Here is a 50,254-nt window from a genome sequence, read left to right as displayed (position 1 = left end):
CGATATATTCTTCCATGGCTGTTCTCCCTTAGATGCTTGGGCCTGACGTCCAGTCGTGAGCCCGTACTTCCATCTTATCGGGGAACAGCCACCCTCCAAGGTTATGATTGGTTCCAGGGTGCATCGCTCCCGCGATTACCCCATGTGGATGCCCCCTCCTGACGGCATCGCAATGTGCCAGAGTGATGTCCGCGAGAACGTCACTTAGAGGAGAGAGCATCCATGAAGGAAGTTAGCATTGTAGGGCTGGACCTTGCAAAGCGGGTGTTTCAGGTTCACGCGGCTGGAGCCGATGGCGGCGTCGTTTTACGCAGGAAGCTTTCGCGCGGCCAGGTTCTGGCCTTCTTTGCAGAATTGCCGCGGTGCATTGTTGCGATGGAAGCTTGTGCCACCGCGCATTATTGGGCACGCGAGATCGGAAAGCTCGGCCATGAAGTTCGCTTGCTACCACCCGCTTACGTGAAGCCCTTCGTCAAACGGCAGAAGAATGATGCAGCCGACGCCGAGGCGATTGTTGAAGCCGCCACTCGTCCGTCGATGCGGTTCGTGGTTCCGAAGACTGAACCCCCGCAGGCTTGCTCCATGCTCTTTCGGACGCGGGACCTGTTCGTCCGTCAGCGAACTCAGCTTATCAATGCCCTGCGTGCACACCTTGCTGAACATGGGATCATTGCGCCGCAGGGGATCGCGAACCTGGCCTCGCTGGCGGAAATAATTGAAGATCACGACTCCGGCCTGGAGCTTATCGTCGTGGAGACTGCTCGGCTGTATCTGGACCAGATAGACGCGCTTTCTTCTCGGATTGCGTCGCTGGAAAAGGCACTCAGATCGGAAGCGAAGCGTTCGCAAAGCACCGCCCGCCTCATGTCTATGCCCGGCATGGGGCCGATTACCGCAATGGCAGTCGAGGCCTTCGCGCCAACCATGGTGACATTCCGAAGAGGGCGAGATTTTGCGGCCTGGCTTGGCTTGGTGCCAAAACAGCATTCGAGCGGTGGGAAGCAGGTGCTCGGCCGAACGTCAAAGATGGGACAACGGGACATCCGGCGGCTTCTGATTATCGGTGCGATGACGGTGATCCGGTGGGCATGCCGGAAAGCCCCACCCGAGAACTCGTGGTTGGCACGGATGCTGGCTCGCAAACCTCGCATGCTCGTTGCAATCGCCCTCGCCAATAAAATGGCTCGGTCGATCTGGGCGATGATAACTAAGAATGAAGACTACAAAGATACCGGTCTGGCAGTGGCGCAATAAAGCATCGAGCTACTGCGAGAACGGATCGTCGGCGTGTGAGGAGGTCAGCGAAACGGTAAGGACAAAGATCGGTTAGAGTGGGTCTGGGAAGGCATCCGGGTCAGTGAGCCACGAGCTCGTAGAGCTGATTTTGCACCAGGTCCGCGTAGCTCCATACCGGCCAGCGGTCGTACTCGAGCCGCACAACAGGCCTAATACATGACCGCACCCGATCACACGTTCAAAATCGTTCGAAGAACTGCTTGCATGAACGGGGGCATCCATACATGACCCGGCGCAGATCGTCAGCAGGGAAGGAGGAGCCGATGAACCAGTTCAAGATCGCACCATTCGACGGATCGGTGACCGTGTTCTTTTCGGATTCGGTGATCGCATCCACGACAAGCGCTAAGGTGCTATGCGTCGATGACGGGCCAGACGTGTTTTATACTCCATTCAAAGACGTCTACTTCGAGTTCTGACAGCGACGGACACGACAGCTATTCGGCCCGGTTGGGGCGTTGCACAATTCTGTGGGGTATCAGCAGCTGGGAACGCCGCCCAAGACTATGTGGTCCTTACCTGGATCCTGAAGTTACGACACTTGCGGAACACGGCGCATTCAATCCCGAGGTCGCTCGTATTGAAGCCGCTGCCGCCGAGCGGGGCTACAACGAAACGTTTTGAACTTTTCGCGCCTCGACGCGTTCCACGCTTGCTACGGGTCGTGTCAACCGGGCCTGACGGTACGATGAACAGGAAGTCTTTTTCCCGGTTTCTCTTCCTGGCCAACGAAATGGCAGACGAGCATCTATCCCGTCCGATCCGTAGCGCCCACCTCCCAGTCGGAAGATTACAATCAAGGGGATGTTCCCATGTTGCGCCTCGTTGCCTTGCTGTTTTTCGGATACTGCACCTATCGCATCGGCCGTGAGTTCGTTGAAAGTGGCCCGGACGATATCGAGTTCGTCGGGGAACGGCGTGTCTTGTTGCCATCGCCGGAGCGACAAAGGCACGATGCGCATCTAGCGCGGAAAGACCGAATTGCCCTGAGGAAGCGGCGCGGCTGAAATGGGTAACATTTTGTCGCCTATCGGCGACCATAGAAACTGTTAGGCCGTTCCTCGCACAGCACGCTGAAATCGAGATATCGCCCGTTCGGAAAGCTCCGAAGGGGCGATCCAACAGTATCGATGGGAGTTATCGTGACCGTTCTTTGGGTCTACGGACTTCTGCACGACGCCAGATCACTCGCCGACCCGACCAAGGATCAAGTTGGCATCGCGTTGGACTCGTCAGTATCAAGGCAACGTGCCAAGGACGGGCATCGGAGGTATGGACGATGACTTCTAGAGTTGATGCTTCAGCCAACAAAATCTTCGTCTACATCACGTTGCCAGGCACCACCGGATGGGCATTGCTGGCCGGCTTGAGATCGAGGTTCCGGCTTCAGCTATCGCCGACTAACGCGCGGGCTCAAGGGAAACATCCGAGCATCATCGTTCCATGGATCGAACACCATCGCTCCCGACGGCTTGGTGTCTTTCACGTTGCGCGTAACCAGATAGAGATCGTGCTCGATCGCCGTTGCTGCGAGCATTGTGTCGATCACCGGCGGCGGATGGCCGCTCGCGCGCTTCCTCTCACCTGAAGTCCGGCCCCAAAGGCGAACGATATCGTCATCGAGAGACAAGACACGCGCGCCGAAGCGCTCTGCAAGCGCATCGCGCGACGCGACGTAGCGCGGCCGATCGGCATGGTCGTCGGGAAGGTTGTGAATTCCCTTGTCGTATTCGGCGAGCGTCAGAACGCTGATGTGGAACGACTCTTCCTCTTGTGCGGCGGCCCAGGCTTTTACGGATGGGGCACCCTGCGGATTGATCAGGGCAGCTACGACATTGGTGTCGAGTAGCCAGCCCCTCAAAGCTCGACATCCCGACCGTGATCGGCCTCTCGCGTCAGATCAAGCCCGCCGAGATGCAGACCCTCCATGAATTCGACGAACGGTACCCGAGGCTTTTCCGGAGCGAGCCGCTCGAACTCTTCGACGCTCATGACGACGACTGCGTCGTGACCGCGCACAGTTACGAGCTGCGGGCCGCCTTCGCGCGCGCGCCGCACCACCTCGCTGAACCGCGCCTTCGCGTCTTCAAGCTTCCACCGTCCGGTCGCCGTCCGGCTGCCAGACCTCTTTGTTTTCGTTAGCTCCGCGTGCTTGCCCATCAATCTTTACCTAGTCAGATAGTCAGCTAGATAGCACATCCATCGTCGGACTTCTACATGCGGTGGGCAAAAGAGCGGGAAAGTGAACGACCAGTCCGATACACCCGGTCCTGTTTCCGAACGAACGATTCCACAACTCGCCGCTTCGCGGCAGTCTGAATCGCCGCGACTGTCTGGGCCCTAGGGGGCGGGGATTTCCGCTTCGGGCAAATTATTGTTCTAGTCATGAAAAAAGGGCGCCTCCCCTCGCCTGAGCTGCAAACAGCTCTTCGCTTAGTGTGGGGCTTGCGGCAGCAGGCTGGAAGACACGAGCTGAAAAACCGCGCAGAATCTCCAGCTTGAGCATTACTACCGTGCGCCAGCAGCTTCGACGAATGCGCCAAATATCAAGGTACCGGGGTGTTCATTCCCATCGAACTTTTCGGGATGCCATTGCAGCCCCATGGCAAAGGAACGCGACGGCACCTCAATGGCTTCGACCACGCCATCCGGTCCATGGGCTGCTACGACGACGTTGCTGGATATCTCAACGAGCGCCTCTCGATGAAAGCTATTGACGCTGAACGCCTGGGCACCAAAGATGTTGGCCATTCGGGTGCCTCCCTTGATGCTCACATCGTGGATTACGTTGGCTTGGTCATGGTTCAGCGCGCCCGGCCACGACGAATGCACATCCGAGACCATCCTGCAGCCGTTGAGGCATCCGAGCATCTGCATGCCATTGCAGATACCGAGCACGGGTTTGTCGCGAGCAAGAAACCCTTCCATCAGCGCAATCTCTATGGCTACGCGGTCTGACGTCGGATACTTGGATTGGTCACCTTCGACGTACCACTTCTCAGGGAAGTTTATCCGTCCACCGATACTCAAGAACCCGTCGAATTCGTCAGCCACCTGGTCGACCGTGTCAGCCACGTATGGAATGCCAATCGGAAGGGCTCCCGCCGAGGCGATGGCTGAAAAGTAGTTCTTCGAGGTCTCGTATAGGCCTCCGCCAGAACTGGTGTTTTCATCCATGATCACAGCGATAATAGGCTTGCGTGCCATTGTGTTCCTGCCGGGGCTCTAGAAGTTTCACGAACAAGTACGTGCATGTGCCAAAACAAATGTCACGAGACTTCGCTCGCGCAAGCGAATGTTCACCAACTAAGTTGCTTCGGCATATCGCACCCGATGGCCTTTGCCTATCTGGAGGCGCTCAAGATTTTTCGGCATGGGCAGGCTCGTTCGCAGGAGGATTCGCTGACTGGTCAACGGCGACGGACGGTGCGCCGACACGGTGGAACCCTCTTACCTCTCCCAGAATGCCGCGCGGACGCAGAAGCAGGATTGCGCAGAGTGCCGTCCCGATCATGACGATCTGCAGCGATGCGGCGCGCGCTTGCTGTTCCGGCGGAAAAAGCGCTGATACCGTACTGGCCGAAACCGCCCAGATGCCCCATACGACGACCGCGCCGAGGATGGCGCCACGGTTGTTGCCAGAGCCGCCAACGATCAGCATTGCCCAGACCTGGAAGGTGAGTGTCGGCATGTAATTGTCGGGGGCGATGAAGCCGATGAAATGCGCTTGCGTGGCGCCGGCAAGCCCCATAATCGCGCCGCCGATGGCAAATGCCTGGAGCCGGAACCGCACGGCGTTCTTGCCCAGTGCAAGGGCCGCCGTCTCATCCTCGCGGATGGCGCGAAGTACCCTGCCCCACGGGCTGCGCGCCAGCCGCTCCAGCGCGAGATAAAGCAGGATGACGATTGCCGCGAGCACCGCCAGATTTAGCGCGCTGAACAAGGAGGGATTTCCGGCAAGGCTGGCGAAGGGCCGTGGAATGAAGCTGATGCCGAAGGGGCCGCCGGTCACCGGTTCCAGGTTGAGCACGCACAGTTGCACCGCGACCGCGACGCCGAAGGTGGCAATGGCCAGATAGTCGGCGCGCAGTCTGATCGTCAGCGCTCCGACCAAGAGTGTCGCCAAGCCGGTGGCGAGTGCGCCGCCGAGCCAGCCGATGACGATTGGCATGTCGAAGCCGCCAAGGCGGCCGGGCGCATCAGGTGTGGTCAGCAGCGCCGAGACATAAGCGCCGATCGCAACGAAACCCGCGATGCCAACATTGAATAGGCCGGTCTGTCCCCACTGCACGTTGAGGCCAAGACAAATGATGGCGTAGGTCAGCGCCATCGTCAGAAAAAATGCGCCATAGGCCATCAGGTCGAAAATCATTCCGGCCTCCCAAATAGGCCTTGAGGCCGCAAGAGCAGGATCACCACGAGGATGACGAAAGCGATCGCCGAGCGCCATTCGGCGCCGATTAGTTGCACGGCCAGCGCCTCGGCAAGGCCGACGATCAGTCCGGCAATCATGGCGCCCGGCACGCTGCCAATGCCACCCAGGATCGCGGCGGCAAACAATGGCAGCAGCAGGTCAAGCCCCATTTGCGGGCGGATCTGAACCAGTAGTCCGGCCATCACGCCAGCGATGCAGGCGAGCCCCGCACCGAGCACCCAGACCGTACGGATCACCTTGCGCACGTCGATGCCGACAACGCCGGAAAGCTGCTGGTTTTCGCTGACCGCGCGCATCGAGCGTCCGATCGCCGTGCGCGTCAACAGAAGATGGACCGACGCGACCAGCACCGCCGCGACGCCGAGGGTCAGCAACTGGTCCGGCGTGGCGCGCAGCCCGCCGCCCAGCGGAAACGCGATCTGCAGCGCTTTGGTGTAATAGAACGGCTGCGAGGTGAAGATGAATTCGAGAAGGTTGCGCAGGGTGAGTGCTGCGCCAAAACTCGCCATCACCAGGATAATCACCGCGCTGCGGCGCTCGCGAAGCCGGCCGAAAAGCACGGCATCCACAAGCAGCGCCAGACCCGCGGTAAGGCCTACTGCGATCACCGCCGCGATCGGCAGCGACCAGCCGAATGAAAACGGCCCGATCGGCGTCAGCAGCGAACCGGAGAGATAGCCGAGCGCACCGCTCACCGCGAGGGCGAAATAGGCGCCCCAGGCGACGAACTCGCCATGCGCGAAATTGGCGAAGCGCAGGATCGAATAAGTCAGCGTGACGCCGATCGCGCCAAGCCCGATCATCGAGCCGGTGATGAGGCCGTCCATCAGTGCTTGCGGGTTCATGAGGCCACCGGATTTTTGGCGTGGCGTGCGCCGAGATAGAGTTCGGCGACGATCGGATCGTCGGCAAGTCGCGACGCGGCCCCCTCATGCGCGATCAGGCCCTCGACGAGAATGACTGCCCTGTCGGCGACAGCGAGCGCGGCCTTGACGTTCTGCTCGACCAGAACGGTCGTCACGCCAGTTTTGTTGATGGCGGCAAGGCGGTCGAAAACCTCGGACACGATTTTCGGCGACAGGCCGGCAGACGGTTCGTCGAGGATCAGCACGGAGGGCTCGACCACCAGCGCGCGGGCCACCGCCAGCATCTGGCGCTGGCCGCCTGAGAGCTGGCCAGCTCGGTGCGAGGGCCGCGAGCCTAGATCGGGGAACATCGCGTAAAGTGCGGCGATCCTGTCGTTTCGCCGTTCCTTCGGCAGGATGTTGGCGGCGATCTGAAGATTTTCATGGATGGTGAGCGTGGCGAAGATGTTCTCCGTCTGCGGCACGAAGGCCAGACCGTGGCGGATCTTTTCGTGGCTCGGCATCGCGGTGATATCGACGCCGCCTAGCAAAACCGCTCCCGAGTGCACGGGAACCAGCCCGGCAATTGTCTTGACCAGAGTCGACTTGCCGGCGCCATTGGGGCCAAGCAGCACGACGAACTCGCCTTCACGCACCGAGAAATCGACGCCGCGCACGATCGGCAGGTCGCGTTCGTAGCCGGCAACAAGCGCCCGGGTCGAAAGCACGGGGTGGATGGCTGCGGTCATGCGACGCCTCCGAGATAGGCGCTGACGACAGCGGGGTGGCGGGAAACCTCCGCCGGCGTGCCTTCCGCCAGCAGCTTGCCGGCGGCCATCACGATGACCCGGTCGCAGAGCCGCGCCACCATTTCCATGTTATGCTCGATCAGCAGGATGGTCTTGCCCTGCCCATTGAGCGCGCGAACGCGGTCGATGATGAGTTCGAGCAGCGTCGGGTTTACGCCCGCCGCCGGCTCGTCGAGCAGGATCACGTCAGGGTCGGCCATCAGGATGCGCGCCAGTTCGAGCAGCTTGCGCTGGCCGCCAGACAAGACGCGCGCCGGCTCATTCTGCAATTTCGACAGAAGCACGAAATCGAGCAGCCCGCGCGCCTTCTCTACTGCCGCCCGCTGTTCGGCGGCGACCTTGCCTGCGCCGATAAAATTCATCCAAAAACGCTCGCCTGACTGGTTCTGGGCGCCTGCCAACACGTTTTCAAGCACAGTCATTTCAGCGAAGGGACGCGGTATCTGAAAGGTGCGGCCGACACCGCGCCCGATGCGTTTTTCGGCGCCTTCGCCCGATACTTCGGCATCGGCGATCCTGATAGTACCAGACGTCGGCTTCATTGCCCCGGCGATCAGGTTGAACATCGTGGTCTTGCCCGCGCCGTTCGGGCCGATCAGCCCGACCATATCGCCCCGTCGAAGGGTCATCGACATGCCGTCGACCGCGCGCAGGCCGCCAAACTGCTTCACCAACCCGCTGACCTCGATCAGGGGCGCATCGCCGTGAGCTAAATCGTTGGTCGAAAAGCTAGCCTGCATTCGAACTGCCACGCCCAATCGTGATCATTGATGTTTGATCAAACTACATTGACACTTTCGCGTATGGCAAGTAGAAAAACGTGGTCGGCCATGATCGAAGGACTGCACGTTGAACGCCAACAATCTCCATGCCGTCGACCAGCGCGGCTCCAGCGCTTCGAAGGAAGGCAATGCCAGTCAGCGCAGCGCCCTTGCGCCCGTCGGCCGCGAAACGCTGCATGAACGCGTCTATGCCGAATTGCGGCGCTCGCTGATCCATGGCGTTTTCGAAGCCGGCCAAGTGTTGCGGATCGTCGAACTGGCGGAAACCCTGCAGACCAGCACGATGCCTGTGCGCGAGGCGCTGGCGCGGCTCATTTCAGAGCAGGCACTCGAAGCACTTCCCAGCCGTTCAGTGCGGGTGCCGCTGGTCACCCGCGAACGGTTAGACGACCTTGCACAGGCGCGCCAACTGATCGAGGAGCAACTTGTGGCGCTGGCTCTGCCCAACCTCGACAAGGACGATTTCAACGAGTTGCGTCGGCTGACGCTCGCCTGCGAGGCGGCTTTCAAAAGCCGCGATACAGACAAGGCACGCACGACCTCCGAGCTCAACCACGCTTTCCATTTCTATATCTATCAAGCAGCGCGGTCGGCTGTGCTCATCCCGATCGTCGAGAGCCTCTGGCTGCAATCCGGCCCGTATGTGCGGGCTGCGGCCCACATCCACGACGAAAACCGCGGCATACCCGCCGTGCATCACCACTGGGCGCTGATCGAGGCCCTGGAACGCGGCGACAAGGACGGCGCCAAGCGTGCGCTCACCGACGACATCACCCGCTCCTTCGATCTCGTCCGCAATCACCTCATCGCCATCGGCAATGGCGACGGGCAGGAATAGATAATGACCGAGGGCAAGGACGAAGCATTCGAACTTTTTGACCTGCGGGTCGAGGTCACTGCACCCGAGAACGGCCCCATCTATTGCGGCGCCAAACCCGGCGACCATTTCGAGTTGCGCGGCGAAATGCTCTTCCTGCCCCAGGGCCAGGGTTTCTCCATCTATTCGCTGGCTTCGGTGCTGCCGCTGTTGGCGGCAAAGCAGCGCCCAACGCACCAGAACGACTGGATGACGACCGACGCGGAGGTGGCCTGTCCCGACCCCAATTGTTCGACGCGGCTGCGTATCACACGCACCGGGCTGCGCCGTTTCAACCATTCCGACACCACAGCCGTCCCCCTCCCCGGCGCTTGAGGACAGACATGCAGAAATTTCGACTGACGCCAGACTATGAAATATCGCGTGTCATTCGCGGCGGCTGGCAGATGGCCGGCGGCCATGGCGAAATCCGCGCCGACGAAGCCATGGCCGACATGACGGCATTTGCCGATTCTGGCATAACCACATTCGACTGTGCAGACATCTACACCGGGGTCGAGCAGCTGATCGGCGAGTTTCGCGCGCACTATCGCAACCTGCGCGGCCAGGAAGCGCTCGATAAAGTCCATGTGCACACCAAATTTGTTCCCGATCTCGACATCCTTGCGCACATCAGGAAGCAGAACGTCGAAAGCGTCATCGACCAGTCGCTGCGCCGGCTGAAGACGGAGCGGATCGATCTCGTTCAGTTCCACTGGTGGGATTATGACCAGCCACTGTGGCTGGATACCGCGCATTGGCTCGAAGAACTTCGCCGGGCCGGCAAGATCCGCAACATTGGCGGCACCAATTTCGACACTGAGCACATGACCGCCATCATCGACAGCGGCGTGCCGCTTGTCTCGATGCAAGTGCAATATTCCCTGCTCGACACCCGGCCACAGGGGACGATGGTCCCGGCGATTTCCGAACGCGGCGTGTCGCTGCTCTGTTACGGAAGTGTCGCCGGCGGCTTCCTCAGCGACCGCTGGCTGGGCGTTGCCGAGCCAGGCGAGCCGTTGGAAAACCGCTCGCTCACCAAATACAAGCTCATCATCGACGATTTAGGCGGCTGGGACCTGTTCCAGGCGCTGCTTCAGGCCTTGCGGGAGATCGCTGACCGCAATCAGACCGATGTGGCGACGGTGGCGAGTGCGGCCGTGCTTTTGCGCCCGGGCGTAGCTGGCGTCATCGTGGGCGCGCGCAACCGCGCCCACCTCGCCTCGAACCTTGCGATATCCGATATCTCGCTGACGCCCGCCGACATGGGACGCATCGATGCGGTGCTGGCTTCCGCGACCCCGTTGGCCGGCGACGTCTACGCGCTGGAGCGCGATCGCACCGGCCGCCATGGCTCGATCATGAAATACAACCTCAACAAGGGAGCCGCCTGATAGCAGCTCCACAAAATCCGCCTGAACCACCGGCCGACAGGGAACCGGCCAAACAACAAAAAAGGGGAATGGAAATGAAAAAGACACTGCTTCTGACCACCGCGCTTGCGGCCCTGGCGCTCGGTGCCGCCGCGCCCGCCAAAGCCGCTGATTGCGACATCACCATCGGCATGGTCATGGAACTGACCGGCCCGGCCGGCGCCTATGGACAGGCCGGCGCCAAAGCCGTCGACATGGCATTCCGCGACTTCAACGAAGCGGGCGGCGTCGGCGGCTGCAAGCTGGTCACCGATACGCGCGACAGCCAGAGCCAGGGCACCGTCGCAGTCGACCAGGCCACCCAGCTCGTCAACATCAAGAAGGTGCCGGTGATTATCGGCGGCATCATTTCCTCGGTGTCGATCCCGATCCTCACCTCGGTTACGGCTCCCGCGAGCGTCGTTCAGGTCTCGCCAGCCTCGTCCTCGCCGACGCTGACTGAGCTTGCCAGGGATGGCAAGACCAACGGGGTTTTCTTCCGCACCATCACCTCCGACGCGCTGCAGGGAACCGCTGCCGCCAGGTTTGCGCTCGACCAGGGCCTGAAGAAGATCGCCATCGTCCATGTCAACAACGACTTCGGCGTCAACATGGTGCGCGAGTTCAAGGCCGCCTACGAAAAGCTCGGCGGCGTCATCACCTCGGTCACGCCCTACAACGAAAAGCAGGCCAGCTATTCGGCGGAAGCAACTTCGGCAATGGCAGGCGAACCCGAGGCGCTCTACCTAGTCAGCTATCCCGTCGATGGTGCAACGATCGCGCGCGCCTGGATTTCCAACGGCGGGCCGCAGAAATTCCTGCTCAACGACGGCATGAATTCGTCAGACTTCGTGGCCGCCGTCGGCGCGCAATATCTGGAAAATGCCTTCGGCACCTCGTCGGGCACCAGCAAGACGGCGTCGACCGAGTATTTCAATGCCAATTTCGAGAGCTTCTCCAACGGCATCAAGCCGGATGCTCCGGCTGCCGACCGTTCCTATGACGCCGGCGCTATCGTTGCGCTTGCCGTCGCCAAGGCAGGCAAGGGCGACGCAGCCGCAATCAAGGCCGCCATACCCCAGGTCGTTGCCGCCGACGGCGAACCTATCCATGCCGGCAAGGAAGAGTTCACTAAGGCCTTGGCGCTGATCAAGGAAGGCAAACCGGTCAAGTATGAAGGCGTCATCGGCCCGGTCAGCTTCGACGAGCATGGCGACATCACTGGCCCGTTCCGGCTGTGGCGTATTCAGTCCGGCGAAGTGACGACAATCGGCGAGATGAGCGCCGCCGACGTGACCAAGCTCAAGGCCGAGCTTGAAAAATAGCTACGGCCACTGTCACCAGCGAATCATGTAGCGATCCCCGAAGCGCCTGACTGCGCTTTGGGGATTGTTATTGACGAACGTGGTGCGGATCTTCGATCCGGAAGATGTATGGGTTCTCCTCTGGATTACGCCGCTGGAATTGCGCCTATCGCCGAATGTCGCGCTGCCCCATCTTCGAAGTGCGCCCAAGCTTGCACTCGCCGCTGCTGAGTGTTGGCGGGGGACAAGCCCGAGCCAGGCTGCGACGTCGCGCCCGCGCTGGAAGGATGCCTACGAACGTTTCGATCGCCATGGCAGCGACTGGACGTCTAGCGCTTCGATCCGCTTCGTAAGCTGCGCAATCTGGTCGAGGTAGAGGTGACCGAGATCGCGGACCAGGTCGGGCAGGTCATTGCCTGCTTGAGCAAGGCTGGCTGAGCGACGGATAACGCTCCCAAGTCCAATGGGTGCAAGAATGTTCGGCCAGATGGCCGAGCAGCGGATTGGCGTGCTGTGTACGCTGCCCACGCGCCGTATTGCAATTTGCACTACCATCGGATATCTACTCAACAAGGAGATTGACATGGCCGCTAGCGCCGAACGCAAGGAACATCCGATCTCGATGCGCCTCCCCGAGGCCGACATCGCCATGATCGATCGCGCTGCTGGTCTGCGCGGCCGTTCGCGCACGGATTTCGTGCGCGATGCAGCCGTGCGTGCCGCCGAATACGTGCTTATGGAGAACCGGCTTATCCGCATGAGCCCGGAAGGCTTTGCCGAGTTCATGGCCGCTTTGTCCGCGCCCGCGACCCCGGTGCCGGAGATGGTCGAACTGGCGAAGCGTTCCGCCCCTTGGGAACAAGACTACGTTGCGAAAAGCTGACCCTTGGCTCTCACCGTTCCTGAACCCCTGACCGCTGACCACAACGTTTCCGAATTCACCTGCGGGAAGCCGACGCTCGACCATTGGCTCAAGACACGTGCGCTTGCCAATCAGGAGAAGGGCTTCACCGTCGTTCTGGTAGTCCATGAAGCGGGACGTGTGGTCGGCTATTATGGCCTTGCGCCCACGGCGGTCGTTCCAAATGTGCTGCCTCGATCCATCCGCACTGGCCAGCCGCCTGATCCTGTGCCCTGTTTGCTGCTCGGCCAGCTCGCAACCGACATCGGCTGGACCGGACGCGGGATCGGAACGGGGCTGGTCAAGCACGTGTTGGAGCGCTGTGTGACCGCGGCGGCGCTCGTCGGCGGCCGCGCGCTGATGGTAAATGCCGTTGACGCCGACGACGCGGACTTTTGGCAGCGGCGAGGCTTCATTCCATCAAAGGACGACCCGCTCGTGCTGTTCCGCTCGATCGCTGCAATCGCCGCATCGTTGGGCGAAGCCCAGCGCCAGTAGCCCATCGGCAGCTAGCTGAACCGCGGCTATTTTGATCGGGAAAGAAGGAGCAAGAATCCGGCGACGAAATCGCCCGGGCGGTGGCTGAGCGCTACATCATCGACCCATAGGCCAAACACCGATCGATCAAAATGTCGACCTTTGACCATGCAGCGACCTCCAAAAAACGGAGATGTCCTCCTGCCAGCTCATTATTGCCGAAGAGTTTGCAACGGAACCTCCCGTTGTTGGGGGCGTCCCGATCGTAAGGGCCAGGGACCATTTCGGGAGGGGCGGCAACATTTGGAGCGTAAGGTTGATCGTGATCAAGGCGGCGACTGACTACCTTGGTTCAGATGGCTAGTTCAACCTCACTCTCCTACCCATCGGTGACAAGGTCATGCAACACTTCACCTTCAGTACTGCTGATATCGACGCCGCTATCGCGTTCCCACTGTGGTTCGACGAAATTCTCCCTCCGCTTGAGGTTGAACCGCATAGCGCCGAAGCGATGAATTTCTTCTGCAGCATTGTCGGTCGCCGCACCCGCGGCATTGCCATCGCCCGCGTCGAGATATCGAGTGACTCGGGCGTCTGGTATGAGAAGGCTCAGCCCTTCAGTGCCGACGATAGTTTACGCATTTACCGGGTGGAAAGCGGGATGCTCTCTCTGAAGACGAGAAGCGGCGGTGAACATCACGTTGAACCAGGTGACGCTTTCGTGTCAGGGCCAGAAGCAGTGACACAATATTCGATAGCTCCAGCGCAGCCAGGCGTCACGGCACTGGTTGGCGACATGACCGCTATTCCCTTTCGTCGATTGGAGGAATACGGACGCACTTTTCCGCGCGACCTGGCGCGGCCGCTACCGCAGACCCCGACGGGCAACATTATCAACACCTATGTCGAGGCCCTTAGTTCCGACGACACGCAGGCCTCCGAGTTCCTGGGTCTGATGAACAGCTTCACCGAGCTTGTGGCTGTTACCATGGGCGAATGCGGCAACTGCCCTCATAGCCAAGCGCGCGATGACATGTACGGGCGAGCACTGGCACACATTCGTAGGCATCACACGAACCCAAGCTTGACTGTCGAGGAGATTGCGACGGTCTTGGGCGTGAGTGAACGCGCCCTGTTTGCGGCATTCGACGACAGGGAGTTCACGCCGCACAGATACATCAATCGGATGCGCATAGAGACCGCAAAGTCGCTGTTGAGCGCTAGCGGCGGCAAGCCGAACATCATGGAAATTGCGTTCAACAGCGGTTTTGAAAGCGTTTCGACCTTCAACAGACAATTCCGCTCCCAAACGGGTGTTTCACCATCCAAGTTCAGGGCAAGGTAATTCAGACTTGGCGCCGGTACCACGCACTGCACGTACTCGTTACATTTTGATGTCAAAGCCATTTTGAGACGCGACTATTGCGCAAGTGCCGAAGCCGGCAAGCCGTCTTCGACCACTGTCGTCCGAATGCCATTTCTCCCTGACCGAGCATCAGCGTCTGGCTGAGCGAACGGCCGACTACCTCCAAGGTTCCACCACGCTTTTGACGACATTGGCAATCCAGCGGTTTTCCAGAACTGCAAGTTGCCGGTCGAGATCGTGCGCCTTGTACCTCCGAATAGAGCGTTGGCTCAGCCATCGCGAACTCCCACCCAGAATGCGCCGAAGATCCGCCACAGCCGCAGTTTTTGCGCGCAGATCATGCGGTATTTGCGGCGACAGCCCAGGTGAACCTGCCTAGCCTGCCAGCCAAATTGTCGTTTGAAGCAAGACAATTTCCGAAAGCAACATGTTTGATCTGAAGGATCGGATGGTAGTTCTGTCGCTGTGGAATGTAATCGGTCGTTTATTGAACGATTAGCGTCGGTTCCGTGCTGAGAAGTATTTCAACCAAAATTACTTCTTCATCAAGCGCTGCAGTAAAAAAGCCCGCCGCAAGTGAGCAACTGCCCCGCATTGCGGCAATAAAATGGTTATCGACCGGCGGACATTCAGCCGTTGGCTACGCGGAAATTTGTCCGCACGAAAGGAGTATGGCATGTCGACACGATCAAGTCTGAGGTTCGCTATGCGAGCGCTTCTCGTCCGCGAGCGTTTCGATCAAGGGTCCGCGGCAGGGCGCGCCGTCACCAATTTGGTTGAAGAACTCGAACGACGCGAGATCGAAGTTGTACTCTCCACGCATGTCGATGATGCCATCGCCATCGTCAGCACCGATCCGACGATCCAGTGCCTGCTGCTCGATTGGGATCTCGACGACGGCGATGACCATGGCCCAGCAAGCTTGGTGCTTGATGCCATGCGGGAGTTCAACGCGGATGTGCCGATCTTCCTGCTGGCCGATCGCAGCGCGGCCTCCACCATCTCCGCCGATGTCATGACCAAAGCGGACGATTTCATCTGGCTGCTTGAGGACACCACCGATTTCATCGGTGGCCGTGTGCTGACTGCGCTGCAGCGTTATCGTTCCGCAGCGCTGCCTCCGATGTTCGCGAAGTTGGTCGAATTCGCGCAGACCTACAAATATTCCTGGCACACGCCCGGGCATACCGGCGGCACCGGCTTCCTTACTTCGCCCGTCGGCCGCGCCTTCTTTGAGTTTTTCGGGGAAAGCCTGTTCCGCTCGGACCTGTCGATTTCGGTCGGCGAACTGGGCTCGCTGCTGGATCACAGCGGCGCGATCGGAGCCGGCGAACGCTATACCGCGAAGGTCTTCGGCGCCGACCGTAGCTACTACGTCACCAACGGGTCCTCGACATCGAACCGGGTGATCCTCATGGCAAGCGTGACGCGCGATCAGGTGGCGTTGTGCGACCGCAACTGTCACAAGTCGGTCGAGCATGCGATGACCCTGTCGGGCGCCATCCCTTGCTATCTGATGCCGACGCGCAATGCGCTCGGTCTCATCGGGCCGATCCCGCCTGAACGCCTGACGCCAGCAGCACTCCGCCTGCTGGTGGCCGAAAATCCGCTGGTGAAGGAAGGTCCCGACGCCAAACCCGTCCACGCCGTCATCACCAATTCCACCTATGACGGGCTTTGCTACAACGTCGCACGGCTCGAAGAGCTGATGGGCGAAAGCGTCGACCGCCTGCATTTCGACGAGGCCTGGTACGCCAACGCGCGTTTCAACCCAATCTATCGCGAGCGTTTTGCCATGCATGGCGAGGCTTCGACGCGCGATCGCACCAAGCCCAGCGTGTTCACTACCCATTCGACGCACAAGTTGCTGGCGGGCCTCTCCCAGGCTTCGATGATCCATGTCCGAGACGGCCGCAATCCGATCGATCATGCGCGCTTCAACGAGGCGTTCATGATGCACGCCTCGACATCGCCGAACTATCCGATCATCGCGTCGAACGATGTCGCAGCGGCGATGATGGATAGCTCCGGCGAGAAGCTCACCGGTGCCTCGATCCGCGAGGCCATCGCCTTCCGCCAGATGATCGCCCGGCTGAATGCCGAAATCGCGGAAGAAAACGGCTGGTTCTTCGACATCTGGCAGCCGCCGGAAGTGATCGATGCGCGGGGCCGCAAGATGCGCTTCCACGAATGCGATGCTGCTTATCTGGAACGCGAGGCATCCTGCTGGCATCTCGCGCCCAACGCCGACTGGCACGGTTTCGGCAACCTTGAACCGGGCTATTGCATGCTCGATCCCATCAAGGTTTCGATCCTTACTCCAGGCATGGATGCATCCGGCGATCTCCGCGCGGTCGGTATTCCCGCAAACGTTGTCACCGCTTATCTCGCAGGGCGCGGTATTGTGGTCGAAAAGACCACCGACTTCACGATTCTCGTCCTCTTTTCGCTCGGCGTCACCAAGGGGAAATGGGGCACACTGGTCAACGCGCTGCTCGACTTCCGCAAGGACTATGACGCCAACGCACCGCTCGAGCGTGCGATCCCAAGCCTCGTCGCAGATCACGGCGACCGCTATGGCGGCATGGGGCTGCGTGATCTCGCCGACCTGATGTTCGCCGCCATGGTCAAGTTCAACACCACTCGAACCATGTCTGCGGCATTCGAGATCCTGCCGAAGCCCGACATGAGCCCGCTTGCCGCCTATGAGGAGCTTGTTCGCGGCAATGTGGAGAAGGTGACGCTCGAAGAACTCGCGGGCCGGACCCTGGCCACGGGTGTGGTCCCCTACCCGCCGGGCATCCCGCTGATGATGCCGGGCGAGAACGCTGGTCCCGCCGACGGCGCGCTCATCGGCTACCTCAAGGCGCTGGAAGCGTATGACCTGAGCTTCCCTGGTTTCACCCACGACACCCACGGGGTCGAGGTCGAAGACGGTGTCTATCACGTCCTCGCGGTCAAGCACTGAGGGGAGCGATCAAGATGGCCAAGGAAAGCACCGCGTCCGGCGGGGCCGGCAAGATGGGACTGGTGCCCGCGACCTTGATGGTCGCGGGCAACATGATGGGTTCGGGTGTCTTCATGCTCCCGGCCAATCTTTCGGCGATAGGCAGCATCGCCCTGGTCGGTTGGCTGCTGACGGTGGTGGGCGCAGTCGCGCTCGCCCTCGTCTTCGCCAAGCTTGCGGCGATCGATCCCGCCGCGGGCGGGCCTTACGCCTACACACGCAAGGCGTTCGGTGACTACATGGGCTATCAGACAAATATGGTCTATTGGCTCGCGCTGGTCGTCGGCAACGTCGCGCTCGCGGTTGCCGGGCTGGGATATCTTTCGCACTTTTTCCCCGTGCTGAAGGTGCCGGTCGTGCTGGCCTTTGGCTCGATCGGGGTAATCTGGTTTTTCACCTACGCCAACATTCTCGGTCCCCGGCTTGTCGGGCGGCTACAATCCTTCACCACCGTCTTTGCGCTGATCCCGATCTTCGGTACGGCGCTGTTCGGCTGGTTCTGGTTCAGCGCCGATACTTATGCGGCAGCGTGGAACGTCTCGGGCAAGAGCGACATGAGCGCGGTGATGGCTACGCTCACCTTCACGCTTTGGGCCTTCATCGGGGTCGAGAGCGCCTCGGTGTCGGCGGGCGTCGTTGAAAATCCGTCGCGCAACGTTCCAATCGCCACGGTGGCCGGTGTCGTGCTCGCCTCGGTTGCCTATGTGCTGAGTTCGTCGGTGATCATGGGCATGATCCCCAACAAGGATCTTGTCGCCTCATCCGCACCATTCGCGGACGCCGCCCGGATCGCGCTTGGCGACATCGCCGGCGGCACGGTCGCGTTGTTCGCCGCGGTGGGCTGCCTCGGTTCGCTTGCTGGATGGACGCTGCTCGCCGGGCAGTCGGCCAAGGCGGCCGCCGATGATGGGCTTTTCCCCGGCGTTTTCGCGCGCGTCAACAGGCACGGCGTGCCGTCGATCGGGCTCGTGATCGTGGCTGGGTTGATGAGCGTCCAGGTGTTCGCCACCATGTCACCCACTGCAAGCGAGCAGTTTGGCAAGATCGCGTCGATCGCGGTGATCATGACCCTGCTTCCCTACATCTACTCGGCGGTTTCGATACAGGTGCTGGGCTACCGAAAGATGCCTTCCAGCCAGTACACCTTCTTTGTCGCCGCAGGCGTGATCGGGGCAGTCTATTGCATGATCGCGCTGGTAGGATCCGACGGTCAGCAAACGCGCTGGTCGCTCATCTTCGTGATCGCCACGATGGTCTTCTACTCCGCCTCCATCACGCGCAAGCGCGACATAGAGGAAAAGCACCTCCATCCCGGCGGGCGTGCCCCCGTCTGGGTGCGTTATCTGGCGCTCGGCGTGACGATAGCCGCCCTGGTTGCGATGTTCTGGCTGTCGGTTGGCCGCTATAGCGACCTCAATCTGCGCTCGCGGTCGTTGACCCCGCCAGAGGCCTCAGAAACGATGGAGATGATCGTACCACCGATGAAGCCGTAGTACCCCGATTTGAACCGGCCCCGGCGGGCGCTGGGGCTGGCTTTGCATGACTAGGTGTGAGCATTCAACAGGTCGTCCTTTCGGGCCGGACGATTGAGGAGACTGAAGTTACCTGGCTTCAGCGACCCGGGGGGCGAATGAACACCCTCAAGAATGACCATATGATGCCATTGCGTCGAGAGGAGATGGCGCGGACGGTGATTGAAGTGCGGTGCCCAAAGCCCAGGCGGGGCGAACTATAGCGGGTCGGCCAAGCGGGCCTCTGACAATCTGGTGCTTCGACATTGGTACATAATCGTCGACCTGGCACACAACCACAGCGCCTATTTCAATCACGCAGGATCACGCTGTAGCACATTGAAGTATATAGTTTTTTGACTTGTCGTACTTACGGATATAGCGGCAAGTTGGGGTCGGTGCTAAGATCACGGCACTGGCCGTCTCGTCCTGATCGTGAAGCCTCTGCCGACCAGAGTGACGGCTGACTGGATGGCAGCCTCTCCCGGATTATCCAAATTGCCCCAACCCCATTACTTGAATAGTTCGGCTATGTCCGCCATCGGCAGGAACAGCTTCAAAGGCTGATCGGGGAACGGCAAAAAGCTCTCGCGCTCATAAAAGCGGCGCGCATTTTCGTCCTTGGCGTCGACAATGACCGCAAAGGATGCGACCTCGCTTCTGACCGCCCGAAATAGGGCATCGGCGAGAAGAAAGCGCCCATAACCCCGGCCCTGCTGACGCCGATCTACCGCCAACCGCCCCAGCAAGGTCGCCGGAATGAGCGGGTAGCGCGGGAGCTTGCGCACAGTCGCCGGCGGCCACTCCCCCACATTCACTGCCGTCGAGGACAGCGTATAATATCCGGCGACAACGCCATCCGGCAGCACCAGCACAAACGGAGCCTCCATTTTCTTGCGGGCTTCTTGGCCTACCTGGGTGCGGAAATATCGATCGAGCGGCTCTACGCCGCTCTCGAACGATGCTCGATCATGCTGCGGGCCAAGCACCTCGACCCGCAGGGAACCCTCAGCAAGCTCCCCCACCCGTCAGACGCCAGTGGCGCGACGATACCGTCGTATCGTGTCGCGGAGGCGGTCATTGACCGGTTGGGGGTTGATCAGGGCGTCAACGAATGCCTGGTTGTCGCGCAGGGACAGATCGAGGCGCTGATGCTCCTCGATGGCCCGATGTGCAGCTTCCTGGACGCTGGTCAGCACGAAATCCGTCACCGACCGGCCCTGAAGCGCGGCAGCGTGTTCTATAATGCTCTTCTGGTCAGCTGTGACGCGCGTTTCCAAGCGTTCACCACGAACACGACCGCGAGATGTGTTCAAAGCAGGTGTGGCCATCATCATTCTCCTGCTGACTATGTACGGCCAATGGCCGGGCTTTTCAAGGTTTGTCTTGGGCCGTTGGCAAAGAGAAAAAGTCAACCGCAGTGCATGGATTGGACCATAAATAGCCCGACAATGCGCATTACGATCGATTTATGGATCGTCACAAAACGATAATGATACGCAAATAGGCCAGCGCAATCACCGTCAAGGAAACGGCATTGCAGTTCAGCGATCTGATAACGCCATTGCCGGGCACAGGAACCCGGTCGGCTCATCCGATGACCACATGATCTCGCCGCCTGCATAGCGCTAGATGGCCGAGCGTGCAGGCTCTACCGTTGTTAAGGTCCCCAGCAGCCATGCGATCTATGCCTCCAAACCGGAGGCCCCTCGCGCCCGGATAGAACAGGCTGCCTCGACCAAATAGTCTCCCAAGTTGCTTCGTACCGGGATGGTGGAACCCCGGTGCGCTCCTGCATCTGCCGTCGATGGTGTACCCAGTCAGGTGTTTGCAGCCAGCCGTTCGAACAATCGGGCCACGGCCTCTGCTCCCGGGTCGACGTTTCCGACCAACTGCTTCGAACTCACATAAGCCGCCCTACCTGCATTGGCCTCCTTCATCTCGGCCGTCTCGTTTGCCCCGGTACGCGCCCTGTGAGCGGCAATCGCGAGGCCCTCGTCGAGACCTTCGAGTGCGGGTTCAAGCGCATCCACCAGCGTTCTATCGCCAAGACGAGCACCGCCCACTTCCTGCAAGCGCTCGAGGCCGATCTTTAGTGCGCCTTTCAGCGAGTAACCGCTTGATGCTGCGTCGCCTGCGGCAGCGAAGAAGATTGCCAACAACACGCCTGAGGACCCGCCCATGGTCTGGCTGAGCTCCTGGCCAATGGCGCGATAAAGCTGGGTGTGATCTGCCAACGGCAGGCGCCCGAAAGCCTCGATCAAGGCACGCGCCGCGGTTGCGAGGGTTGTCCCGGTGTCGCCGTCGCCAGCCTGCAGGTCCAGATGGTTGAGATCAGCTTCCGATGCGATCAAGGCCTCGCAGCATTTCCTGAGGAACGCCTCGGTTTTTGAATCGCTGGAAGGCGTCGACTTGATGGGAGAAAGACCGTCTGGCAGCGGAAGCAGACCAGGAGCATCCATCGTCCTGAGACCCGGCCAGGCCCGAAGCGGCGTCTCCGCCGCCAGCAAGGTCTCGTCTTCTCCGGATATGGGGTAGAGCGTCACCGAGAAGCCATGCATGTCGAGGGCGGTCATCATCGAAGCGGGCCCGACGATATGGCTGATCCGATCCCCTACTTCCGAACGTCTAAGCTCTTCGGCGAGGACGGCCATTTCCACGCCCGTCGAGCTGCCCAGATTGTTCAACAGAGCAACATAGCGTCGACCGTCAGCGACCCGAGGCAAAAGCTTGCCAATGGCTGCAGCCATAGCCTGCCGTGCGCCCTCGTAGGGAATGTGCTGGGCGCCGGGCTCGCCATGAATGCCAAGTCCCAGTTCGATTTCACCGGGCGCAATTCTCGGTTCTTTGGTCGAGCCTGGCATGCAGCACGTGTCCAAGGACATGCCGATGCTCATCACGCCTGCCACAACCCGCCTTGCAGCCTGCGTGACGGCTTCAAGGTCACCACCGGATTCCGCCACCGCGCCGGCGATCTTGTGTACCAGCAGCGTCCCCGCCACACCTCGCGGGCGCGATAGATCGGGAATGGCCACATCGTCCTGAACGACCACCATGTTGACCTTCAGCCCGGATGCACGTGCACGCTCAGCCGCCAGCCCAAAGTTCAAACGGTCACCGGTGTAGTTCTTGACCACCAGAAGGCAGCCCGCCTCCCCCGTTACAGCGAGTATTCCGGCTAGGACCGCCTCGACGGACGGAGAGGCAAAGACATCGCCGCAGACCGCCGCCGTCAGCATCCCCGGCCCGACAAACCCTGCATGCGCTGGCTCGTGTCCGGAGCCGCCACCAGAGACAACCGCGACCCGCGACTTGTCCCAGTCGCCACGCACGACGACGCGAATGAAAGGATAGCCGTCGAGCCGCTTGAGGTGACCGCCCGAGGTCGCGACAAGTCCGTCGATCGCCTCTTGGACGATGTCTTCTTTGTTGTTGATGAAGTGCTTCATGTCCTACCATCCGCTTGGCCTGGGCGATGCGTTTCCGGCTCGCCCGATGTTCGTCTATGTCGCCGTCACAGCGGGACTTTAACGGTGAAGGGAAGCCGACGGAATGCAATCCGTCGGCTTGTTTCAGGTACCCGAGGCAAGTCTCGGGCGCATGTGTCGCGTCAGTTGATGACGTTGCCGTAGAAGCTGGACTCGACCTTCGCCATGTCGATAGAGGCCAGATCTTCGGGCAGGACGTATTTGTCGGCATCGGCATGCACCGCGGCCGCGTCGAAGTTGTTGGCATCGGCGATGAAGGCGTTGGACACGAACCTCTCGGTGTCGATGTCAATCGACGACTGGCCGATCTTCTTCAGGATCTTGAAGAAGCTGTCCCAACTTTGGATGTCGTGCTCGCCCCAACCTTTCCGCTTCGCCATGTCTCCCTTGAAGGTGCGATGGATCTGCATGAGGCTCTCGGTGCCATACCGCGGACCGTAGTTCGCCTTGGTCGTCGGCAGGGCCTTGAAGACGATGTCGGCAGCGGCACGCGGATTGCGGTCGGCGAACTCGCTGCCCATGGCCCATCCCTTTAGGTATTGCGCGAGGAAATGGCGGCGGTCCTGGTCCTCGATATCGGAACGCCGAACGACCAGCGAGTTGGACGGCAGCGGTGAGCCACGCATGCCGAGCCAGTAATCGAAATCGAGCCCCTTGGCCGAGAGGTCGGCTCGTAACCCTTCCCACGCCAGGCAGGCATCGCCCTGTCCGCTCGCCAAAGCCGTGGTCCAGGTTGGCCAGCCTGCCTCTATATATTTGATCGACTTCGGGTCAACGCCGGCGGCGGCGAACATCGGATCGCAGATCGACTGCCAGGCGGCCGACCCGAGCAGCACCGTCTTGCCTTCGAGCTTGGCCAGATCCTGCACGCCCTCCCCTTTGCGGAAGGCAAAGTTGAAGAGGTCGAGATTGCCGCTTCCGAAGACCGAGACCAGATCCATGCCGCTGTTGACGGCATAGGAAAGCACGCCCGGCGACGGGAAACCGATGTCAGCCTGTTCCACAGCGAGGAACTTGACCACAGCGGTGCCGTCCGAGGGCCCCGGCTGCATAGCCGTCTCGACCCCCAGGTCGCCGAAGTAGCCCATCTCCTTCGCCACCCAGTAGGGATAGTCGTCCATCACCTCTATGGTCCCGCGCGGCGAGATCCAGTTGAAAGGCGAGCCGTAGGGCTTGGCGAATGCGATGCCCGGTTTGAACAGGCTGCCTCCCAGTACTGTACTCGTCACAAGGCCGCCTACCCCCACCTGGAGCAGCCCGCGGCGCGAAATGTTGGTCGTTGTCATTACATGTCCTCCCTTTGCAGAAAGACCGCTTTCAGTTGGCGCTGGCGGGCGCGGTCATTCCTCGCCCGGCCGATCAGCTCTCCCAGCCCGCGAGCTTCTTTCCGAGCCAGAAAAAGAAGGCGTAGATCGCGATGCCAGTCAGCGCGAGGATCAGGATGCAGGCAAAGAACTCGGGCATCCGCAGCGTGGATGAGTAGGTGGTGAGGCGACTGCCGATACCGAACCCGCCCCCCGACATCTCGGCACCGACTGCTGTGATCATTCCGAAGATGGCTCCGATCATCAGCCCGACAATGACCATCGGCATGGCCATGGGGATTCGGATCTTCGTGAATATCTGCGAGGTGCTGGCGCCATATGATCGTGCGAGTGCGATCTTGCCCGCATCCACCCGCCTGAACCCGGTCGCCGCGTTGATCATCACCATCGGCCCAGAGGCCAGCGCGACGGCGATGACACGCGGCGTGTAGCCAAAACCGAAGTTCAGGATCAGCAGTGGCACAAGCGCCAGCATCGGCGTTGTCACCAGAAGGAGAATGTAAGGAGTGATCACCTTTTCCACGAATGGAAACTGAGTAATGACGGCGGCAAGCACTAGGCCGATCGAGGCTCCGATGGCGTAGCCGGAAAACAGCTCGAACAGCGTGTAGCCATAGTGCTGCGCGATCGTCCCGATCTCGGGCGAGCCGAAGACGGCAGCGATGGTCGACGGCGCCGGCAGGATGAACTGGGGTACGTTGAACCAGCGCAGCAGGAATTCGCTGCCGCCGATAACGAGGATCGCAACGCCAAGGATCGCGACGATTTCGCGCGCACCTTGCCCGCCCATGCCGTTGACGATTCCCGTCGCGCCGGAAAGGCTGGTGCCTCCCGTTGGCAGATCTGTGCTGTGGGTCATGTCGGTCATGATTGCCTCGAGGAGGTCACGCGCCTTGCAGGCGGCGCCTGATGCTTGATGTCGGATTTGATGTCGTTGACGAGGTCGAAGAACTCGCGCGTCTCCATGAGTTCCAGCAGACGCGGCCGTTCGAAGGGCACGTCGACGATCCTGGAAATGCGGCCCGGTCGAGCGCTCATCACGTAGACCTTGTCGGAGAGGAAGACGGCCTCGGCGATGGAATGGGTGATCAGGATCACGGTCTTGCGCGCCTCGATCCAGATTTCCTCGACCAGCTTGTTCATCTCGTCGCGGGTGAAGGCATCGAGCGCACCAAATGGCTCGTCCATCAGGAGAACGTCAGGGTCATTGGCAAGCGCGCGCACAATTGAGGCGCGCTGTTGCATGCCACCGGAGAGCTCGCGTGGCATCTTCTCGCCGAAGCCGCCAAGCCCGACACGATCGAGCAATGCCTCGATCTTGTCCCTGTCCGGCTTCATCCGCCGCAGTTCAAACGGGAACGAGATGTTCTGCTGTATGGTGCGCCAAGGAAGCAGATTTGCCTCTTGGAACATCATGCCTACGCTCGGATGCGGCCGTCTGATCTCGTCCTCGCCCAGGTGGATCCGGCCGCCGCTCAACTGGTGGAGGCCAGCAATGGACCAGAGCAAGGTCGTCTTGCCACAGCCGGATGGTCCAACGACCGAGATGAACTCGCCGGGCTCGACGGTCATGTCCACGTCCTGTAGCGCGTGGACCGCACCTGATTGCGCTGCATAAGTCTTGGTCGCGCCGCTGATACGGAGCGTGTCGTAGGTGTGGTTTCCCATATCCTCCTCCCTTTCTGGAACATGCCTCTCCCGTTCCCACGCCGATGTCGCCGGCGAGAGCTCAAGCGGTACGTTCCGGTTGTTGGTCTTAGCTCTTGAGAAGAGCCCTCAAATGCTCATTCACCTGACCCATGTATCCAGGTTCAAATCCGTTCAGACCCATGTGGCCTTCCAGCGTGTGAATGACCTTCAGTTCCGCGCCCTCGATCAGGGAGCAGTCGGCCTCGCATTCATGCGTCGGGAAAAACATGTCGTGGCTGATCGGCATGACGTAGGTCCTGGCTTTGATCCGCCTCAACGCGGCAGCGAGGTCGCCCCCGGCGTGGCGTGAGACATCCGCCCTCTGCCACTTCCACATCTCGCAGAGCAGCACGTTTGGATCCATTGGCTCGAAATACGCCTTCATCACCCCGTTAATGAAGTCGTCAGGGGACGACATGCCAAGCACGCTTCGCCAGCGCTCCTCCTGATAGAATTGCGGGGACCATCCCAAGGTCGCAACGATCCTGGCCAGACGGTCCATGCCGTTGCGCACATCGAGCCCGCTTTCATACCAGCCGCCGTTCCAAGCGGGATCGGACATCAGCGCGTCGGCGCAAGCGTCGACAAAGATGACCTGATGATGGGAGATGCGAGCCGTTGCGGCGATCGGCGCTGCGCGTGCGACCATATCAGGATAGCGCACCGCCCATTCATAGACCTGCTGCCCGCCCATCGACCCGCCCACAATCAGAGCCAGACGCTCTATACCGAAATGCTCCGTGACGAGCTTGTGCTGAGCCTGCACGTCGTCCCCAATGCGCACCTTCGGAAACTTGGCCATGGATTGTGGGGCCGGCGTGTTTTGCGGGGATGACGACACCCCGCTGCCGATCTGGTCAACGACGATGATGAAGTACTCGTCAGGGTTCAGCGCATGATCGCGGCCGACATAGACATCTGCCATCACCTTGCCCGTCCCGGAGAACCAGGTGGTCACCAGGATGGCATTGGACTTGTCCGCGTTCAGCTGGCCGAAGGTGCGGTAGGCGAGCTTCGCAGCGCGCAGCGTTTCGCCGCTTTCAAGGATCAGATTTCCGAGATCGTAGAGCTTGAACGAACCCTGTGTCTTAGGACTATAGAATGGATTATCGATCATCACGCCGCTCTCAGTTGAGGCTTTTCGAAACAGCGTTGAGACCCGCCTGCGCGCAGCTTTCGTCCTGATCCTCGCTTGCACCGCTGACACCGATCCCGCCGATCACATCGCCCGCCGAAGTCTTGATCGGCAGACCGCCCGCAAAGGCGACAAGGCCAGGAACGAAGGCCGCGCCCGGCAATCCGGCATTCACGCCATCGCGCTTCACCCCAAAGGACAGGTCAGCCATTGCGCGGGTAGGTGCAGCGTAAAGCGACGCGGTGATCGCCTTGTTCTCGGCAATGTCAGTGCAGGCCTTGCAGGCTCCGTCCTGGCGCGCGGCGGCGATCAGTCGACCGCCATCATCGACCACGACGACGTTGATCTTGGCGTGCCCTGCGGCTTCTTGTGCAGCGAAGCAGGCCGCAATCATCCATCCAGCCGCCTCATAGCTAAGTGCAGGCTTGGCCAGCCCTTCAGCCGTGCCGAGCGTTGGCAGGCACGCCATTAGCCCCGTTGCCAAAAGCAATTGTTTGGTCATCTCGTCTCCTCCCTCGGCCGGGCCGCCCATCTGGGGTGCTTCAGCTTTAAACGAGCCTACGAGGAAACGTTGGGAGCCATCTATCGCGAACATTCGCGATGTCGATCGGATTCGGCAAAACATGAGGTCGTCGAAATATCTAATTGATAATGCTTATTTTCTTATGGATTACGCGCTGCCGGAAGAGGCTATACATGCCCGCGTCTCGCGTGCAGCAGATGCCACATCTCAGAGTAGATCGGCCCGAGCAAGCAGGCTGACCAAAGCAGATGTGCTCGAAACTCCGGTCTTCTGCCGGATGCTTCTGAGCTGATGATCGATCGTGGAAAGAGACCGGTCGCGAACCCTTGCGATTTCCTTGTAGCTCATACCCTTCGCAACCAACCGAGCGACCTCCAACTCCGATGCTGTCAGCGTTGCCAGCGGGGCAGTGCCTGAAATGCCCGCATGTAGGGTAAGGCTTTTCCGCGGCCCTGTGGACTCACTCCTATGGTCTTGTTCGGCAATATGTTTCGCAACGGCGATGATAGGGCTCAGGACATCTGTCACTGTCTGCTCGAAGCAATCGTAGAGACCAGATTCCCAAGGCACCAATTGCTCCGTCCAATCGGCGCAGATCAGGCCGTAGCCGCCGCGTTCGCTCCGAAGCGCCCAGGCCAGTTTCGATTTCGTGCGAGCTCCCGACATCCTTTGCCGGAGCCGTATCGTGACGCGGCTGTCCTGCTTGATGTCGGCGAAGATCAGAGGGCGGGGGTCCAGCCACATCGCCTGCATGGCGACGTCGCGGTTGTCGACAGCCCTGCCGCAACCGAACGACGGAACATCGTAATTTGCGTCCTTGGCTTCCGCAAAACCGGGGAAATAATCCCTCGCCTCACGAATCCCGAAACCGGTGTCGACGCGCTGACATCCGAGCTCGGCACGAAGCCAGTTGGTGGCAACGGACCAGCATCCAGGCAGATCGTCAAGACGAAGCAGCATGTGCGCGGCAAGGTCCCGTGCGTGAGCATAGCGAATGGCACCACGATCGAGCAGGCGGTTCCGCAGACGTCGCTGCGTGTCAAAGATGCCTCCGCGGAAGTCTTCCACAAAGGCTGGATGCCACTGGTCCTGGCTTCGCCCTTCCACCGACCCTTTCCCCTTCCGCTGTCCTGTCTCAGGGCCCGTGCTCGGCGAAGTTGTCGGCCGAATGGCAGCTCGCGGCACAACGCTCTGCCTTCGACTTTATGCCAGCGTTCTAATGAGTCAAATCTTGATTGGCTGGGCATCGCATGGCCGTACCGCAATCTGGAGCGAGGTCGAATGGCTCTGCCGGGTTTTGAAACTGCTGGGGACTTACCCGACCTGGTGAACAATTCACGCGTCGATGGCGCGCAGCTAGGCCAGCGGGACCAGATCGACAGTGACCACAGCGCGGTCGCCACTCATCAAAGTCGCGCCAGTGCGCGTCCGACTGCGCAGCACGTCGGTAACACAGCCATAGCTGCTGTCGTGCCGAGCGCCGCGATGTCGGCGCATCGGCGCCTCTGCTCAATTCGGGCGAGCGAACCAGCCATCACCGGTGAAAATGCTTGTCAAAGCGCTGCCCGCTGGAAACGTGCCAGTCCGATGGCCAGCGAAACGTGGCTGTCTGGAAATTTCAAGGCAAGCTCGTTGCTGCCGTCATAGATGACAAGATCATTTAAGATACATTTTCTGAGGAAAGAATGAATTATAATTCATGCAATGTGGCGCGGCGCTCTACATCGTCAAGCGTGACGAGCTCGAACGTTTCCGGCAGGTGTACGTATCGCTTTTCAACCTGACCAAGGAGCGCGGAGTACATCTTTCGTGGCTCAAATAGACGCTTATTGAAGCGGGATCACGTGTCGATAGAGCGCCTCGCCCGTCAGGCCCATTTCGGCTCCGTTAACAAGGGCATCGTGATGGGAAAGGAAATGCGACTGCGTCAAGCATGCGCTCCCGTCGCGACAACTACATGACAGGGACCAGAATGACGGTCCGAAAGCCGCTATAGACCATTGTTTAGGTGCAAGCCCACTTCTGAGGTAGGGGTAGTACCTACCGCACCCGTGGCAGGATGCGCGCAGGCAGATGGTCGCGAATGTCTGCTTAGGCCGGTGCACTCAGGCAACCCCGCCCCATGATGCACCGACCGCCGATGGCCTACATTTCTCCCATGAACCGTGCCGATTTACGTCTGCCATCTGCGGCGGGGGCATCGACGCGATACCCAGTTCACAAACAACAAAAGACCCCTGCCACCTTTCGGCGGCAGGGTCAGAGGGAGGGGAGAAGTTCAACACAGTCAGGCTAACATGAGTCGCTGACGTTAGGGAAACGGACGCGGCGACAGCGGCACCGTTTGCATTCGTTCAATATCCAAACTTGGCGATAGCCAGGCAGCAGCCCTTACGGCGGTCTCCTCCCAAAAGGAGACCGCCATGGCACTTATGGTGCGTGACTTATCGGTGGACGCACCTGGCAAGCCGTGTTCGACATGGATAATCCGTGCCTGGGCAGAATTGGATTCCGAACGATTTGGCACCCTATGTGCCCGACTGTTTCGCGCTCGACGATTTTCTTCGACTTGTCCGGTGTCAACCGGCTTCACAAGAGAGCGCGCGGAAGTCTGTCCATCTTGTTCATCACCTCGATTTATGGACGCTGACTACACAACCAGCTCGGGCCAAGACTACAAGAAGCCCCCGCCACTCATATGGTGGTGACGGAAATTCTGCCTGAACTCGCGGGTTATTATTAAGACAGCGACTCGACATCTGATCAAGCGAAGTGACGGAGCTACCATTGAGTTGTTCCAAGCTAAGGATTTCAGCGCCGCGCCCACTGGAGCGATGCTGTTTGTTCATGGCAACCAGGGTGGCCTTCTCCTTGGTGCGGAGAGCCTGTCCGGTCATTTTGGGGCCGATTTCACAGGGTTGCCCTGAGTTTATGGAGGACGAGCCTTTCTTGCGAACAATGATCGGTCAATTTGTCGCGACAAAGTGAGCGGCATACCCTTCTTTAGCAGGGCCGAATCATTTAGGCGCTGCGGAACCGCGTAGATTTGGATTCTTGAAAGTACTATGAGCTGATTATTGAAATTGCCGACCGGTTTCCGGTGTTGATCAGCTAGTATATTTCTACACGAATGATCTGGCTTATTGAGGAGCGTTAATGCTCCCTCGCGATTGCTTAGGATCTAGTTTGCAGATCCTCAGCGAATTCTGCAGGTATTTGAAGTGCCCCTCACATTGTCGGATGTAGCCAACTGCCTCTCCAAGGCAGCGAGCGCCTTTGCGCTAACCTCGCTTATCGCCATTTCAACGGCCAGTGCCAAGACCGATGGCGGCTGGACGCTGAATCTCGACAACACCGGCTACAATCCGCTGCCTGCAGGCGGTCTGCTGCCCTCTACGGTGCGGATCGACAATAACGACAACCTGTCCACGCCGGCGACGACGATCGATTTCACTATCCCGGCGACCACGGTGTTCGTCGGTGTCAATGGCTTACAGAACTGCACGCCGCTGCCGACTGGGGGCGAGCAGACTGCGCCGCTGGTCGTGACGTGCGATGTTCCCACGCTGGCGCCGGGGGCCGTTCTCAGCGCCACCATCAATCTTCGCCCGATGCAGATGGGCAACGTGACGCTTGCGGCCAAAATCCCCAATCCCGGGCCGAGCTTCAACCGCATGACCACTGTGGAGCAAGGCGCTGATCTCGCGGTTGCGCTCGCCGTCAACCCGGCGGCCGTGCAGGCGGGGTCGAAGGCAAGTTTCACGGCCACGGTGACCAACGAAGGTCCGTATGCGGCGAGCGGCGCGACGGTGACCATTCCGTTGCCAACCGGCTTGTCGTCTAACGTTACCCTTCCGGCCGGCTGCTCCTATGCCGCGCCCAACATCACCTGCGCCATCCCTGGCCCAATCGCCCCCGGCGCATCAATCGCCCTCGATTTCGAGAGCCAGGTGACAATCGAGAATGCCTCGACCATCACGGTGGCGGCTGGGATCACGAGCAAGGGGCCGCGTGATCCGGTTCATACCAACAACGATGCCACTGCCGACATCGCGATCCTGGAGGGGACCGACGTCAGCATCGGCAAGACGCGCGCCCCGCAGGGGCTGATCCTCGTCGGCGACGAGGTCACGTTCACGCTGCAACCGCGCCATGCAGGCGTGAAGCCGACGCAGGCGGCAATCAGAGACATCCTGCCGGCCAACTACCAGTTCGTCAGCGTTAACGCCGCCGGCGGCAGCGGCTGGTCATGTTCGGCGACCGGCCAGACCATCGGTTGCGACTACGTTGCCGGCGCAGGCACCGACTACGCCAAGCCGATCACCATCACGACGCGCGCGATTGCCGCGACGGCTGCCGGCGTGGGCGTCACCAACATCGCGACGGTCAGTTCTCCCAACGAGAACGCCGACGCCGGCGCCAACAACTCCGGCAATGACGGCGCCGCCTTTATCGCCGAACCTACCGTCGATCTCGTCGCCCATAAATCCGGACCCCCGCGCGGGCTGGTCACGGTTGGCAACTCCTACGACTTCCGCCTGAGCACACGCAATGACGGCAATGCCCCCTTTCATGGGCCGCTGACGATCACGGATCATTTGCCGGCTGGCCTGACAGTGGAAGCGATTGCGGCGCCGGCCGGCTGGACCTGTCCGCCCGTCCCGATCGCTGGCCCCACGGATGTCGTCTGCACCACCTCCAAGTACACGCCAGGTTCGCCTCTCGGCCCGACGCAGCAGGCCGGGCCCATCGTGCTGACGACCGAGGTGACGGCGACCGGGCCCATTGTCAACGGCATGACGGTGTCGTTCCCGGACTACGATCAGGGTGATGACGCCGCTCCCGGCAACAACACGACGACCTCAGGCGTCGAGAGCGCCGATGCCCTGAACTGGGCCGATGTCAGCGTCATCAAGAAACTCGACCCTGTCCCCTCCCAGATCTTCGCCGGCGACCCGGTGACGTTCAAGATCGAGGTAGTGAACGCCGGACCGGCGATCGCCACGAATGTGGTGCTTGACGACAGGCTCAACGACATCGTCGCGGCAGCCGGCGGCGGTACGCCCGGACCGGGCGATGTCGGCATCAGCATTGTCCCGGGACTTGCGGCAGGAACGAGCTGCAGTACCCCAACCAGCAGCGGCTACTCGCGCGACCTGCTATGCACGTTGCCGTCGCTGCCCGTCTGCGTCGCCGGCAGCGGCGACTGCCCGGTGGTGTCCGTAACGGTCCGCCCCGGCAGCCAGGGTGCCAAGCAGAACACGGCCATCGCTTTCTCGACGACCGTGCCCGACAACGATACGACCAACAACAGCGACAGCGCCAACTACACTGTTGATCAGCGCACCGACGTGACGGTCACCAAGGTCAGCCCTGCCTCGGCTGCAGGTGCGGCCGCGGGTCAGGAACTGGTCTATGTGCTGACGGCCAGCGTACCGCGCAACGGCCTGAGCAATGCGGACGACGTCAAGCTCACCGACACGCTCCCGCTTGGCCTTCGTTTCATCGATGCCGTTCCAAGCTCGGGCGTGTGCTCGACCACTCCGGCTGCAGGCGCGATCACCGCAGCGGGCAACCAGACGCTGGTCTGCAATTTGGGTACGATCAACAACGGGTCGCAGCAGACGGTAACCGTCCGGGTCATTCCGACGACACCGCTGACTAACACGTCGATAAGGAATGTGGTCGCCGTCTCGACCGGCACGGATGAAATCGATTTCACCAACAACGACGCCGACCTGACGATCGCGATCCTTCCTCCCGTTCTGGACCTCATCGTGACCAAGACCGACGGTCCCGATCCGGTCCTCATCGGCACCGACACGAGCTACACGGTCGCGGTCCGCAACAGCGGCCCGTCCGATGCGACGAATGTCAGGATCGTCGACACACTGCCCCTGTCCGGTCTTGCCGACCCACTCATCGTGGCATTGACGGGCGGTGGAACCTGCGTGCTGAACGGCACCAGCCCCACCATATCAGGCGGGACTGTCACCTGCGACATTCCCCATCTGCCCGCCAACAGCACGGCAACCCTTACGCTCGACATGAAGGGAATCGCACGAGGCCGACACACCAACAACGTCTCCGCCACATCCGACGAAACGACGCTTGGCTATGAGGCCCCGACCGACAACAACGTGTCCTATGAAGACACCACGGTGCGGGTGAAGGCCGACCTCGAGGTCACCAAGGTTCCGAGCGTCACGACGGTCGACCTGCGCAAAGAATTCTCCTGGACCATAACCGTCACCAACAAGTCGGGACCGGGCCTTGACGTGGCCGAATGGGTCACCCTGGTTGACGTCCTGCCGGATGGCATGGAGCTGACGGCCCTGCCAACAGCCTCGGCCGGCACCTGCACCGGCACGATCGGTCAGCGCAACATCAACTGCGAGCTGGGCGATATCGCCCAGGGCGACACGGTGACCGTCACGTTGACGACGAAGATCACCAAGATGTCGGCACAGGCCGCGGAGAATTCGGCGACGGCCAGCACGCTGTCCTTCGACCAGGACCCGTCCAACAACACCGGCACCGGCAAGGTGACCACCGTCCAGGGCAGCAGCATCAGCGGTACGCTCTATCGTGACTTCGACGCGTACGATGCCAAGGATACGGTCGACACCGGAATTGCCGGCGTCACCATCCATGTGGAGGGCAAGGCGGAGCACGACAACGCGGACATCACGCGAACCGTGACCACCGATGCGCAGGGCAACTACAGCTTCGATGAACTGCCCCCCGGCACCTACAGCGTCTACTACGGCACCATTTCCGAGAAGCATCTGGTTGACGGCAAGGCATTGCCTGGCCTCGGCGCGGGAACAGCGACCGCAAGTGGCGTCGACCGGATCGACAGCATCGTCATCACCAATGCCATCGGCGGCACTAAGCATGACTTCACCCGCGTGCCGACCGCGCGCGGTACGGTGGGGTACACCGTTCTGGTGAACCCTGTTGTCCCGCGCATCGTACCTGCGCTTGTTCATACCAACCAGGCAAACGTCACGGGAACCGGCCAGAATTCGGGCCAGACGCCCAACGATCGATCGCACAACAATGCAAATCCCGATCCTGACGGCAACGGCATCGCCAACGAAGATGGCAACAACACCCCGACCACGGTGACGCCAGCGGCCTCGGCGGCAATCACGCTGGTCAAGACAGCCACGCCGCGCCGTGCAACTGGCAACCCGGCTGTGGGCGACATCATCGACTACACATTCGCCGTCACCAACACAGGCAAGACGCCGCTGCTCAACGTGACTGTGACCGATCCGTTGCCTGGTCTGACCTGGGTTTCGAACACGACGATTGCGCGGCTGAACCCGGGCCAATCCAACGACACGGCATTCAAGGCCACCTATGCGCTGACCCAGGACGATATCGAGAGCGGCGCGCTTCTCAACACGGCAACGGCAACGGGCCAGTGGGGCGTCAATGGCGGAACGCCGGTCAATGTCACCGACACGGACAGCGCAACCGTTCCGGCGCTCAGCGTGCCGGGACTCACCATCGTCAAGGAGATGGAGTCGAACACCATCGCCAACCCGACGGTGGTTGGCAACACAATCCGCTACAAGTTCACGGTCACCAACACCGGCAACACCATCTTGCGCAACGTCGCGGTGACGGACGCACTTGCGAGCGTCACACCCGATCCTGTTGGTGCCTTCACCATCGGCACGCTGGCGCCGGGCGCGTCGACTGCCGTCTATGCCGATTATGCCGTCACGCCTGGCGACATCAATGCCGGCAAGGTCGACAACAGCGCCACTGCCAGCGGCGTGCATGGTCCGAGCGACTCGCCGATTACGACACCTGAGAGCAAGGTTTCGGTGCCGCTCCACCGCAATCCTGACCTGACCCTAGTCAAGGCGTTGACCGGCACCATTCCGTCCGTGCCGCGCGCGGGTGAAATGCTGACCTGGACCGTCACGGCCACAAACACCGGCAACGTCACGCTGACCAATCTGGTTGTCAGCGATCCTTTCCCCGGTGCGACGGTCACACCGGCAAGCGTTGCCAGCCTGGCGCCTAGCGCCACGGCTGACTTCACCGTCACGGCGCCGCTGACGCAGGCCGACATCAATGCCGGCGAGGTAACGAACAAGGCGACGGTCGACTTCGACAGCCCGACGGGTCCCGAGACCCCCAAGGACTCCAATGAAGTCACCACCCCGTTGCCGTCGCATTCGCCCGCCATCGCCCTGACCAAGCTGGGTGATGTCACCGGCCTGTCGACCCCCCCGCAGCCGGGCGAGGAGATCGCCTACACGATCGTCATCCGCAACACCGGCAACGTTCCACTCGACAACATCACGCTGGTCGACCTGTTGCCGGGCGTGGTGATCAACCCCGCCGATGCATTGGCGCTTGCGTCCGTCGTGCTGCAGCCGCAGAACAAGGCGGGCACTGCCACGGGCATCGAGATCACAGTCAACGCGACCTATCCGCTCAAGCCCGCGGATATCGACGCCGGTCAGGTGGTCAACACGGCAGTCACGACGGGGACGTCGACCGAAAATCCGACCCAGACGGTTACCGACCGGGGCGGCACCACGTTTGAAACCGACGATCCGACGACGACCGACCTGGGACGCGCGCCGCAGATACGTCTGGTCAAGACCATCACCAACACTGCGCTGAGCACGCCGCCCGCGCCGGGCGACGTCATCACCTTTGGCTTTGCCGTGCATAACACCGGCAACGTGACGCTCGACGACATCGAACTGACCGATCAGGTCACGGGCGTGGTGGTGCAGAACCCGTCCAACTGGAGCGGCCCGCTTGCGGCAGGCGCCGTCAACTCGGGTGCGTTCACCGCTTCCTATGCACTGACGCAGGCGGATATCGACAAAGGCAGCTTCGCCAACACGGCGCTGGTTTCGGGAACAGGTCCCGGTGCCGGTGGCACGCCGCAAACGGTGACCGATATCTCGGGCACCGACATCACGAACGATACGCCGACCGAGCAGCCGCTCAACGTCGTGTCGTCGCTCAAGATCGAGAAGTCCCATAGCGCCGCGCTGAGCACGCCGCCCAAGCCGGGCGACGTGATCACCTACAGCTTCGTTGTCACCAACACAGGCAACGTGACGTTGACGGATGTCGAGGTCAGCGACCCGCTGGCCGATCTGGTGATGCCGGTAACAACGATCCCGACGCTGGCGCCGGGCGCTGCGAACGCAGTGACGCTGACGGCGACCTATGCCGTCAAGCAATCCGACATCCATGCGGGCGAGGTGCGCAACACCGCTTCCGTCGAGGGCGTCTACAAGCATCCAGTCACCGGTACCGAGACCTCTGTGCCGCCGGTCAACTCCAACGAGGTCGTGGTTCCGCTCGACCGGTTGCCGGCGGTTGCGCTGGTCAAGTCGGCGGTGTCGGGGCTCAACGAGCCAGCGACGCCGGGCGAGATCATCACCTACACCTTCGTGGTGACCAACACCGGCAACCTCGATCTCACGGGTGTCGAGATCGTCGATCCGCTGCCCGGCATCACGCCGGCGTCATTCACCGTCGGCAACCTGGCTCCGGCTGCGTCGCAGAGCTTCACCGCGACCTACGCCATCGTCCAGGGCGACATCGATGCCCGCAAGGTTGAGAACCAGGCGACAGTGACCGCGAACTACAAGGACGGTCCGACCGTGAAGCCGTTGGAGGACCTGTCGGGCCCGACCAACGATACGGATGAGCCTGTTGTGGTGCCGGTCGTGCCGCCGTTGCCGGCGCTCGAAATCGTCAAGACGGGGATCTATGAGGATGCCGATGGCAGCGGCAGCCCGACGCCGGGCGACAGGCTTGTCTACAGCTTCGTTGTCACCAACACCGGCAACATCCCGCTCGACAGCGTCGAGCCGGCCGACGCCGGCCCAACCTTCAACGGCCTGCCAGCCGGTGCGAGCCTGTCGGCGATGGCGCCAACGGCGCTGACGCTAGCGCCGGGCGCGGCGGAAACCTTCACCGCGACATATCAGTTGACGCAAGGCGACATCGACAATGCCGCCGGCATAGTGGGTGGCGTAATCAACACGGCCTCGGCGCGTGGCTACCGCGACGGTGTCGTGGTTCCCGCAAACCTGGTGGAGTCCGACCCTAGCGACGCGTTGCTGGCATTGCCGGCGGTGCCGGCTGCGGATATCAGCCTGACCAAGCAGGCCGGCCTGCGCGCCATCCGCATCGGCGAGAAGGTGCCCTACACGATCACGGTGACCAACAATGCCGTGGCAAGGGTCCGCGGCCTGACCGTCACCGACGTGATGCCTGCAGGCTTCCGCTTCGCCGAGGGCTCGGCGACACTCGACGATGTCGACGTGACGCCGGTCGTCAATGGCCGAAACATCGTGTTCGAAAACCTGACGCTTTCGGGCGGCGCCACGGCGGTGATCCGGCTGCAATTGATGGCGCTGAGCACGGCCGGACCGGGCAAGCATGTCAACGTAGCCATCGCCACCAATGAGGCTGGCGCCAAGGTCGCGCCAGATGCCAAGGCCTCGGTTGAGATCCTGGCCGAGCCGGTCTTCGACTGCGGCGAGATCATCGGCAAGGTCTTCGACGACAAGAACCGCAACGGCTACCAGGACGAGGGCGAACCCGGTCTCCCCGGCGTCAGGGTCGCCACGGTCAAAGGTGTGCTGGTGACCACGGATGCGCATGGCCGCTTCCACGTCGCCTGTGCAGATCTGCCCGACCAGCGCATCGGCTCGAACTTCATCATGAAGCTCGACACCCGCACGTTACCGACAGGTTACCGCCTGACCACCGAGAACCCGCGCGTCGTCCGGCTCACCGCCGGCAAGATGACCAAGCTCAATTTCGGGGCTGCGATCGGCCGCGTCGTTCGTCTGGATCTCACCGGCGATGCCTTCGAGGCCGGCGATGTGGCGTTGCAGCCGCGCTGGTCCAAGGGGATCGACCAGCTGGTCGACATGCTTCGCCAGGAGGAGTCGGTGCTGCGGCTGGGTTACGTCAACGCGGGCGCCGACCGGGCGCTTGCGAACAAGCGGATCCAGCATGTGAGCGACCTCATCAGGCAGCGCTGGCGCGAGAGGAAAGGGCAGTACCGGCTGGAAATCGAGACGCGAGTGGAGGTGAGCAAATGAGCGCTCCGGTGTGCCCTCTCGAAAACGGCGGAACGGCCATGAAGACCTCTCGATCTCACTCCCTTCTGTTGGGCAGCGCACTTGCACTGGTCATGCTGATCGCCGGCGGCGCGCTGGCCCAGACCTCGCCCGAGGCCGGCGTCTGCACTGCCGACGACTGCCGTACGCAGATCCGCGGCAAGGCGCTCGACAACAGTGCATCCAGCATCGTGGCGACGGGCGAGAACACCGAGCGCGAGACGCCCGCAGACGCCAGGAGCGTTCCGTTCTCCATCAGCGTCGATGGTGAGGCGGTGGCGGAAAGCGCCAGGAGCGGTGAAGCCGGACGACCCGGGGCCGAGGCGCGGAAGCCGGTCGACGTCGCCCGCAAGACCGACGTCGACCTCGCCGCGGTCGACATCCAGGTCAAGTTCGACGGGCTAGAGGCAAAGCCCTTGCTCAACGTCTCGACCATGCCAATCAAGCGCAGCTACCGGGCTGGCGAGACGGTCGAATTTCTTGCGACCTCCAACTACCCCGCCTTCATTGAGCGGGCCGAGATCCGCATCTACCCCGACGCGGGCCCAGACGATGACAGCCCGGTAGCCGTGGTTCCGGTGACGGTCAACGACAAGGCGGCATGGACGATGCCGGCCAACGTCGAAGCCGTGTACGGGGACGGCAACGAGGATGAGTTCATGTACGTGCTGCGCGTCTATGATGCCAAGGGCCGCTACGACGAAACCCTGCCGCTGACGCTTGCGCGCACGACGCGCGAATATGCGCCGTCCACCGGCAAGGAAGCGATCGCGCCCGGCATGGGCGAGGACCGCACGGCAAAGCGCAACATTCCGACCAGCGGTGGCGCCGTCACCGTCTACGGCCGCAACGTGCCTGAAGGCCACCGCGCCAGCGCATTTGGCGAGACCATCCCGCTCGACGGGGACCACGCCTTCGTGGTGCAGCGCATCCTGCCAGCGGGCGACCACGCGGTTGATGTCGCGGTCCAGGGGATGGACAAGGCGAGCGCGCTCGATTTCACCCGCCAGGTCAACATTCCCGATAGCGATTGGTTCTATGTCGCGCTCGCCGATCTCACGGTGGGAAAGCGCATGGGCGACGCCGACATCGAGAGCGCGCGCCCTGGCGAATATGACGACATCTATACCAACGGCCGCCTTGCTTTTTATGTGAAGGGCAAGATCAAGGGCCAATATCTGCTCACCGCCGCCGCCGATACCGGCGAGGACAAGATCGAGAACATTCTTCGCGGGCTCGATTCCAAGGACCCTCGGCAATTGCTGCGGCGTCTCGATCCCGACGACTACTATCCCGTCTATGGCGACGAATCGACGATGGTCGAGGACGCGCCGACCAACGGAAAATTTTTCGTCCGGCTGGAACGCGGCGACAGCCAGGTCATGTGGGGTAACTACAAGACCCAGATCACCGGCACCGAGTTCATGCGTTCCGATCGCGCGCTCTATGGCGCCAGTGCGGTCCATCGCTCGGAAGAGACGACCTCGTTCGGCGAACGCCGGAGCGAGGTTGTGCTCTATGCCGCCCAGCCCGACACGCTGCCGCAGCTCGACGAGTTCCTGGGGACCGGCGGCTCGGCCTATTTCCTCAAGCGCCAGGACATCACAGTCGGCACCGAGACGGTTACCATCGAGATCCGCGACGCCGTCAGCCGCCGCGTCGTCGAGCGCCGGACCCTCGTTTATGGCGAGGACTACTCGTTCGACTACATGCAGGGCGTGATGATCCTCAAGCGTCCGCTGCCGTCTGCGACCGGGACTGACGGGCCAGTTCGCGACGGCGCGTTCGGCGGCAACAGGGTCTATCTCGTCGCCCAATACGAATACACGCCGGTTGCGACCGACGTCGACGGCTACGTCTATGGCGGCCGCAGCCAGCAATGGCTGAACGACAAGGTCCGTGTCGGCGTCACCGGCATGAGCGAGACGACGGGCGAGGCAGACCAGCGCGCCTATGGCGCCGACATCCAGTTGCGCCATTCCGAAAAGACCTTCCTTGAAGCCGAGGTTTCGCATTCGAAGGGACCGGGTTTTGGCACCGCGAGTTCCTATGATGGCGGCCTGACAATGAGCGAGGTCGGCACCGCCGGCCACCGCGACCAGTCGGCGAATGCCTGGGGCGTGCGCGGCCAGGTCGATCTCGAAGATATTGCCAAGGGCGGACCCAAGGGAACGGTCGGCGGCTATTACCAGGAAATGCAGGCGGGTTTTGCGACGCTGTCCGAGCAGTCCCTGATCGATCAGCGCATCTGGGGTTCGCATGCCGATGTCGAGCTCACCGACCGCAGCACGCTCAAGCTCGTCTATGACGATTTCGAGGACGATGACGGTCAGGCCAAGCGCGAGGGCAGCGGCAGCCTGAGCTACCAGTTCGACGAATATTGGAAGGTCGCGTTCGGCATCAGCTACAGCGAGATCCTGTCGCCCAGGGCAATTGCCTCGGGCAAGCGCGGCTATGACGGCTCCCGGGTTGATGCCGGCGTCAGACTGGAATACGAGCCCAACGACGACTGGAACGCCTATGTGTTCGGCCAGGGCACGCTCGGCCGCTCCGGCGATATCAGGCGCAATGATCGTGGCGGCGTCGGTGGCGAGATGAAGCTTACCGACAAGGTCGGCGTCACCGGCGAGGTCTCTTACGGGAATACCGGGCTCGGCGCGCTCGCTGCCGTCACCTACGACCCGACGACAAACGACCACTACTATGTCGGCTATCGCCTCGATCCCGACCGGGCCTTCGATCTCGACCGGAGCTATGATTTGGTTGGCACTGATCGCGGCGCCATCGTCGGCGGCACACGGCGCAAGCTCGGCGAGACCGCTTCCGCCTATGCCGAAAACAGCTACGACATGTTTGGCAAGCGCCAGTCACTGACCCAGACCTATGGTGTCATCTACACGCCTGATGCGCTGTGGACGGTCGATACCGGCTTCGAGGCAGGCACCATCCGGGATGACACCGTCGATCCTTCCACCAACAAGGAAAGGTCGGACTTCGACCGCAAGGCAGCCTCGCTGTCGGTCGGCTACAATGACGAGGAAGCCGGCATCACCGCCCGCATCCGCGGCGAGGCACGCTTCGACGAATCCGAAGACGGCAGCCGCGACGCCCGCTCCTATTTGTTCGCCACTGGCCTGACGTGGAAGACCAGCCAAGACTGGCGCCTGATCGCCAACGTCGATGCCGTTCTGTCGGATTCCCAAGCTGGCACATTCCATGACGGCGACTATGTCGAGGCTTCGCTCGGCTATGCCTACCGGCCGATCAACAACGACCGGCTCAATGCGCTGTTCAAGTACACTTGGCTCTATGATTTGCCAGGTATCGACCAGGTCGGCATCAATGGCTCGTTGGCCAGCCCCAAGCAGCGCAGCCACATCCTGTCGGCGGACCTGATTTACGACCTGTTCCCGTGGTTGTCGGTGGGCGGTAAATACGGTTTCCGCATCGGCGACGTCCAGCAGCGGATGATCGACGGCTCAGAGATCTTCGCCGACTGGCAACGTTCCTCGGCGCATCTCGGCATCCTCAGGGCCGACCTGCACATCGTGAAGGAGTGGGACCTGCTGCTCGAAGGCCGCGTTCTCTGCATGCCCTCGGCGGAGACCACTGACTACGGCCTGCTCGCCGCCGTCTATCGCCATGTCGGGAAGAACTTCAAGGTCGGCGTCGGCTACAATTTCGGCCGTTTCTCCGACGACCTGCGCGACCTCTCCCTCGACGACGAGGGAGCCTTCCTCAACGTGGTTGGAAAGTTCTGACAAAACTGAGCATGCTGGAGTGAACTCTTCGCTCGTCCTTTTGGTCGTTGGCTGTAGTCGGGATGGCGGCTCAACGACCAAATAGGCAGCTAACATGCCCCATCTCAAAACCCTCAAGTTTGCTAGTGCCAAGCCCGTCGCTCATTCGGACCCGATCTGGCGCGCATGCGACAGGGTCGTGGAGGCGCTCGCCGAGCAGAAGGCGATGGCCGAAGCCAAGCTTGCCGACCAACAATACGACCCGACCCGCAAGGTGTGACGCAAGAACGAAGTTGATCAACGACCTTCGGCAGCTTCGACAGCTTTGCGCCTGAAACAGGACGTTCAGGCAAACTTTGCCTTCGCGCAAAAGCGGACGTTGAGGCCGAGACCGGTGAATGGCCGCTTCGCGCCCCTTGGATCGTTTACATCAGGTCCCTGGAGCCTGATGCTCGTTACCAAGCGGGAGGCTGGCGGTTCGGGGATTACGCCGCTGCCATGCTACGCCAAAAAATCGCCGACGATCATTTCCGCAACCTTCACGAAGCGCGTTGCGGCTCCACCAGGCCCGGCGCTGCGCCAGTTCGTCCGCGCGCCCTCGACCAGAAGCGTCAACGCATCGACCAACAGTTCGGCGTCGGCGGCGCCGGCGGCGGCGCAGAGGCAAACCAATCGCTCCCGGTAAAGGCTGCGAATGTCCTCGATGAACTGCCGCGCGGGATGGTCGCTCTCCATCAATTGCGCGGCGGCATCCAGAAGCTCGCAATTGCAATGTTCGACGGTGACGAATTCACCGGCGCGGCGGACCCAGTCGCTCAGTTGCGCCCTGGGATCACCGGGATTGGCGGCCTTGATACCCTCCCAGAAGGCTTCAGCTTCGGCTGCAGCCTCCTGCAGGCAGACAAACACCAGGTCGTCCTTCGAGCCGAAGTGGCGGTAGAGCGTCATCTTGTTGCTGCTTGCGGCCTCGGCGATGGCATCGACACCAATGCCCTTGATGCCATGCTTTCTGAAAAGGTCGCGCGCAGCGTCGATGATCCGTTCCCGTGGTGGACATTTGACAGCAGCTGTCATCAACGTTTCCTCGCTTCCAATCTTGTCGCTGGAACGCCCTTGACAATGTTACCGATCCGTAACATTTATCCTGTTACTAGATAGTAACATCCACCTTCGCAAGTCAATATCGGGTTGTTCAAGAGCAGCGCACGGTTCCGTGTGCTGCAACGGTTTTTCGTTGCCGTCTCCAAGGCAGCCATCGACCATCACGAGCCGCCTCGGAGAGAGCCATCATGGTCAACTTCTTCATCCTGCGGCCGATCTTCGCTTCGGCGATCGCGATCATCATGGTGCTGGCAGGTGCCATCTCCTACTTCCTTCTGCCCGTCTCGCAGTTTCCCGACATCACCCCGCCCCAGATCGTGGTCGCTGCCAACTATCCCGGCGCCAGCGCGCAGGTCGTGGCCGATACGGTGACGACGCCGCTGGAGCAACAGCTGAACGGCGTGCCCGGGATGCTCTACATGTCCTCGACAAGCTCGAACGACGGGTCGGCGCGCATCATCATCTCGTTCCAGGTCGGTTATGATGTCGACATCGCCGCCATGGACGTCCAGAACCGCGTCTCGCAGGCAGCCCCCTCGCTTCCAGCCCTGGTCAACCAGGCCGGCGTTACCGTCATCAAGCAGAACCCGAACTTCAACGTGCTGGTCAATCTCAGCTCGCCTGACAAGTCGGTCGATTTCACCACGCTCTCGAACTACGCCTATCTGCAGATCCTTGACCCGATCAAGCGACTGCCCGGCGTCGGCGACGTTCAGTTCTTCGGCGAGCGCCGCTATTCCATGCGCGTTTGGCTTGACCCGGACAAGATGGCGAGCCTCGGCGTCACCGCGGTCGATGTACAGAACGTCATCCAGGAGCAGAACATCCAGGTCGCGGCTGGCAAGATCGGCCAGTCGCCTGCTCCATCAGGAACGCCGTTCGAGATGCAGGTGAGTGCTGTCGGTCGCCTGAGCGACCCGCAGCAGTTCGGCGAGATTATCCTTCGCGTCGATCCTGAAACCCACGCCGCAATGCATCTGCGCGACGTGGCGCGTATCGAACTCGGCGCTCTGTCCTACTCTTCGTCCTTCAGCCTTGACGGCGAGGACAGCGTCGTGCTCGCGGTTCTTCAGGCCCCGGGCTCCAACGCGCTTGACCTGCAGAGCAGTGTCAAGGCCAAGATGGACGAGCTGTCGAAGCGCTTCCCGTCCGGCATGTCCTACAACATGTTCTACGATACGACACGCTTCGTTTCCGCGGCCATGGACGACGTGGTCAAGACGCTCGTCGAAGCGCTCTTGCTTGTCGTTTTTGTCGTCTTCATTTTCCTGCAGAGCTGGCGCGCCACCATCATCCCGATCATCGCGATACCGGTGTCGTTGATCGCCACTTTGACGGTGATGTATCTGCTGGGCTTCTCGCTGAACATGCTGTCGCTGCTCGGCATGGTGCTGGCCATCGGCCTGGTCGTTGACGACGCGATCGTTGTTGTCGAGAACGTCGAACGCCAGCTCGAAGACGGCCATCCGCCTTTGGAGGCGACAAAAATCGCGATGAAGGAAGTCACCGGCCCGATCATCGCGACAACAGGCGTATTGCTCGCCGTCTTCGTCCCCGTTGCTTTCATACCGGGCGTCGCCGGCCAGCTCTACAACCAGTTCGCGCTGACGGTTGCGATCTCCTTCGCAATCTCGGCCTTCAACTCGCTGACGCTCAGCCCGGCGTTGAGTGCCGTGTTCCTGCGCCATCGCGGCGCGCCGAAATTCATCCTGTTCCGTTGGTTCAATGCCGGCTTCCACTGGATGTCCAACACCTATGCCGGCAGCATTCGCAGCTTCGTCCGATGGCGCTGGGCGTTCATCGGGTTGTTCGGGCTGGCCTTGTACGCAACCTACGCATTGTCCCAGCGCATTCCCTCCACCTTCTTGCCCGTCGAAGACCAGGGCTACTTTTTCGTCGTCCTCCAATTGCCTGATGGTGCGTCGGTGGAACGCACGGCAGCAGTCGCGAAGAAGTCGGAGGCGATTCTCCGCGACCTTCCTGGCGTCGAATCCGTCGGCTCCGTCGTCGGCTTCTCCTTCCTCACCTTCGCCAACCAGTCGAATGCGGGCGTCCAGTTCGCAGTGCTCAAGCCCTGGGACGAGCGCGGCCCTGGCGAAAGCGCGACCGAGCTCAAGAACATCGCCCAAGGAAAGCTGATCCAGATTCCGGAGGCGCTGGTTCTCGCCTTTGACCCGCCCTCCATTCAGGGTCTTGGTTCGACAGGCGGCTTCGAGTTTCAGGTCGAGGACCTGACCGGCCGCGGTGCCGCGGCACTCGATGAGGCGACGCAGGCACTGCTCACTGAGGCCCGCAAGCAGCCGGAGTTGAACCCGTTCACGCTGTTCACGACCTTCAGCACCTCGACCCCGCAATATTCTTACGACCTCGATCGCAACAAGGCGAAGCTGCTCGGCCTGAGCCTGCCGGACATCTTCTCGACGCTGCAGATCTATCTCGGCTCGCTCTATGTGAACGACTTCAACCTGTTCGGCCGCACCTTTCGCGTCACCCTTCAGGCCGAACAGGAGGCGCGCGCCCAGGCCACCGACATTTCAAGGCTTTATGTCCGCAGCAATTCCGGGGACATGGTGCCGCTCAGCACCCTGGGCGCGCTGAAAGCAGTTTCGGGACCCGAAACGGTCACCCACTACAACAATTATCCCTCTGCACTCATCAATGGTGCCGCAGCCGAAGGCTTCAGTTCGAGCCAGGCAGTCGCCGCCATGGAGCGTGCCGCGGCAACCGCGTTGCCGAGGGACTTCGCCTTCGAATGGACCGGAATCACTTATCAGGAGATCCGGGCCGGCTCGATCGCAACCCTTGTCTTCGGCCTGGCGATCGTCTTCTGCTTTCTGGTTCTGGCTATGCAGTACGAAAGCTGGTTGATGCCCTTCGTCGTGCTGCTCGCCGTTCCGCTCGCCCTGCTCGGCGCATTGCTGGCGATCTGGGTGCGGGGCCTGCAGATCGACGTCTACTCGCAGATCGGTTTCGTCATGCTGATCGGCCTCGCCGCCAAGAATGCCATCCTGATCGTCGAGTTTGCCAAGCGTAGGCGTGAAGAAGGCGTCGAGATCATTGCTGCGGCCGTCGAAGCCGCGCGCCTGCGGCTGCGCCCGATCCTGATGACGGCCTTCGCCTTCATCCTCGGTGTTGTGCCGTTGATGCTGGCAACCGGCGCCGGCGCGGCAAGCAGGCAGTCGATCGGCACCACCGTCTTCGGCGGCATGTTGATCGCGACAGTGTTGACCCTCGCCTTTGTCCCGATCTTCTACGTCGTCCTCGAAACCTGGCGTGAACGTTTCGCGCGCCGCTCGCAGCCATCCCAGGTGGTCGAGCCGGCCGAATAAATCAGGAGTATCCAGATGCGCATTTTCAAACTCGGTCTGAACGGCAGCCTTCTCGCTTTGGCGATGGCGGGCGGCTACCTCCTCGCTCAATATGGCTGGGGCGTCGGCAGCACGTCTGCCGGCGCCGCACCTTCGGCAACGGCTCCCCAGGCAATGCCGGTACCGGTGGTCGGCGTGGTGAAGAAAACAATTCCCATCTATCTCGAATACGCCGCGCGCACGGAAGCCATCCGCAATGTTACGCTGCGCGCCAAGGCGTCAGGCTATCTTCAGGAACAGCCCGTATCAGACGGCACCGACGTGAAGGCAGGCGACCTGCTCTACAGAATCGAGGCCACGGACTATCAGGCCGCGCTCGATCAGGCCAAGGCGCAGATCGAGCGTGACCAAGCATCGCTCGAATACCTCAAGTCGAGTCTGAACCGCGGCAACAAGCTCGCCGACAACGGCTATCTGGCCAAGGACGGGTTTGACCAACGCCGGAGCGCGGTGCGGCAGGCTGAAGCGGCGCTCACCATATCACGTTCGGCCTTGCGGACCGCCGAGATCAATCTGAAAAACACCGATATCCGCGCCCCCTTCGCCGGTCGCCTCGGACGCAATCAAGCGCCGCAAGGCACGCTGGTCACAAGCTCCGCCGGCACGCCACTGAACAATCTCGTACAACTCTCGCCGATCTACATCACCTTTAACCCAGGCGAGACCGAACTGGCCGAGATTCAGAAGGCCTTTGCCAATGGGACGGTGGACACCGAGGTCATCATCCCCGGCAGCGACAGCAAGCCGCGTGAAGGCAAGCTGACCTTTATCGACAATGCCGTGGAGCGCAATACAGGCACCATCGCCGCCCGCGCCACGATCGAGAACCTCGACCTCTCGCTGCTCCCAGGCCAATATGTTCGCATTCGCCTGCACATCAAGGAATTGCCGAACGCGCTGATGGTGCCGCAGACAGCACTCGGCTCCAGTCAGTTTGGCAAATACGTCTACGTCGTCGGCAAGGACAATCTCGTCGAACAGCGCGTCGTCGCCCTGGGCCCCACCGATGGCGATCTGGTGACGCTGACAAACGGCATCAAGGAAGGCGACAAGATTATCTCCGGCAACCTCCAGAAGATTTTTCCGGGCGCACCGGTCCAACCGCTCGATGCCGGTGGCAGTTGATGATCTTGCATTGTGCCCGACCAACGCGCTGGAGATGCGGCGAGGACAGACGGATTGGCGGCTCCAGTTCAGAGGTAAGGGCAGCCTAAGGCGGACGCAGAAGGACCGCTAGGCTGGGCTTGTCCAGCCACTCTACCAATCAGGCATGCGGCGGCCGGGTGCCGCCGAAACAACCACATCGCAAAGCCGCCATTCATCGGCCCGACGAGATTTGGCGGCAATGCGCCTGATGTAGGTCGTTCGTGCGGTCTGAATCACCACTAAAAGCGGACATCGACAGCCCCTCGACTGAGACCGCAACGCTACTTTGGGCACGGTAACTGCGTTTTCTTATGCCGATCGGGTGATCGGCATCTCGACGTCGTGCCGCGCCTCGAGGATTGGCCGCTATGGCCTCGCCGTCGGCGATGTGCAGGACGTCATCGCGACGGCGCTTAGCGGCTCATCCGTGACTTTCGAAGCCGATTTTCAGTAGCTGCCACTCCCTGCAAGACCGATTCCGGCAATCAGCGAGCCCCACACCTTCAGGCGTAGGCCAACGGCCTTCACAACGCCCGTGGCCGCAATGAGGTGTCCCGTAAACCCGCCGAGATTGTTGGTGTAGGTCTGAACAAGGCAGCCGGTGCCGTCGAGCATGATCTTCTCTTGCCCCTTATGCTCAAGCTCAAGATAGACCAGTAGCGATCCGCGTGGCGTCCGCTCATTAAGTTCAACCAGTCGCCCTCCCGGCACAATCTGGCCTGTTGCGATCGCGGGCTGGATGGAAAGGACCCGTGCCGGCAGAACCGTGTTGCTGAACGACAAGGCGATATTGCTGTCGCAGGCGATTTCCGCCGGCATGCCTTCATAGAGTGTAGAGCGCGTAACCTGGGAAAAGCCTGCCGTAATCCTGAGCGGGAGATCGTCTGGACGATCGGGAATGATCACCATTGCAGGACTGAGTATGAGAGTTGACGCGGGACTGCCCACGCTCATGGACAATTGGGTCACGACACCGTCAGTGAAAGAGCGCACCTCGGTCATGCTCAACGCGACCTTGGCGCTTTCGACACCCGCCTCTGCAGCCTTATGCTGCGCGGGGAGAGATTGAGAAATCTCCACCTGTGCCAGGCTCAGCTGTGCCTGCGCCGCCGCCAGACCTGACTCGCCGATCTCGACAGCTGATTCCGCCAAGCGCACAGTCTCCTTCGTGCCGGCGTTCTTGGCGAACAAGGTCTGCGCGTTCGCGAGGTCGCCTCTCAGCTTTTCCAGCGATGCGCTCGACTCGACCACGCTCGCCTGCGCGACCTTCAAGGCGTCGTTGGCTTTGGATTCCGCAGCGGCAATCTTGTCGAATTCGGCTTCGGCCTGCTTCAGGGCCGCCTTCTGGGCGCTATTTTCGATCCGGAAGAGCAGATCGCCGGCGGAAACCCTCTGCCCGTTCCGTACGGCGACTTCGGTCACCGGACCACTGGTTTGCGCCACAATCGACACCGTCCGGAAGGGCAACAGGCCGGAATATGATTTGGGGTGGAAGTAGAAGATCGCGACGAAAAGGAAAAAAGCAAGCATGGCCCACAGGAACATTGCTGTGCGCATGTTCCACACTGTCATGGCTTCGCCACGACGCCTTAGCTGGTAGTAGCGGATAATGACCGGAAAAGAAGTCAGGAGAAGCTCAACCATTCCGGGCAACCTCTGTTTTGACGGGGCCAACGACGGCAACGTCGTTGGCCGGGTCCGGCGAGATTGCCGCCGGCGAAGCAGTGGCTTCAGGCACGACTTGGTGAATACTCGGCAAATGGAAGCGCGACCAGTCTGCCATCAGGGCGAGAAGGACCGCGGTTAACGGAAGAAAAACGTGGAAATGCTCGAGCGGAAAGATCTCGTAGAGCAGGGCAATCGTCAACAATGTTGGGATTGTCTTGGCCAGGGGGGTGCCCTTCGACCTGTGCTCGGCCCAACGGTCGAACACTGCATAAAGCGTCAAGATTCCATAGAGCGCGAGACAGATGAATGCCAAAGCCACCCACGCCAACATGTCAGTATCGCCCGGAGTAGTGAACCAGGATGGACTTGCGTGTTCGAGGCCGTCTTCAATCGCCATCAACCAAACCCTCAGTAAGCAATCGCCGGAACGGCTATCGAGCGGCTGGATACCAATTGCAATACTAACAATCCGTTTTGAAAATCACGGATGAGCGTTTCGGCGGATGAGATTGCCAACCATTGTGACAAGGATCATGGCGTGCGAGGCACCGATGCGCTGCTCGTAGTCGCGCAAGGATCGAGAATACAGTCCGATATCTCGAGCGAACCGAAATCTGACCTTGAGCGGTCATCCGACGATGCGCGGATGGCCGCTTCGACGCAGGGGACAGGCTTCCATGCTGGCTGCCACGGGGTGGAAACGAGACTGGCCGCTTTCGGGACGGTACCCTTGATAGACAGACGTTCCTTCAATTGCCTACTCGGGGCCGAAGAACTAACCCGCTGCGCGGGAGAGCGCGCGCGGTGAGGTAAAGGGCACGAGCCGTTCGCCGCGCTTGCATTGAGCGTCGTTCGGCAGCGGCAGAGCATGACGGGCTTCTTCAACAAGGAGCCTGATCATGCCCCACCCTGTTCTCGATGCACCCATCAGTCCGCTGCGCCAG

At 61.1% G+C, this 50,254-nt stretch carries 36 protein-coding genes and 2 pseudogenes; 17 read left to right on the top strand and 21 right to left on the bottom strand.

From position 1 onward, the window contains the following. Window positions 1-222 precede the first annotated feature (222 nt). Complete coding sequence (locus tag AC1DLV_RS27595; protein ID WP_476803232.1) at window positions 223-1,254, top strand: IS110 family RNA-guided transposase; 1,032 nt, start codon at window positions 223-225, stop codon at window positions 1,252-1,254. A 305-nt stretch (window positions 1,255-1,559) separates the two neighbouring features. Further along, complete coding sequence (locus AC1DLV_RS27590) at window positions 1,560-1,715, top strand: DUF427 domain-containing protein (RefSeq protein WP_476803231.1); 156 nt, start codon at window positions 1,560-1,562, stop codon at window positions 1,713-1,715. Window positions 1,716-2,686: 971 nt separating this feature from the next. Here AC1DLV_RS27590 and AC1DLV_RS27585 read toward each other — a convergent pair. The 7 genes from AC1DLV_RS27585 to AC1DLV_RS27555 all read right to left on the bottom strand — a co-directional run bounded on the left by AC1DLV_RS27585 (window position 2,687) and on the right by AC1DLV_RS27555 (window position 8,125). Beyond that, window positions 2,687-3,157, bottom strand: coding sequence for a PIN domain-containing protein (locus AC1DLV_RS27585; protein ID WP_476836304.1), 471 nt, complete (start codon window positions 3,155-3,157; stop codon window positions 2,687-2,689). Beyond that, window positions 3,154-3,456: a type II toxin-antitoxin system Phd/YefM family antitoxin gene (locus tag AC1DLV_RS27580; RefSeq protein ID WP_476803229.1), complete on the bottom strand. Its 303-nt coding sequence runs from the start codon at window positions 3,454-3,456 to the stop codon at window positions 3,154-3,156. The genes AC1DLV_RS27585 and AC1DLV_RS27580 overlap by 4 nt, the downstream gene beginning before the upstream one ends. Window positions 3,457-3,804: 348 nt before the next feature. Continuing rightward, on the bottom strand, window positions 3,805-4,503 hold the full coding sequence (locus AC1DLV_RS27575; RefSeq protein ID WP_476803228.1) for a gamma-glutamyl-gamma-aminobutyrate hydrolase family protein: 699 nt from the start codon (window positions 4,501-4,503) through the stop codon (window positions 3,805-3,807). A gap of 151 nt (window positions 4,504-4,654) precedes the next feature. Continuing rightward, window positions 4,655-5,668, bottom strand: a complete 1,014-nt coding sequence (locus AC1DLV_RS27570) for a branched-chain amino acid ABC transporter permease (RefSeq protein ID WP_476803227.1) — start codon at window positions 5,666-5,668, stop codon at window positions 4,655-4,657. Beyond that, on the bottom strand, window positions 5,665-6,576 hold the full coding sequence (locus tag AC1DLV_RS27565; RefSeq protein WP_476803226.1) for a branched-chain amino acid ABC transporter permease: 912 nt from the start codon (window positions 6,574-6,576) through the stop codon (window positions 5,665-5,667). Before AC1DLV_RS27565 ends, AC1DLV_RS27570 begins: the two co-directional genes overlap by 4 nt. Next, window positions 6,573-7,325 (bottom strand): ABC transporter ATP-binding protein, encoded by a 753-nt coding sequence (locus AC1DLV_RS27560; protein WP_476803225.1) that lies wholly within the window; start codon window positions 7,323-7,325, stop codon window positions 6,573-6,575. Before AC1DLV_RS27560 ends, AC1DLV_RS27565 begins: the two co-directional genes overlap by 4 nt. Continuing rightward, complete coding sequence (locus tag AC1DLV_RS27555; RefSeq protein ID WP_476803224.1) at window positions 7,322-8,125, bottom strand: ABC transporter ATP-binding protein; 804 nt, start codon at window positions 8,123-8,125, stop codon at window positions 7,322-7,324. The genes AC1DLV_RS27560 and AC1DLV_RS27555 overlap by 4 nt, the downstream gene beginning before the upstream one ends. A gap of 109 nt (window positions 8,126-8,234) precedes the next feature. Between AC1DLV_RS27555 and AC1DLV_RS27550 the strand changes: the two genes are divergently transcribed. From AC1DLV_RS27550 to AC1DLV_RS27535, 4 genes are all read left to right on the top strand, one after another. Continuing rightward, window positions 8,235-9,005 carry a GntR family transcriptional regulator gene (locus AC1DLV_RS27550; protein WP_476803223.1) on the top strand — a complete coding sequence of 257 codons (771 nt, stop codon included), beginning with the start codon at window positions 8,235-8,237 and terminating at the stop codon, window positions 9,003-9,005. A gap of 3 nt (window positions 9,006-9,008) precedes the next feature. Beyond that, window positions 9,009-9,359, top strand: a complete 351-nt coding sequence (locus tag AC1DLV_RS27545; protein WP_476803222.1) for a TIGR04076 family protein — start codon at window positions 9,009-9,011, stop codon at window positions 9,357-9,359. A gap of 8 nt (window positions 9,360-9,367) precedes the next feature. Beyond that, window positions 9,368-10,417, top strand: coding sequence for an aldo/keto reductase (locus tag AC1DLV_RS27540; protein WP_476803221.1), 1,050 nt, complete (start codon window positions 9,368-9,370; stop codon window positions 10,415-10,417). 74 nt (window positions 10,418-10,491) lie between these two features. Further along, window positions 10,492-11,760: an ABC transporter substrate-binding protein gene (locus AC1DLV_RS27535; protein ID WP_476803220.1), complete on the top strand. Its 1,269-nt coding sequence runs from the start codon at window positions 10,492-10,494 to the stop codon at window positions 11,758-11,760. A 148-nt stretch (window positions 11,761-11,908) separates the two neighbouring features. Here the strand turns inward: AC1DLV_RS27535 and AC1DLV_RS27530 are convergent. Continuing rightward, window positions 11,909-12,030 (bottom strand): annotated as a pseudogene (locus AC1DLV_RS27530) (transposase); the annotation flags it as partial. Between the two features lie 184 nt (window positions 12,031-12,214). Here AC1DLV_RS27530 and AC1DLV_RS27525 point away from each other — a divergent pair. From AC1DLV_RS27525 to adiC, 5 genes are all read left to right on the top strand, one after another. Continuing rightward, window positions 12,215-12,622 carry a type II toxin-antitoxin system TacA family antitoxin gene (locus AC1DLV_RS27525; RefSeq protein ID WP_476803219.1) on the top strand — a complete coding sequence of 136 codons (408 nt, stop codon included), beginning with the start codon at window positions 12,215-12,217 and terminating at the stop codon, window positions 12,620-12,622. A gap of 3 nt (window positions 12,623-12,625) precedes the next feature. Next, window positions 12,626-13,138, top strand: a complete 513-nt coding sequence (locus AC1DLV_RS27520) for a GNAT family N-acetyltransferase (protein WP_476803218.1) — start codon at window positions 12,626-12,628, stop codon at window positions 13,136-13,138. A 379-nt stretch (window positions 13,139-13,517) separates the two neighbouring features. Continuing rightward, window positions 13,518-14,462, top strand: coding sequence for a helix-turn-helix domain-containing protein (locus AC1DLV_RS27515; RefSeq protein WP_476803217.1), 945 nt, complete (start codon window positions 13,518-13,520; stop codon window positions 14,460-14,462). Window positions 14,463-15,159: 697 nt separating this feature from the next. Beyond that, complete coding sequence (locus AC1DLV_RS27510; RefSeq protein ID WP_476803216.1) at window positions 15,160-17,451, top strand: Orn/Lys/Arg family decarboxylase; 2,292 nt, start codon at window positions 15,160-15,162, stop codon at window positions 17,449-17,451. 14 nt (window positions 17,452-17,465) lie between these two features. Beyond that, a complete protein-coding gene (adiC, locus tag AC1DLV_RS27505; protein ID WP_476803215.1) occupies window positions 17,466-18,983 on the top strand; it encodes an arginine/agmatine antiporter in 1,518 nt (505 codons plus the stop codon). Window positions 18,984-19,513: 530 nt separating this feature from the next. Here the strand turns inward: adiC and AC1DLV_RS27500 are convergent. The 10 genes from AC1DLV_RS27500 to AC1DLV_RS27455 form a co-directional block, all read right to left on the bottom strand. After that, window positions 19,514-19,990: a GNAT family N-acetyltransferase gene (locus tag AC1DLV_RS27500; RefSeq protein WP_476803214.1), complete on the bottom strand. Its 477-nt coding sequence runs from the start codon at window positions 19,988-19,990 to the stop codon at window positions 19,514-19,516. A gap of 39 nt (window positions 19,991-20,029) precedes the next feature. Then, the gene (locus tag AC1DLV_RS27495; RefSeq protein WP_476803213.1) at window positions 20,030-20,338 is read right to left on the bottom strand and encodes a type II toxin-antitoxin system TacA family antitoxin; all 309 of its coding nucleotides are present in this window, start codon (window positions 20,336-20,338) and stop codon (window positions 20,030-20,032) included. Between the two features lie 483 nt (window positions 20,339-20,821). Further along, window positions 20,822-22,450 carry a dihydroxyacetone kinase subunit DhaK gene (locus AC1DLV_RS27490; RefSeq protein WP_476836303.1) on the bottom strand — a complete coding sequence of 543 codons (1,629 nt, stop codon included), beginning with the start codon at window positions 22,448-22,450 and terminating at the stop codon, window positions 20,822-20,824. A gap of 161 nt (window positions 22,451-22,611) precedes the next feature. Next, a complete protein-coding gene (locus AC1DLV_RS27485) occupies window positions 22,612-23,775 on the bottom strand; it encodes an ABC transporter substrate-binding protein (protein WP_476803211.1) in 1,164 nt (387 codons plus the stop codon). Between the two features lie 73 nt (window positions 23,776-23,848). Beyond that, complete coding sequence (locus AC1DLV_RS27480) at window positions 23,849-24,682, bottom strand: ABC transporter permease (RefSeq protein ID WP_476803210.1); 834 nt, start codon at window positions 24,680-24,682, stop codon at window positions 23,849-23,851. Beyond that, the gene (locus AC1DLV_RS27475) at window positions 24,679-25,482 is read right to left on the bottom strand and encodes an ABC transporter ATP-binding protein (RefSeq protein WP_476803209.1); all 804 of its coding nucleotides are present in this window, start codon (window positions 25,480-25,482) and stop codon (window positions 24,679-24,681) included. The genes AC1DLV_RS27480 and AC1DLV_RS27475 overlap by 4 nt, the downstream gene beginning before the upstream one ends. Window positions 25,483-25,570: 88 nt before the next feature. Continuing rightward, window positions 25,571-26,620 (bottom strand): alpha/beta fold hydrolase, encoded by a 1,050-nt coding sequence (locus AC1DLV_RS27470; protein WP_476803208.1) that lies wholly within the window; start codon window positions 26,618-26,620, stop codon window positions 25,571-25,573. Window positions 26,621-26,630: 10 nt separating this feature from the next. Continuing rightward, the gene (locus tag AC1DLV_RS27465; protein ID WP_476803207.1) at window positions 26,631-27,140 is read right to left on the bottom strand and encodes a GlcG/HbpS family heme-binding protein; all 510 of its coding nucleotides are present in this window, start codon (window positions 27,138-27,140) and stop codon (window positions 26,631-26,633) included. A 228-nt stretch (window positions 27,141-27,368) separates the two neighbouring features. Beyond that, the gene (locus AC1DLV_RS27460) at window positions 27,369-28,268 is read right to left on the bottom strand and encodes a helix-turn-helix transcriptional regulator (protein WP_476803206.1); all 900 of its coding nucleotides are present in this window, start codon (window positions 28,266-28,268) and stop codon (window positions 27,369-27,371) included. Between the two features lie 249 nt (window positions 28,269-28,517). Further along, the gene (locus AC1DLV_RS27455) at window positions 28,518-28,658 is read right to left on the bottom strand and encodes a hypothetical protein (protein ID WP_476803205.1); all 141 of its coding nucleotides are present in this window, start codon (window positions 28,656-28,658) and stop codon (window positions 28,518-28,520) included. A 1,241-nt stretch (window positions 28,659-29,899) separates the two neighbouring features. Here AC1DLV_RS27455 and AC1DLV_RS27450 point away from each other — a divergent pair. From AC1DLV_RS27450 to AC1DLV_RS27435, 4 genes and pseudogenes are all read left to right on the top strand, one after another. Then, window positions 29,900-30,037, top strand: a pseudogene (locus tag AC1DLV_RS27450) (S9 family peptidase); the annotation flags it as partial. A gap of 345 nt (window positions 30,038-30,382) precedes the next feature. Further along, window positions 30,383-38,269: a DUF7507 domain-containing protein gene (locus AC1DLV_RS27445; RefSeq protein WP_476836302.1), complete on the top strand. Its 7,887-nt coding sequence runs from the start codon at window positions 30,383-30,385 to the stop codon at window positions 38,267-38,269. Next, window positions 38,266-42,048, top strand: coding sequence for a TonB-dependent receptor (locus AC1DLV_RS27440; RefSeq protein WP_476803203.1), 3,783 nt, complete (start codon window positions 38,266-38,268; stop codon window positions 42,046-42,048). The genes AC1DLV_RS27445 and AC1DLV_RS27440 overlap by 4 nt, the downstream gene beginning before the upstream one ends. Window positions 42,049-42,142: 94 nt before the next feature. Next, a complete protein-coding gene (locus AC1DLV_RS27435) occupies window positions 42,143-42,307 on the top strand; it encodes a hypothetical protein (protein ID WP_476803202.1) in 165 nt (54 codons plus the stop codon). A 221-nt stretch (window positions 42,308-42,528) separates the two neighbouring features. Here the strand turns inward: AC1DLV_RS27435 and AC1DLV_RS27430 are convergent, their stop codons facing one another. Further along, the gene (locus AC1DLV_RS27430) at window positions 42,529-43,101 is read right to left on the bottom strand and encodes a TetR/AcrR family transcriptional regulator (RefSeq protein WP_476803201.1); all 573 of its coding nucleotides are present in this window, start codon (window positions 43,099-43,101) and stop codon (window positions 42,529-42,531) included. A gap of 215 nt (window positions 43,102-43,316) precedes the next feature. On the opposite strand from AC1DLV_RS27430, the gene AC1DLV_RS27425 reads away from it, so the two are divergent. Continuing rightward, window positions 43,317-46,457, top strand: a complete 3,141-nt coding sequence (locus AC1DLV_RS27425; protein WP_476803200.1) for an efflux RND transporter permease subunit — start codon at window positions 43,317-43,319, stop codon at window positions 46,455-46,457. Window positions 46,458-46,472: 15 nt separating this feature from the next. Then, window positions 46,473-47,621, top strand: coding sequence for an efflux RND transporter periplasmic adaptor subunit (locus AC1DLV_RS27420; RefSeq protein WP_476803199.1), 1,149 nt, complete (start codon window positions 46,473-46,475; stop codon window positions 47,619-47,621). Between the two features lie 468 nt (window positions 47,622-48,089). Here the strand turns inward: AC1DLV_RS27420 and AC1DLV_RS27415 are convergent, their stop codons facing one another. Both AC1DLV_RS27415 and AC1DLV_RS27410 read right to left on the bottom strand, forming a co-directional pair. Beyond that, a complete protein-coding gene (locus AC1DLV_RS27415) occupies window positions 48,090-49,286 on the bottom strand; it encodes an HlyD family secretion protein (RefSeq protein ID WP_476803198.1) in 1,197 nt (398 codons plus the stop codon). Beyond that, the gene (locus tag AC1DLV_RS27410; RefSeq protein WP_476803197.1) at window positions 49,279-49,707 is read right to left on the bottom strand and encodes a hypothetical protein; all 429 of its coding nucleotides are present in this window, start codon (window positions 49,705-49,707) and stop codon (window positions 49,279-49,281) included. Before AC1DLV_RS27410 ends, AC1DLV_RS27415 begins: the two co-directional genes overlap by 8 nt. Window positions 49,708-50,254: the final 547 nt, after the last annotated feature.

It is taken from the genome of Aminobacter sp. 01T433 (genome assembly GCF_056398585.1).
Note: the sequence above shows the minus strand (reverse complement) of the source record. Positions and strands in the feature narration are given on the sequence as shown.

Bases quoted from the DNA above. Each gene is read 5' to 3' on its own strand.
- AC1DLV_RS27595 (WP_476803232.1), top strand. From the start codon at position 223: ATGAAGGAAGTTAGCATTGTAGGGCTGGACCTTGCAAAGCGGGTGTTT.
- AC1DLV_RS27590 (WP_476803231.1), top strand. From the start codon at position 1,560: ATGAACCAGTTCAAGATCGCACCATTCGACGGATCGGTGACCGTGTTC.
- AC1DLV_RS27580 (WP_476803229.1), bottom strand. From the start codon at position 3,456: ATGGGCAAGCACGCGGAGCTAACGAAAACAAAGAGGTCTGGCAGCCGG.
- AC1DLV_RS27575 (WP_476803228.1), bottom strand. From the start codon at position 4,503: ATGGCACGCAAGCCTATTATCGCTGTGATCATGGATGAAAACACCAGT.
- AC1DLV_RS27570 (WP_476803227.1), bottom strand. From the start codon at position 5,668: ATGATTTTCGACCTGATGGCCTATGGCGCATTTTTTCTGACGATGGCG.
- AC1DLV_RS27565 (WP_476803226.1), bottom strand. From the start codon at position 6,576: ATGAACCCGCAAGCACTGATGGACGGCCTCATCACCGGCTCGATGATC.
- AC1DLV_RS27560 (WP_476803225.1), bottom strand. From the start codon at position 7,325: ATGACCGCAGCCATCCACCCCGTGCTTTCGACCCGGGCGCTTGTTGCC.
- AC1DLV_RS27555 (WP_476803224.1), bottom strand. From the start codon at position 8,125: ATGCAGGCTAGCTTTTCGACCAACGATTTAGCTCACGGCGATGCGCCC.
- AC1DLV_RS27545 (WP_476803222.1), top strand. From the start codon at position 9,009: ATGACCGAGGGCAAGGACGAAGCATTCGAACTTTTTGACCTGCGGGTC.
- AC1DLV_RS27540 (WP_476803221.1), top strand. From the start codon at position 9,368: ATGCAGAAATTTCGACTGACGCCAGACTATGAAATATCGCGTGTCATT.
- AC1DLV_RS27535 (WP_476803220.1), top strand. From the start codon at position 10,492: ATGAAAAAGACACTGCTTCTGACCACCGCGCTTGCGGCCCTGGCGCTC.
- AC1DLV_RS27525 (WP_476803219.1), top strand. From the start codon at position 12,215: ATGTTCGGCCAGATGGCCGAGCAGCGGATTGGCGTGCTGTGTACGCTG.
- AC1DLV_RS27515 (WP_476803217.1), top strand. From the start codon at position 13,518: ATGCAACACTTCACCTTCAGTACTGCTGATATCGACGCCGCTATCGCG.
- AC1DLV_RS27510 (WP_476803216.1), top strand. From the start codon at position 15,160: ATGTCGACACGATCAAGTCTGAGGTTCGCTATGCGAGCGCTTCTCGTC.
- adiC (WP_476803215.1), top strand. From the start codon at position 17,466: ATGGCCAAGGAAAGCACCGCGTCCGGCGGGGCCGGCAAGATGGGACTG.
- AC1DLV_RS27495 (WP_476803213.1), bottom strand. From the start codon at position 20,338: ATGATGATGGCCACACCTGCTTTGAACACATCTCGCGGTCGTGTTCGT.
- AC1DLV_RS27490 (WP_476836303.1), bottom strand. From the start codon at position 22,450: ATGAAGCACTTCATCAACAACAAAGAAGACATCGTCCAAGAGGCGATC.
- AC1DLV_RS27485 (WP_476803211.1), bottom strand. From the start codon at position 23,775: ATGACAACGACCAACATTTCGCGCCGCGGGCTGCTCCAGGTGGGGGTA.
- AC1DLV_RS27480 (WP_476803210.1), bottom strand. From the start codon at position 24,682: ATGACCGACATGACCCACAGCACAGATCTGCCAACGGGAGGCACCAGC.
- AC1DLV_RS27475 (WP_476803209.1), bottom strand. From the start codon at position 25,482: ATGGGAAACCACACCTACGACACGCTCCGTATCAGCGGCGCGACCAAG.
- AC1DLV_RS27470 (WP_476803208.1), bottom strand. From the start codon at position 26,620: ATGATCGATAATCCATTCTATAGTCCTAAGACACAGGGTTCGTTCAAG.
- AC1DLV_RS27465 (WP_476803207.1), bottom strand. From the start codon at position 27,140: ATGACCAAACAATTGCTTTTGGCAACGGGGCTAATGGCGTGCCTGCCA.
- AC1DLV_RS27455 (WP_476803205.1), bottom strand. From the start codon at position 28,658: ATGCGCCGACATCGCGGCGCTCGGCACGACAGCAGCTATGGCTGTGTT.
- AC1DLV_RS27440 (WP_476803203.1), top strand. From the start codon at position 38,266: ATGAGCGCTCCGGTGTGCCCTCTCGAAAACGGCGGAACGGCCATGAAG.
- AC1DLV_RS27435 (WP_476803202.1), top strand. From the start codon at position 42,143: ATGCCCCATCTCAAAACCCTCAAGTTTGCTAGTGCCAAGCCCGTCGCT.
- AC1DLV_RS27430 (WP_476803201.1), bottom strand. From the start codon at position 43,101: ATGACAGCTGCTGTCAAATGTCCACCACGGGAACGGATCATCGACGCT.
- AC1DLV_RS27425 (WP_476803200.1), top strand. From the start codon at position 43,317: ATGGTCAACTTCTTCATCCTGCGGCCGATCTTCGCTTCGGCGATCGCG.
- AC1DLV_RS27420 (WP_476803199.1), top strand. From the start codon at position 46,473: ATGCGCATTTTCAAACTCGGTCTGAACGGCAGCCTTCTCGCTTTGGCG.
- AC1DLV_RS27415 (WP_476803198.1), bottom strand. From the start codon at position 49,286: ATGGTTGAGCTTCTCCTGACTTCTTTTCCGGTCATTATCCGCTACTAC.
- AC1DLV_RS27410 (WP_476803197.1), bottom strand. From the start codon at position 49,707: ATGGCGATTGAAGACGGCCTCGAACACGCAAGTCCATCCTGGTTCACT.